This is a genomic window from Mucilaginibacter gotjawali, assembly GCF_002355435.1.
In the GTDB taxonomy this organism is placed as follows: Bacteria; Bacteroidota; Bacteroidia; order Sphingobacteriales; family Sphingobacteriaceae; genus Mucilaginibacter; species Mucilaginibacter gotjawali.
Genome location: NZ_AP017313.1, coordinates 3,973,295 through 4,030,965 on the forward strand (window position 1 = coordinate 3,973,295; position 57,671 = coordinate 4,030,965).

General features: G+C 42.3%; 54 protein-coding genes, 5 tRNA genes and 2 pseudogenes (2 of these 61 running past the window's edge). 15 read left to right on the forward strand and 46 right to left on the reverse strand.

The genetic code is table 11. The features are described 5' to 3' along the window. The 3 genes in view from MgSA37_RS17515 to MgSA37_RS17525 are tightly spaced (at most 2 nt apart) and all read right to left on the reverse strand, a layout consistent with a single transcriptional unit that may run on beyond the window. On the reverse strand, nucleotides 1-557 hold the 5' portion of the coding sequence (locus tag MgSA37_RS17515) for a toll/interleukin-1 receptor domain-containing protein (RefSeq protein ID WP_096353736.1). It extends 1 nt beyond the left edge of the window; only the first 557 of its 558 coding nucleotides appear in the window; the start codon lies at nucleotides 555-557; the stop codon is cut by the window's left edge — 2 of its three bases fall inside, at nucleotides 1-2. Between the two features lie 2 nt (nucleotides 558-559). Further along, nucleotides 560-1,174: an Nmad2 family putative nucleotide modification protein gene (locus tag MgSA37_RS17520; protein WP_096353738.1), complete on the reverse strand. Its 615-nt coding sequence runs from the start codon at nucleotides 1,172-1,174 to the stop codon at nucleotides 560-562. Next, the gene (locus tag MgSA37_RS17525) at nucleotides 1,174-1,665 is read right to left on the reverse strand and encodes a TIR domain-containing protein (RefSeq protein WP_096353740.1); all 492 of its coding nucleotides are present in this window, start codon (nucleotides 1,663-1,665) and stop codon (nucleotides 1,174-1,176) included. The genes MgSA37_RS17520 and MgSA37_RS17525 overlap by 1 nt, the downstream gene beginning before the upstream one ends. Before the next feature lie 425 nt (nucleotides 1,666-2,090). Between MgSA37_RS17525 and MgSA37_RS17530 the strand changes: the two genes are divergently transcribed. The 5 genes from MgSA37_RS17530 to MgSA37_RS17550 all read left to right on the forward strand — a co-directional run bounded on the left by MgSA37_RS17530 (nucleotide 2,091) and on the right by MgSA37_RS17550 (nucleotide 5,001). Beyond that, a complete protein-coding gene (locus tag MgSA37_RS17530) occupies nucleotides 2,091-3,056 on the forward strand; it encodes a toll/interleukin-1 receptor domain-containing protein (RefSeq protein ID WP_096353742.1) in 966 nt (321 codons plus the stop codon). A 203-nt stretch (nucleotides 3,057-3,259) separates the two neighbouring features. Beyond that, nucleotides 3,260-3,466, forward strand: a complete 207-nt coding sequence (locus MgSA37_RS17535) for a hypothetical protein (protein WP_096353744.1) — start codon at nucleotides 3,260-3,262, stop codon at nucleotides 3,464-3,466. A 210-nt stretch (nucleotides 3,467-3,676) separates the two neighbouring features. Further along, a complete protein-coding gene (arr, locus tag MgSA37_RS17540; RefSeq protein WP_096357565.1) occupies nucleotides 3,677-4,111 on the forward strand; it encodes an NAD(+)--rifampin ADP-ribosyltransferase in 435 nt (144 codons plus the stop codon). Between the two features lie 205 nt (nucleotides 4,112-4,316). Further along, on the forward strand, nucleotides 4,317-4,553 hold the full coding sequence (locus MgSA37_RS17545) for a UPF0175 family protein (RefSeq protein ID WP_096353745.1): 237 nt from the start codon (nucleotides 4,317-4,319) through the stop codon (nucleotides 4,551-4,553). Next, nucleotides 4,528-5,001 (forward strand): DUF3368 domain-containing protein, encoded by a 474-nt coding sequence (locus tag MgSA37_RS17550; protein WP_096353747.1) that lies wholly within the window; start codon nucleotides 4,528-4,530, stop codon nucleotides 4,999-5,001. The genes MgSA37_RS17545 and MgSA37_RS17550 overlap by 26 nt, the downstream gene beginning before the upstream one ends. A gap of 242 nt (nucleotides 5,002-5,243) precedes the next feature. Here MgSA37_RS17550 and MgSA37_RS17555 read toward each other — a convergent pair whose 3' ends face one another. From MgSA37_RS17555 to MgSA37_RS17680, 25 genes are all read right to left on the reverse strand, one after another. Next, nucleotides 5,244-5,549: a GIY-YIG nuclease family protein gene (locus MgSA37_RS17555; protein WP_096353748.1), complete on the reverse strand. Its 306-nt coding sequence runs from the start codon at nucleotides 5,547-5,549 to the stop codon at nucleotides 5,244-5,246. A gap of 435 nt (nucleotides 5,550-5,984) precedes the next feature. Next, nucleotides 5,985-10,271 carry a DNA-directed RNA polymerase subunit beta' gene (rpoC, locus tag MgSA37_RS17565; protein WP_096353751.1) on the reverse strand — a complete coding sequence of 1,429 codons (4,287 nt, stop codon included), beginning with the start codon at nucleotides 10,269-10,271 and terminating at the stop codon, nucleotides 5,985-5,987. Between the two features lie 145 nt (nucleotides 10,272-10,416). Then, a complete protein-coding gene (gene rpoB, locus MgSA37_RS17570; protein ID WP_096353753.1) occupies nucleotides 10,417-14,220 on the reverse strand; it encodes a DNA-directed RNA polymerase subunit beta in 3,804 nt (1,267 codons plus the stop codon). Between the two features lie 235 nt (nucleotides 14,221-14,455). After that, entirely contained in the window at nucleotides 14,456-14,842 is a 387-nt protein-coding gene (gene rplL / locus MgSA37_RS17575) for a 50S ribosomal protein L7/L12 (protein WP_096353755.1), read from the reverse strand. A 61-nt stretch (nucleotides 14,843-14,903) separates the two neighbouring features. Continuing rightward, nucleotides 14,904-15,422, reverse strand: a complete 519-nt coding sequence (gene rplJ, locus MgSA37_RS17580; RefSeq protein ID WP_096353756.1) for a 50S ribosomal protein L10 — start codon at nucleotides 15,420-15,422, stop codon at nucleotides 14,904-14,906. Between the two features lie 3 nt (nucleotides 15,423-15,425). Then, nucleotides 15,426-16,124 (reverse strand): 50S ribosomal protein L1, encoded by a 699-nt coding sequence (gene rplA / locus MgSA37_RS17585; protein ID WP_096353758.1) that lies wholly within the window; start codon nucleotides 16,122-16,124, stop codon nucleotides 15,426-15,428. A 154-nt stretch (nucleotides 16,125-16,278) separates the two neighbouring features. After that, nucleotides 16,279-16,719 (reverse strand): 50S ribosomal protein L11, encoded by a 441-nt coding sequence (gene rplK, locus MgSA37_RS17590; RefSeq protein WP_096353759.1) that lies wholly within the window; start codon nucleotides 16,717-16,719, stop codon nucleotides 16,279-16,281. A 182-nt stretch (nucleotides 16,720-16,901) separates the two neighbouring features. Further along, complete coding sequence (gene nusG / locus MgSA37_RS17595; RefSeq protein WP_096353761.1) at nucleotides 16,902-17,444, reverse strand: transcription termination/antitermination protein NusG; 543 nt, start codon at nucleotides 17,442-17,444, stop codon at nucleotides 16,902-16,904. A 17-nt stretch (nucleotides 17,445-17,461) separates the two neighbouring features. Continuing rightward, on the reverse strand, nucleotides 17,462-17,656 hold the full coding sequence (secE, locus tag MgSA37_RS17600) for a preprotein translocase subunit SecE (RefSeq protein ID WP_096353762.1): 195 nt from the start codon (nucleotides 17,654-17,656) through the stop codon (nucleotides 17,462-17,464). Between the two features lie 15 nt (nucleotides 17,657-17,671). Further along, nucleotides 17,672-17,742 (reverse strand) — tRNA-Trp (locus MgSA37_RS17605). 143 nt (nucleotides 17,743-17,885) lie between these two features. Next, entirely contained in the window at nucleotides 17,886-19,073 is a 1,188-nt protein-coding gene (gene tuf / locus MgSA37_RS17610; RefSeq protein ID WP_096353764.1) for an elongation factor Tu, read from the reverse strand. Between the two features lie 74 nt (nucleotides 19,074-19,147). Continuing rightward, a tRNA-Thr gene (locus MgSA37_RS17615) sits at nucleotides 19,148-19,219 on the reverse strand. Between the two features lie 95 nt (nucleotides 19,220-19,314). Further along, nucleotides 19,315-19,387 (reverse strand) — tRNA-Gly (locus tag MgSA37_RS17620). Nucleotides 19,388-19,469: 82 nt separating this feature from the next. Continuing rightward, nucleotides 19,470-19,550, reverse strand: a tRNA-Tyr gene (locus tag MgSA37_RS17625). A gap of 69 nt (nucleotides 19,551-19,619) precedes the next feature. Beyond that, nucleotides 19,620-19,692: transfer RNA gene (locus MgSA37_RS17630), tRNA-Thr, on the reverse strand. Between the two features lie 245 nt (nucleotides 19,693-19,937). Further along, entirely contained in the window at nucleotides 19,938-20,285 is a 348-nt protein-coding gene (hpf, locus tag MgSA37_RS17635; protein ID WP_096353765.1) for a ribosome hibernation-promoting factor, HPF/YfiA family, read from the reverse strand. Between the two features lie 12 nt (nucleotides 20,286-20,297). Continuing rightward, on the reverse strand, nucleotides 20,298-21,248 hold the full coding sequence (locus MgSA37_RS17640; RefSeq protein ID WP_311732887.1) for a tyrosine-type recombinase/integrase: 951 nt from the start codon (nucleotides 21,246-21,248) through the stop codon (nucleotides 20,298-20,300). A 58-nt stretch (nucleotides 21,249-21,306) separates the two neighbouring features. Then, on the reverse strand, nucleotides 21,307-21,501 hold the full coding sequence (gene rpsU / locus MgSA37_RS17645) for a 30S ribosomal protein S21 (RefSeq protein ID WP_096353768.1): 195 nt from the start codon (nucleotides 21,499-21,501) through the stop codon (nucleotides 21,307-21,309). A 92-nt stretch (nucleotides 21,502-21,593) separates the two neighbouring features. Next, a complete protein-coding gene (locus tag MgSA37_RS17650) occupies nucleotides 21,594-22,139 on the reverse strand; it encodes a hypothetical protein (protein WP_096353770.1) in 546 nt (181 codons plus the stop codon). 131 nt (nucleotides 22,140-22,270) lie between these two features. Next, nucleotides 22,271-22,570, reverse strand: coding sequence for a type II toxin-antitoxin system RelE/ParE family toxin (locus tag MgSA37_RS17655; RefSeq protein ID WP_096353772.1), 300 nt, complete (start codon nucleotides 22,568-22,570; stop codon nucleotides 22,271-22,273). Next, a complete protein-coding gene (locus tag MgSA37_RS17660; protein ID WP_096353773.1) occupies nucleotides 22,560-22,892 on the reverse strand; it encodes a hypothetical protein in 333 nt (110 codons plus the stop codon). Before MgSA37_RS17660 ends, MgSA37_RS17655 begins: the two co-directional genes overlap by 11 nt. A gap of 256 nt (nucleotides 22,893-23,148) precedes the next feature. Continuing rightward, a complete protein-coding gene (locus tag MgSA37_RS17665) occupies nucleotides 23,149-24,321 on the reverse strand; it encodes an acyl-CoA dehydrogenase (RefSeq protein WP_096353775.1) in 1,173 nt (390 codons plus the stop codon). Between the two features lie 217 nt (nucleotides 24,322-24,538). Beyond that, the gene (locus MgSA37_RS17670) at nucleotides 24,539-25,156 is read right to left on the reverse strand and encodes a transposase (RefSeq protein ID WP_096353776.1); all 618 of its coding nucleotides are present in this window, start codon (nucleotides 25,154-25,156) and stop codon (nucleotides 24,539-24,541) included. Nucleotides 25,157-25,162: 6 nt separating this feature from the next. Beyond that, nucleotides 25,163-25,690, reverse strand: coding sequence for an adenine phosphoribosyltransferase (locus MgSA37_RS17675; protein WP_096353778.1), 528 nt, complete (start codon nucleotides 25,688-25,690; stop codon nucleotides 25,163-25,165). Next, nucleotides 25,687-26,556, reverse strand: coding sequence for a helix-hairpin-helix domain-containing protein (locus MgSA37_RS17680; RefSeq protein WP_157750618.1), 870 nt, complete (start codon nucleotides 26,554-26,556; stop codon nucleotides 25,687-25,689). Before MgSA37_RS17680 ends, MgSA37_RS17675 begins: the two co-directional genes overlap by 4 nt. A gap of 78 nt (nucleotides 26,557-26,634) precedes the next feature. Between MgSA37_RS17680 and MgSA37_RS17685 the strand changes: the two genes are divergently transcribed. Next, nucleotides 26,635-28,389 (forward strand): lysophospholipid acyltransferase family protein, encoded by a 1,755-nt coding sequence (locus MgSA37_RS17685; protein ID WP_096353781.1) that lies wholly within the window; start codon nucleotides 26,635-26,637, stop codon nucleotides 28,387-28,389. A 121-nt stretch (nucleotides 28,390-28,510) separates the two neighbouring features. Here the strand turns inward: MgSA37_RS17685 and MgSA37_RS17690 are convergent, their stop codons facing one another. The 6 genes and pseudogenes from MgSA37_RS17690 to pheT form a co-directional block, all read right to left on the reverse strand. Beyond that, nucleotides 28,511-29,014, reverse strand: coding sequence for a hypothetical protein (locus MgSA37_RS17690; RefSeq protein WP_096353782.1), 504 nt, complete (start codon nucleotides 29,012-29,014; stop codon nucleotides 28,511-28,513). Between the two features lie 529 nt (nucleotides 29,015-29,543). Continuing rightward, entirely contained in the window at nucleotides 29,544-30,074 is a 531-nt protein-coding gene (locus MgSA37_RS17695; RefSeq protein WP_096353784.1) for an Mpo1 family 2-hydroxy fatty acid dioxygenase, read from the reverse strand. A 118-nt stretch (nucleotides 30,075-30,192) separates the two neighbouring features. After that, on the reverse strand, nucleotides 30,193-31,761 hold the full coding sequence (gene rny / locus MgSA37_RS17700) for a ribonuclease Y (RefSeq protein ID WP_096353785.1): 1,569 nt from the start codon (nucleotides 31,759-31,761) through the stop codon (nucleotides 30,193-30,195). A 235-nt stretch (nucleotides 31,762-31,996) separates the two neighbouring features. Beyond that, on the reverse strand, nucleotides 31,997-32,290 hold the full coding sequence (locus MgSA37_RS17705; protein WP_096353787.1) for a cell division protein ZapA: 294 nt from the start codon (nucleotides 32,288-32,290) through the stop codon (nucleotides 31,997-31,999). Nucleotides 32,291-32,311: 21 nt separating this feature from the next. Further along, entirely contained in the window at nucleotides 32,312-32,599 is a 288-nt protein-coding gene (locus MgSA37_RS17710; RefSeq protein ID WP_096353788.1) for a hypothetical protein, read from the reverse strand. A gap of 141 nt (nucleotides 32,600-32,740) precedes the next feature. Continuing rightward, nucleotides 32,741-35,139: pseudogene (gene pheT / locus MgSA37_RS17715) on the reverse strand (phenylalanine--tRNA ligase subunit beta). A 464-nt stretch (nucleotides 35,140-35,603) separates the two neighbouring features. Here pheT and MgSA37_RS17720 point away from each other — a divergent pair. The 4 genes from MgSA37_RS17720 to MgSA37_RS17735 all read left to right on the forward strand — a co-directional run bounded on the left by MgSA37_RS17720 (nucleotide 35,604) and on the right by MgSA37_RS17735 (nucleotide 40,385). Continuing rightward, on the forward strand, nucleotides 35,604-35,903 hold the full coding sequence (locus MgSA37_RS17720) for a HigA family addiction module antitoxin (protein WP_096353790.1): 300 nt from the start codon (nucleotides 35,604-35,606) through the stop codon (nucleotides 35,901-35,903). A gap of 129 nt (nucleotides 35,904-36,032) precedes the next feature. Next, complete coding sequence (dnaE, locus tag MgSA37_RS17725) at nucleotides 36,033-39,626, forward strand: DNA polymerase III subunit alpha (RefSeq protein WP_096353791.1); 3,594 nt, start codon at nucleotides 36,033-36,035, stop codon at nucleotides 39,624-39,626. A 214-nt stretch (nucleotides 39,627-39,840) separates the two neighbouring features. Beyond that, nucleotides 39,841-40,089 carry an addiction module protein gene (locus MgSA37_RS17730; RefSeq protein ID WP_096353793.1) on the forward strand — a complete coding sequence of 83 codons (249 nt, stop codon included), beginning with the start codon at nucleotides 39,841-39,843 and terminating at the stop codon, nucleotides 40,087-40,089. After that, on the forward strand, nucleotides 40,086-40,385 hold the full coding sequence (locus MgSA37_RS17735) for a type II toxin-antitoxin system RelE/ParE family toxin (protein ID WP_096353794.1): 300 nt from the start codon (nucleotides 40,086-40,088) through the stop codon (nucleotides 40,383-40,385). Before MgSA37_RS17730 ends, MgSA37_RS17735 begins: the two co-directional genes overlap by 4 nt. 364 nt (nucleotides 40,386-40,749) lie before the next feature. On the opposite strand, the gene MgSA37_RS29165 is transcribed toward MgSA37_RS17735, so the two are convergent. The 4 genes from MgSA37_RS29165 to MgSA37_RS17755 all read right to left on the reverse strand — a co-directional run bounded on the left by MgSA37_RS29165 (nucleotide 40,750) and on the right by MgSA37_RS17755 (nucleotide 43,811). Then, nucleotides 40,750-41,031, reverse strand: a complete 282-nt coding sequence (locus MgSA37_RS29165) for a hypothetical protein (protein WP_232010673.1) — start codon at nucleotides 41,029-41,031, stop codon at nucleotides 40,750-40,752. Then, nucleotides 41,019-41,879: a glycosyltransferase gene (locus MgSA37_RS17745; RefSeq protein ID WP_232010674.1), complete on the reverse strand. Its 861-nt coding sequence runs from the start codon at nucleotides 41,877-41,879 to the stop codon at nucleotides 41,019-41,021. Before MgSA37_RS17745 ends, MgSA37_RS29165 begins: the two co-directional genes overlap by 13 nt. Then, nucleotides 41,863-42,837 carry a lysylphosphatidylglycerol synthase transmembrane domain-containing protein gene (locus tag MgSA37_RS17750; protein WP_232010675.1) on the reverse strand — a complete coding sequence of 325 codons (975 nt, stop codon included), beginning with the start codon at nucleotides 42,835-42,837 and terminating at the stop codon, nucleotides 41,863-41,865. Before MgSA37_RS17750 ends, MgSA37_RS17745 begins: the two co-directional genes overlap by 17 nt. 128 nt (nucleotides 42,838-42,965) lie before the next feature. Further along, the gene (locus MgSA37_RS17755; RefSeq protein WP_096357567.1) at nucleotides 42,966-43,811 is read right to left on the reverse strand and encodes a dienelactone hydrolase family protein; all 846 of its coding nucleotides are present in this window, start codon (nucleotides 43,809-43,811) and stop codon (nucleotides 42,966-42,968) included. A 162-nt stretch (nucleotides 43,812-43,973) separates the two neighbouring features. Here MgSA37_RS17755 and MgSA37_RS17760 point away from each other — a divergent pair, with 162 nt between their 5' ends. After that, nucleotides 43,974-44,705 (forward strand): hypothetical protein, encoded by a 732-nt coding sequence (locus MgSA37_RS17760; RefSeq protein WP_096353799.1) that lies wholly within the window; start codon nucleotides 43,974-43,976, stop codon nucleotides 44,703-44,705. 86 nt (nucleotides 44,706-44,791) lie between these two features. On the opposite strand, the gene MgSA37_RS17765 is transcribed toward MgSA37_RS17760, so the two are convergent. Both MgSA37_RS17765 and MgSA37_RS17770 read right to left on the reverse strand, forming a co-directional pair. Then, nucleotides 44,792-45,016, reverse strand: coding sequence for a hypothetical protein (locus MgSA37_RS17765; RefSeq protein WP_096353800.1), 225 nt, complete (start codon nucleotides 45,014-45,016; stop codon nucleotides 44,792-44,794). Between the two features lie 292 nt (nucleotides 45,017-45,308). Further along, a pseudogene (locus MgSA37_RS17770) lies at nucleotides 45,309-48,208 on the reverse strand (SNF2-related protein). Between the two features lie 180 nt (nucleotides 48,209-48,388). Here MgSA37_RS17770 and MgSA37_RS17775 point away from each other — a divergent pair. Then, nucleotides 48,389-48,811, forward strand: a complete 423-nt coding sequence (locus tag MgSA37_RS17775; RefSeq protein WP_096353802.1) for a pyridoxamine 5'-phosphate oxidase family protein — start codon at nucleotides 48,389-48,391, stop codon at nucleotides 48,809-48,811. A gap of 342 nt (nucleotides 48,812-49,153) precedes the next feature. On the opposite strand, the gene dapF is transcribed toward MgSA37_RS17775, so the two are convergent. Next, entirely contained in the window at nucleotides 49,154-49,939 is a 786-nt protein-coding gene (gene dapF, locus MgSA37_RS17785) for a diaminopimelate epimerase (RefSeq protein WP_172885340.1), read from the reverse strand. 221 nt (nucleotides 49,940-50,160) lie between these two features. Here dapF and MgSA37_RS17790 point away from each other — a divergent pair, with 221 nt between their 5' ends. The 3 genes from MgSA37_RS17790 to MgSA37_RS17800 all read left to right on the forward strand — a co-directional run bounded on the left by MgSA37_RS17790 (nucleotide 50,161) and on the right by MgSA37_RS17800 (nucleotide 54,741). Then, the gene (locus MgSA37_RS17790) at nucleotides 50,161-51,708 is read left to right on the forward strand and encodes a Do family serine endopeptidase (RefSeq protein ID WP_096353808.1); all 1,548 of its coding nucleotides are present in this window, start codon (nucleotides 50,161-50,163) and stop codon (nucleotides 51,706-51,708) included. A 569-nt stretch (nucleotides 51,709-52,277) separates the two neighbouring features. Further along, nucleotides 52,278-53,759 carry a PAS domain-containing sensor histidine kinase gene (locus MgSA37_RS17795; protein WP_096353810.1) on the forward strand — a complete coding sequence of 494 codons (1,482 nt, stop codon included), beginning with the start codon at nucleotides 52,278-52,280 and terminating at the stop codon, nucleotides 53,757-53,759. A gap of 325 nt (nucleotides 53,760-54,084) precedes the next feature. Next, on the forward strand, nucleotides 54,085-54,741 hold the full coding sequence (locus MgSA37_RS17800) for a DNA alkylation repair protein (protein ID WP_096353811.1): 657 nt from the start codon (nucleotides 54,085-54,087) through the stop codon (nucleotides 54,739-54,741). Between the two features lie 90 nt (nucleotides 54,742-54,831). Here the strand turns inward: MgSA37_RS17800 and MgSA37_RS17805 are convergent, their stop codons facing one another. The 5 genes from MgSA37_RS17805 to MgSA37_RS17825 all read right to left on the reverse strand — a co-directional run. Then, entirely contained in the window at nucleotides 54,832-55,812 is a 981-nt protein-coding gene (locus MgSA37_RS17805) for a type I phosphomannose isomerase catalytic subunit (RefSeq protein WP_096353813.1), read from the reverse strand. Nucleotides 55,813-55,865: 53 nt separating this feature from the next. After that, the gene (locus MgSA37_RS17810; RefSeq protein WP_096353814.1) at nucleotides 55,866-56,195 is read right to left on the reverse strand and encodes a type II toxin-antitoxin system RelE/ParE family toxin; all 330 of its coding nucleotides are present in this window, start codon (nucleotides 56,193-56,195) and stop codon (nucleotides 55,866-55,868) included. After that, nucleotides 56,185-56,394, reverse strand: a complete 210-nt coding sequence (locus MgSA37_RS17815) for a hypothetical protein (RefSeq protein WP_172885272.1) — start codon at nucleotides 56,392-56,394, stop codon at nucleotides 56,185-56,187. Before MgSA37_RS17815 ends, MgSA37_RS17810 begins: the two co-directional genes overlap by 11 nt. A gap of 16 nt (nucleotides 56,395-56,410) precedes the next feature. After that, nucleotides 56,411-56,605 carry a type II toxin-antitoxin system HicB family antitoxin gene (locus MgSA37_RS17820; RefSeq protein ID WP_157750619.1) on the reverse strand — a complete coding sequence of 65 codons (195 nt, stop codon included), beginning with the start codon at nucleotides 56,603-56,605 and terminating at the stop codon, nucleotides 56,411-56,413. A 79-nt stretch (nucleotides 56,606-56,684) separates the two neighbouring features. Beyond that, nucleotides 56,685-57,671: the 3' portion of an NADP-dependent isocitrate dehydrogenase gene (locus tag MgSA37_RS17825; RefSeq protein WP_096353819.1), read on the reverse strand. The gene runs 243 nt beyond the window's last position; the window shows 987 of its 1,230 coding nt (coding positions 244-1,230); its start codon lies beyond the right edge, outside the window — the gene reads right to left on this strand; its stop codon occupies nucleotides 56,685-56,687.

Consider the following 57,671-nt stretch of genomic DNA (forward strand, 5'->3'; position numbering starts at 1 on the left):
TAGCCTCCGGTTATTATACTGTCCATAATAGAATATAAAGGATTTGCATAGCTATTATATTCTTCAATTCGATTTGATTTTAAAAGCACTTCCTTCCCCAACCCAGAAATATCGCTCGTGACATTATTTAAATCATAGATATCTCTAATTATTTTTGCGGTTTTTACATACTCAGGCAATCCTCCTTTTTGAATACCTTTTAGGCACAATACATATAAATCTGTTTTATCAAAACCATATCCTATTTCAAACGGAACCCATGTCGAATGTAAGGTGTTTGGAGACACTAAAACCAGCATATGTGAACTATTATTTATCCCCTTTCTAATCGCGTCCGTTACTGCTCTAGCATTGTTTGACTGATAATGAATTTTTAGATCATTGTCATATGCATCAAAATACACATCAATTCCTGCAGCCATTAAATAATCCGCAATCTTATTTGCCGGTTCCTTATCTTTTTGTTGGTGAGAAATAAACACACATTTAACCCCAAGTGATATAGCTTGGCTTCTCGAGTCGTATTTGGTAGGATAATAATACCTATTTAATGCCATTTTTAAAATAATTGTAACTGCTCATGTTCTTTCCAATTAAGTGGTTTTCCGTTTAACCCCGGTTGATAATCGCCAAAAATAATCTCGGTAAATTCTTCGGCCAATTCTTCATTTCTTATAGTAATGTAGTCCCGGTGCCGAGCAGTCGGACATATTTCAGTATATTTTTCTGGAACTTTCAGATATTGGTCTCCTAAGTAAATAAACTGATTAGAAACCAAGACATATTCACCGCTTAAATCTTGCTTAAGGTTTTTATCGTTGAGATTTCCTTCAGGAAGACTATGATGAGAATCTAATTGAAGCCACTCATTTTCGCTAAAATGATAAATATTATCCCCATATATTTGCTTCATACTACCGTTTAATCTTGGTTTTTTGTAATCAAACCTTTTATCATCCCAATATTCTTGAAAAGTAATTTTTTCAGTCACTTTCATAAGAAAGATTAAATGGCCAAGCAGATTATTTTCTATTGCACCAGTGCCAATAATCCAATCTCCCTCTTTTGCTTTTTTTCTAACATGAGGTTTACAGCACGCCAGTGTGCAATATGCACCAAACGGATTAGGAGCGAAACCATAATCCCTCGTAATTTTATATCCATAAAAGCTCATTATTGACAGACAACCCTCTTGACGTTAGTTACTGGCGGGCGCGACTCTCCGCTTGACGCGCACCACCCCACATCTTCGCCTTCCAAGCCCGCAATTATTTTTTCAGAATTCCATCCAACCAAACCATCACCATATTTTTCAAGATTTTCTGGGATATTGGCATCTTTACCTCCATGCATAAAAACACCAAGAATTCTTTTTCCCAGTTGTGCGGCTTTCTCTATTTCCCAATTAACCCACTCTCTCGAATACGTTTGTGAGCCAATAAGAACTACCACAGTTCCTGCCCAACGCATTTTAATATTCAATAACCGTTCCAGGGTCTTTCTTGGAACCTGTTCCTTTTCTAGCCGCTCTTTATTCTTTTCATTTACTCTTATTGAGCTATTTCTAATATTGTAGTTTTTACCAGCAAGAAGATTAGTGAAATCAGAGACCGATTTATCGTCTTTATGATGATGACTAATGAAAATATTTTTTGTTGTATTCATAATAAACATGTGCGGTTTAAGACAGCCGAAGTATTTCGCTGATTATTAATGAAATAAATTCAAATATAACTGAAAGGTATAACAAAACAAATAACTTTTGGGCTTAGATGAGAGTTATTAAAATTAAATGATATTGTGTTTAAACGTCCCCTAAGATTCCGCCTTCTGACGCGACAATGCAGCGCAAGGGCCAAAAGCGCTGTGTACTCTTGCTCGGTTGTCAGGTAACGAACTTTCCCGGCATGGGACTAGTTGGCTACAATATACCACGGAAGACACAGGGTCCCTTACGAGAATTTGCTGAGACGAAAAACGACCATTAGCAAATATTTTTATGACAATTTATTTTATTAACACTAATTTAGTTTTTATAATGGACTTTTATTGCAAGCGTTATTGGGTATTCTTCAATACATTACAGATTTATGAATAATAATATTTTTATTTCACACGCTTCAGAAGACAAAGATGAAGTTGCACGTCCATTGGCTGCTTTACTCCAAGCTGATGGATTTAACGTTTGGTACGACGAGTTCCAATTAAAAGCCGGAGACAGCCTTATTCAGTCTATCGATAAAGGATTAAATACATGTGATTTTGCAATTACAATTTTGAGTCAATCTTTTTTTTCAAAGAAATGGACTCAGAGAGAATTGGTTGGCCTTGCTACAAGAGAATTATATAATGATAGTAAAATCATCTTGCCTATTTGGCATAATCTTACGCTAAAGGATGTTTTAAGTTATTCGGCGCCTTTAGCTGATAAATTTGCCCTTAATTCGTCTATAGGTTTAGAGGCCTTGGCTAAAGCTATAAAAAGTGCAATAGCCCCGAAGAATATCTCTGTAGCATCAAGCGATTTGGATAAACCCATCATTTATATTAATGGTCACAATCGTTATACCATAAAGGACTCCATTGGGCATCTTGCCACAGCAAAGAAAACGAATTGGTTTTACACAACGCAAGCCGATACCAGAGTGTTGCGTGATGGGGGTATGTCAGGAACTGGTAAAATACACAATGTGCGATCGAACCTTGGACGAGTCGAATATGTCAAAGAGGGTGGAACAAATGCTGCTTATACCTATCTTGAGGAACCTTTAATACCTTTTAAGATTTACGAACATTCGATTGAATTTGATACAGTTGATTGTTATACGGAAACACGAGAAGCAGTTGGAACAAATCTGCACAGCAAGTTTGAGAATATCGGAAATCATGTGTTCTTTCCTAATGATAGGAGACCCAAGGATGTTTGGGGTTATATTGTTTTTAATGCGATAAAGACTAGCATTGAACCGTTTGTGTCTAAAGATAGACTTTATATAAATTTGATGTTTAATAATCCTCCAGAAGGGTCGAGATTAATACTAGAATGGGATTGGTAGAAAAATTAAAACTTAAAATCATCCCCTCCTCTCGCGCTAGTATGCAGCGCAAAGGCCAAAAGCGTGGCGTACTAGTGCGCCGCTGACAGGTAACGAACGGTGCTCTGCCCACAGATGCCCGTAAATTCTATCTGCGGAACATTTATGGCTTAATTAACATTTCTTCTTTTAAATTATTTTTTTTGTTAAATACAAAATTAAAGATGACAACAATAACCGCTAACATACCCGACAAACTGAAAGATAAAGTCAGGAAGTTTATTGAAGACCTTGGTGGCGAGGTTGTTTCAGAATCCAAATCGTCGACGAAAAAAGCGGTATTAAAAGAATTGGAAGAAGCTTTCGCTGAAGCAAAAGAAATAAAAGACGGAAAAAAACAAGGGTTTACTTTAGCGCAAATTCTGGATTAAGGCTCCCTTTACTCGTTAACGCAAACCACAAGCTTATTTGTAAGGCCACACGGCCGACTGATGGGGTAATATCCACTATATTTGAAACCACAGGATTAACCGACCTTATAATGAATAACGCCTTGTTCACGCATATATTTCGCCTGTAAAAATATTGCCGGGAATTCGCAATTGCAATCAAAATACCTGTTATTTTTGATCAAAACGGCTATGGAAAACAACGAAACGAATACACCGGTGCACCGCCCTTTTTGTCAGACCTATTTTCACGGTACAAGGGCAGACCTGAAGATAGGCGACCTGATCGAGACCGGTAAGCACTCCAACTACGGGCAAAGAAGCAAGGCAGCATACATTTACCTTACGGCAACGTTAGATGCAGCTGTATGGGGCGCCGAACTGGCTTTGGGCGAAGTGCGGCAGCGCATCTACCTGGTAGAACCTATGGGCCCCATTGAGAACGACCCCAACCTGACCGACAAAAAATTCCCGGGTAACCCCACAATGTCTTATCGTTCCAAACACCCGTTCAAAGTGGTGGGCGAGATCACGGTTTGGCAGGGCCATTCACCGGAACAGGTCAGCGCTATGAAAGGCGGATTGTTAAAATTAAAGGGAGAAGGGGTTGAAGCGATTGAGGATTGAGAAGGATGTAAAATCACTCCCGCTTCTCGCGCTAGTATGCAGCGCAAAGGCCAAAAGCGTGGGGTACTAGTGCGCCGCTGACAGGTAGCGAACTTGGTAGCTTCCCCCCTGCTTCCGCAAGCATTCATTACCCTTGTAAAGAAACCATTTTGAGCTTATATTTTTTATAGATTATGCGTATATTTAAACATTTATTATCAATAACATGACAACGCTGACACTTAACCTCCCGGATGCGCTTGAAAAAGAGCATGACGAAACCGTTCAGTTAATTGCCGCTAAGCTGTATGAGGCGGGTAAATTGACCTTGGGGCAGGCTGCTGAAATGTGTAACATGAAAAAATGGGATTTCCCGGCTATACTGGCCAAATTTGATGTGAATTACTTCCAATATACCGCAGCAGATATAATTGCAGATGTTGAAAGAATATCAAAACATTAATACAATAATTACTGATGCGAGTTGTTTTATTTTGTTCGATAAGATAGGATGCATTCATATTCTTGAAGACCTTTATGGTGAAGTAATTACAACCCCTGAAATTGCAGCGGAATACGGAAAACAACTCCCTGGATGGGTACAGGTTCAGCCCGTAAAAAACAGGAATTTATTTAATACTTATGCTGAAATGGTTGATACTGGTGAAGCCAGCGCCATTGCTTTAGCGTATGAGGTTATTTCACCATCCCTGATACTCGACGATCTGAAAGGCCGTAACCTTGCTGAAAAGCTGCGGCTGCCTTATACGGGTAGTATAGGGGTACTAATTTTAGCGCGGCAACGGGGAGTTATAACGTTGTTGCAACCTTATTTTGAAAAAATTAAAACAACAGATTTTCGCATTCCCGCAAGCCTGCTCCAAACCCTGTCAAATATTTACGATAATTAATTATTTGGATTTTCGCGGGCATCACAAACACTTCTCCCCTGCTATAACGCAAAAAAGCCTCCCCATTTTACCGGGAAGGCTTGCTTTTTTTAATATTTATAGTGTGATTTCCGTCCCCGCAGGGTCCTGTTCCAAATTTAAGCTAACCCATAAAACCCTACACGTCATGGCGAGGAACGAAGCCATCTCTACATATGCCAATCAAATATGAAAAATACTATTCGTAGGGTTAAGGCCGCCAACTATTCACGCATAAGGTCATCATACAAATCCAGCCATTTAGGATTCATAGCGTTGATGAGTTTTATTTTGTTTTTCCGATTTCCCGCCTTGAGCGTTTTTTCTACGCCAATGGCTTCTTCAATTCTGGAATAGAACATGTAATAAACTAACTTATGACAATTATACCTTGCTGTATAGCCGCCTGGATACACATTGTTTTTATGTTCCCAAACGCGCCCTGTCAAATCAGAAGATACACCCACGTATAATGCAGTATGCATCTTGTTGGTCATTATATAAACACATCCACCGTATTGAAAACCCATTATGCAATATATTAAAAAAAATGTCCAGTTGTCCCCGCTTGTTATCTCGCAGCCGAACCTTCACTACGAAATGACTCAGGATAACGCAGGTTCCTGTTCTAGAAACCCTGCGGAGACACAAAAACCCGACGCGTCATGGCGAGGAACGATCCGCCAAAAGGCGGAACACATGCTAATCACCACACCAAAATCTCCGGGTAACCTATCAGCCGCACGCCGTACAATATTGCACGCCGTTCCTTGAATGTCCTGCGTAGAGATTGCTTCGTTCCTCGCAATGACGGTTTGGTGGATTTTGTAGGCTAACTTAAACCCGCACCCGACCCAACGCAACCCGCGTACCTTCAAAGCACCGTAAGCACCCCCCTGCCCTACAACGCAAAAAAGCCTCCGCTGTACAGCGAAGGCTTTGGAAATTAAATATTTATGATGCGATTACGCTTCCAGCTCTTCTGCTTTCGAAGCCATCAGGCGGTCAAATTCTTCCTGGCTGCCTACACGGATATTTTCATACTCGCGCAAACCGGTTCCGGATGGAATTAAGTGACCAACGATAACGTTCTCTTTCAGGCCAAGCATCAAATCTTTCTTACCTGCAATCGCTGCTTCGTTCAGTACTTTGGTAGTTTCCTGGAACGATGCTGCCGAGATAAACGATTTGGTACCCAACGATGCCCTGGTGATCCCTTGCAGGATCGGGCTCGACGTTGCAGCGATAGCATCTCTAACTTCAACCAACCTTAAATCTTTACGTTTTAAGATCGAGTTTTCGTCGCGCAGCCTTCTTACTGAAACGATCTGGCCTGATTTCAACGTAGTTGAATCGCCTGCTTCGGTAACTACCTTTTTGTCGAAGATATCGTCGTTCTCTACCATGAAATCCCAGCTGTCAACAGCTTCCCTTTCAAGGAAACGGGTATCGCCGGCATCTTCAATAGCAACCTTCTGCATCATCTGGTGAACGATCACTTCAAAGTGCTTATCGTTGATCTTCACACCCTGCAAACGGTAAACTTCCTGGATCCCATTTACCAGGTACTCCTGCACTGCTGCAGGGCCCTTAATGGCAAGGATGTCCGCAGGTGATATAGAACCATCAGACAACGGCATACCAGCCTTCACAAAGTCGTTATCCTGTACCAGGATGTGTTTTGACAATGGAACAAGGTATTTTTTAACCTGGCCGTCTTTTGATTCGATAGTGATCTCGCGGTTACCACGTTTCACACCACCCAAAGTTACCACACCGTCAATTTCGGTTACTACCGCAGGGTTTGATGGGTTACGTGCTTCAAACAACTCCGTTACACGGGGCAAACCACCGGTGATGTCACGGGTTTTACCTGTTGAACGGGGGATTTTAGCGATAACCTGTCCTGTTTGTAGTTTTTCGCCTTCATCAACTGCGATGTGTGCGCCAACCGGGATGTTATAACCTTTTATCACATTGCCTTTGTTATCAGCAACCTGGATAACCGGGTTCTTTGTTTTATCACGGGTATCAATAATTACCTTTTCGCGGTGACCTGTTTGCTCATCTGATTCTTCGCGGAAAGTAATACCTTCCAATACAGCTTCAAACTTGGCAACACCGGCAAATTCCGAGATGATCACGGCATTGTACGGATCCCATGAACAGATCCGGTCGCCTTTGGCGATCTTGCTGCCATCTTTCACGTACAGGTATGAACCGTAAGGAATATTATTGGTTACGATGATTTTATTTGTGCCCTGCTCAACGATGCGGAACTCACCTGAACGGCCCAATACCACGTCTACCAAACCTTCTTCGGTTTTGTATTCAACAGTACGAACGTTTTCAAATTCGATCACACCTTCAAACCTTGCATTGATCTGCGATTCAGCCGCGATGTTTGATGCGGTACCACCCACGTGGAATGTACGCAGGGTTAACTGTGTACCCGGCTCACCGATTGACTGTGCAGCAATTACACCAACAGCCTCGCCTTTTTGCACGCGTTTACCGCTTGCAAGGTTACGGCCGTAGCACAATGCACATACGCCACGCTTACTTTCGCAGGTTAATACCGAACGGATCTCGATACCTTCCAGCGGTGAGTTTTCAATTGCTTTGGCAATGTCTTCCTCTATATCCTGTCCGGCTGATACCAGCAATTCGTTGGTAATAGGATCATAAACATCATATAATGAGGTACGGCCCAAAATACGTTCGTGCAATGGCTCAACAATATCCTCATTGTCTTTCAACGCAGTGGTATAAATACCTCTTAAAGTACCGCAATCTGTTTCGCCAACAATCATGTCCTGCGCAACGTCATGCAAACGACGGGTTAAGTAACCGGCATCCGCAGTTTTTAACGCTGTATCCGCCAAACCTTTACGTGCACCGTGGGTGGAGATGAAGTACTCCAATACCGACAAACCTTCTTTAAAGTTCGAAAGGATCGGGTTCTCGATGATCTCACCGCCCGAGCCTGATTTCTGAGGCTTGGCCATCAAACCACGCATACCTGCCAGCTGACGGATCTGCTCTTTTGAACCACGTGCTCCCGAATCCAGCATCATGTATACTGAATTGAAGCCCTGGTTATCAGAAGAAAGGATCTCCATCACATTCGCGGTTAAGCGGTTGTTGATACGGGTCCAGATGTCAATGATCTGGTTGTAACGTTCGTTATTAGTAATGAAACCCATGTTGTAGTTGCCCATAACTTCTTCAACTTGTTTCGAAGCTGTTTCAATCAGGGTAACTTTTTCAGCAGGGATATTGATGTCTTTCAGGTTAAATGATAAACCACCCTGGAATGCCATTTTGAAACCTAATTCCTTAATATCATCAAGGAACTGGGCTGCACGTGCCATACCGGTCATTTTCACCACCTCGCCAATAATATCACGCAGTGATTTTTTGGTAAGCAGTTCATTGATATAACCTACTTCAACCGGAACATGCTGGTTAAACAATACACGCCCAACAGTAGTGTCAATAATTTTAGATACGATACTGCCGTCTTTTTCTTTTACAAAAGCTTTAACCTTAATAAAAGCATGCAGGTCAATTTTCTTTTCGTTATAGGCGATGATCACTTCTTCCGAAGAGTAGAAAGTTAATCCTTCGCCTTTTACAACGCGTCCTTCATCTGTTTTGCGGCCTTTGGTTATGTAGTACAAACCAAGCACCATGTCCTGAGACGGTACGGTAATAGGCGTTCCGTTGGCAGGGTTAAGGATGTTGTGCGATGCAAGCATTAATACCTGCGCTTCCAAAATTGCGGCGTTACCAAGCGGCACGTGAACAGCCATCTGGTCACCGTCAAAGTCGGCGTTGAACGCGGTACAGGTTAACGGGTGCAGCTGTATCGCCTTGCCTTCAACCAGTTTTGGCTGGAAAGCCTGGATACCCAACCTGTGCAGCGTAGGCGCACGGTTTAGCAATACAGGGTGACCTTTTAGTACGTTTTCCAAAATGTCCCAAACTAAGGGGTCCTTACGGTCAACAATCTTTTTAGCTGATTTTACTGTTTTAACCACACCACGCTCAATCATTTTGCGGATGATAAATGGTTTAAACAATTCGGCAGCCATATCTTTTGGTAAACCGCATTCGTGTAGTTTAAGGTTCGGACCTACAACAATTACCGAACGGGCCGAGTAATCCACACGTTTACCCAATAAGTTCTGGCGGAAACGGCCTTGTTTACCTTTTAATATATCTGATAATGATTTTAATGCACGGTTACCTTCGGTTTTTACCGCGTTAACTTTACGCGAGTTATCGAATAACGAATCCACAGCTTCCTGCAGCATCCGTTTTTCGTTACGTAAGATAACTTCCGGCGCTTTAATTTCGATCAAACGTTTTAAACGGTTGTTACGGATAATTACACGACGGTATAAGTCGTTCAAATCCGAAGTAGCGAAACGGCCGCCTTCCAATGGAACCAACGGACGCAATTCAGGCGGGATAACCGGAACAATCTTAACGATCATCCACTCAGGGTTATTTTCGATCCTGGTTTTTGCATCACGGAAAGCTTCAACTACCTGAAGGCGTTTTAAAGCTTCGTTTTTACGTTGTTGCGAAGTTTCATTAGCCGCCTGGTGACGCAGATCGTAAGATAACTGGTCAAGGTCAAGGCGTTTTAATAATTCTTCAAGGGCTTCAGCGCCCATTTTAGCAACAAATTTCTGAGGATCTTTATCATCCAGGTACTGGTTTTCCTTTGGCAGGGTATCCAATACGTCCAGATATTCTTCTTCAGTAAGGAAATCCATCGCGTTGATGCCATCAGCTTCCTTAACACCGGCCTGTATTACTACATAACGTTCGTAGTAAATGATCAGGTCGAGCCTTTTGGTTGGCAAACCAAGCAGGTAACCAATTTTGTTGGGCAATGAACGGAAATACCAGATATGCGCAACCGGAACCACCAGGTTAATGTGGCCCATACGCTCACGGCGTACTTTCTTCTCGGTTACTTCAACACCGCAACGGTCGCAAACAATACCCTTGTAACGGATCCGTTTATATTTACCGCAATGGCACTCATAATCTTTAACCGGACCAAAAATACGCTCGCAGAATAAACCATCGCGCTCAGGCTTGTAGGTCCTGTAGTTGATGGTTTCAGGTTTTAAAACTTCACCGCTCGAACGCTCCAGGATGGATTCCGGAGAAGCCAGACTGATGGTAATGGTGGTGAAATTACTCTTGATTTTATTATCCTTTTTGTAAGACATAGTCTCCTTGTTTTTTAATTGTTGAATTAGTGATTTAGTGAATTAGTGATTTGACATTATCATATCACTTGTTTACTATGTTGAATTAGCGAGCGAGTAAACCGGATTTTTCAATCACTAATTCACTCACTCACTAAATCACTAATTATTCTAACGTTATATCCAAACCTAAACCTCTTAACTCATGAACCAATACGTTGAATGATTCAGGAACTGATGGTGTTGGCAGGTTTTCGCCTTTAACAATAGCTTCGTATGTTTTGGCGCGGCCGATAACATCATCCGATTTAACGGTTAATATTTCCTGCAGGATGTTGGATGCACCGAATGCTTCCAGTGCCCAAACTTCCATCTCACCAAAACGCTGACCACCAAATTGTGCTTTACCACCCAATGGCTGTTGTGTAATTAATGAGTATGGCCCTATTGAACGCGCGTGCATCTTATCGTCAACCATGTGTCCCAGTTTCAGCATGTAGATAATACCTACAGTTGTTTGCTGGTCAAAACGGTCGCCGGTTAAGCCATTGTATAAATAGGTACGGCCCGATTCAGGTAAGTTTGCCTTTTTAACCCACTCTTCCACTTCGCCATGGCTTGCACCATCAAAAATAGGAGTAGCGAATTTAATGCCCAGCTCTTTACCGGCCCAGCCCAATACAGTTTCGTAGATTTGCCCAAGGTTCATACGTGATGGTACACCCAGCGGGTTCAACACGATATCAACCGGTGTTCCGTCCTCAAGGAAAGGCATATCTTCGTCACGTACAATACGTGCAACAATACCTTTGTTACCGTGGCGGCCCGCCATTTTATCACCCACCTTAAGCTTACGCTTTTTGGCGATGTAAACTTTAGCCATTTGCACGATACCTGATGGCAACTCGTCACCTACGCTGATCGCAAATTTATCACGACGGTAAGCGCCCAATTCCTCATTAACCTTGATGTTATAGTTATGCAGAAGGATCTTGATCAAATCGTTCTTGTCGTCATCAGTGGTCCATTTGGTCGGGTTGATGTTTTCAAAGTTCAGGTCAACCAATATTTTTTGGGTGAATTTAACGCCTTTAGGCACCTGCAGTTCTTTGTAAACATTGTAAACACCCTGTGATGTTTTACCGTTTACGATCTCGAACAATTTCTCGATCAGGATATTTTTAAGCTCTTTAATTGCTTTTTCGTGCTTGGTATCCAGTTTTTCCAGCTGCGCCTTTTCTTCAGCTTTTGAAGTTTTTTTGGCACGAGAGAATAATTTGGTATCAATAACCACACCCGCAATTGACGGAGGAGTTTTCAACGAAGCATCCTTCACGTCGCCGGCTTTGTCACCAAATATGGCACGCAACAGTTTTTCTTCCGGTGAAGGGTCAGATTCGCCTTTCGGAGTGATCTTACCGATCAGGATGTCGCCTTCCTTAACTTCAGCGCCTACACGGATAATACCGTCTTCGTCCAAATCTTTGGTAGCTTCTTCTGATACGTTAGGGATATCCGGTGTCAATTCCTCCTCACCGCGTTTGGTATCACGTACTTCCAGTTCAAATTCTTCAACGTGAAGTGAAGTGAAAATATCCTGCGAAACCACGCGCTCAGAAATTACGATCGCATCCTCAAAGTTATAACCCTGCCAAGGCATGAAAGCCACTTTAAGGTTACGGCCAAGCGCAAGCTCACCATCCTGGGTAGCATATCCTTCGCAAAGCACCTGTCCTTTTTCAACGCGCTGGCCTTTTTTAACAATCGGCTTTAAGTTGATGGTAGTGCTCTGGTTAGTTTTCTTGAATTTTGTTAAACGGTAGCTTTTTGAATCGCCTTCGAAAGAGATCAAACGGTCCTGCTCGTTACGGTCATAACGGATGCGGATTTCGTTTGCATCCACATATTCTACCACACCATCGCCTTCGGCGTTGATCAGCGTACGCGAATCTTTCGCAACACGGCCTTCCAAACCTGTACCAACAATTGGCGCTTCAGGGCGCAATAAAGGCACTGCCTGGCGTTGCATGTTTGATCCCATCAATGCACGGTTAGCATCATCATGTTCCAAAAACGGAATTAATGAAGCCGCGATCGAAGTGATCTGGTTTGGCGCGATGTCCATTAAGTCAAGTTTTTCCGGATCAATGATCGGGAAGTCACCTTCAAAACGGGCTTTTACTTTAGGTAGTGCAAAAACACCATTATCATCATAATGCGCGTTGGCCTGGCCGATAGTTTTTCCGTCTTCATCTTCTGCCGACAGGTAAATAACATCTTCCTTAACCTGTACTTTACCATCAACCACACGTTTGTACGGGGTTTCAATAAAGCCTAAGTTGTTGATCTTGGCATGTACGCAAAGTGAAGAGATCAAACCAATGTTCGGTCCTTCCGGAGTTTCGATGGTACACAAACGACCGTAGTGCGTGTAGTGGACGTCACGAACTTCGAAACCTGCACGCTCACGTGACAGACCGCCGGGCCCTAAGGCTGACAGACGACGCTTGTGCGTGATCTCTGCCAGTGGGTTGGTTTGGTCCATGAACTGTGAAAGCTGGTTTGTTCCGAAGAACGAGTTGATCACTGATGATAAAGTACGCGCGTTGATCAGGTCGGTAGGTGTGAACACTTCGTTATCACGGATGTTCATACGCTCGCGGATGGTACGGGCCATACGGGCCAAACCAACACCAAACTGGGCATATAACTGCTCGCCAACGGTACGTACACGACGGTTTGATAAGTGGTCAATATCATCCACCTCAGCTTTTGAGTTGATGAGTTTGATCAGGTATTTCACTATCGCAATGATGTCCTGCTTGGTTAAAACTTTGGTCTCGTCAGAGGTGCTCAGTTTTAACTTACGGTTGATGCGGTAACGGCCCACATCACCCAGGTCATATCTTTTATCCGAAAAGAACAGGCGGTCGATGATACCACGGGCTGTTTCTTCATCAGGTGGTTCAGCGTTACGCAACTGGCGGTAGATATGCTCAACCGCTTCTTTTTCGGAGTTTGAAGTATCTTTCTGTAGTGTGTTATATATGATGGTATAATCACCGCTGGTGGTTGAATCTTCCTTGTTAAGGATGATCGTTTTTACACCGGCATCAATGATCATATCAATATGATCGTCTTCCAGCACGGTTTCGCGTTCCAGGATGATCTCGTTACGGTCAATAGAAACAACTTCGCCGGTATCTTCGTCCACAAAGTCTTCAACCCATTTCTTTAAAACCCTTGCAGCCAGTTTACGGCCGATGAATTTTTTAAGACCTGATTTGCTCACTTTTACTTCGTCGGCAAGTTCAAATAATTCCAGGATGTCTTTATCAGAATCATAACCAATCGCACGCAGTAAGGTAGTTACCGGGAATTTCTTTTTACGGTCAATATAAGCATACATTACGTTATTAACGTCTGTAGCAAATTCGATCCATGAACCTTTGAAAGGAATAACACGGGCCGAATACAGTTTTGTACCGTTGGTGTGGCGGCTCTGGCCAAAGAATACGCCTGGTGAACGGTGCAATTGCGAAACAATTACACGCTCGGCGCCATTGATCACAAAGGTGCCTTTAGGTGTCATGTAAGGGATAGTTCCCAGGTACACGTCCTGCACAATGGTTTCAAAATCTTCGTGCTCTTCATCATTACATGAAAGGCGAAGCTTGGCTTTTAAAGGCACACTGTAAGTTAACCCGCGCTCGATACACTCTTGTATATCATATCGTGGCGGATCAATAAAGTAATCAAGAAACTCTAAAACGAAGATGTTTCTTGAATCGGAGATAGGAAAATTTTCGGCAAACACTTTAAACAGCCCTTCTTTATAACGGTTGTCTGAGGTAGTTTCCAATTGAAAAAATTCCTGGAAAGATTGCAACTGCACATCAAGAAAATCGGGATAATCCAATACTTTTCTGCTGGTTGCAAAATTTACTCTTTGATTAATTTTGTTTGCCAAGGGATTAAATTTTTAGTTTAATAATAAACTTGATAGATGTTTTTGGGTAGATGTGAGATTTGAGATATGAGATTTGAGATATTTAACTGGTGAATTGAATTGTCAGCATTTTTATTTAAAAAAACGCTAAAAATCTCACATCTCATATCTCACATCTAAAAATCTCCTCATTATAAACAGCAATAGACCCCGACCAAAAAGGTCGGAGTCTGATGCTATATTCGGATTGGTTAAATTATTTAACCTCAACTACTGCTCCGGCTTCTTCTAATTGTTTCTTTAAAGATTCAGCTTCTTCTTTAGTTACACCAGTTTTAACTTCTTTAGGTGCACCGTCAACTAAGTCTTTAGCTTCTTTCAAGCCAAGGCCGGTTAGGTCTTTTACTAATTTTACAACTGCTAATTTAGCGCCGCCTGCTTCTTTCAGGATTACGTCAAATGCAGTTTGAACTGCAGCTTCAGCAGGAGCGTCATCGCCACCGCCAGCAGCAGGTGCAGCAACAGCAACAGCTGCAGCAGCTGGCTCAATGCCATACTCATCTTTTAAGATCTGAGCTAATTCGTTTACTTCTTTTACTGTTAAGTTTACCAACTGTTCAGCAAACGCTTTTAAATCCGCCATTTTATTTTAAATTTTACTTTTAATGCTTTTTGTTTTTTAATATCGAACTTTAAGGTGTTCGTTAACCTCTTTCCTGTAATGTTTTTACAACGCCTGCCAGTATATTTCCGCCTGATTGCAGTGCCGAAATAACATTCTTTGCTGGTGATTGCAATAATCCGATGATCTCGCCAACCAATTGTTCCTTTGATTTTAAGTTGATCAAAGTGTCCAGCTGGTTATCGCCTACAAAAATCGATGCATCAATGTATGCAGCTTTTAAAATAGGTTTCTCGCCTTTTTTCCTTAACTTTTTGATCAGTTTTGCCGGGGCAGTACTTGATTTTGAGAAAAGGATGGATGATGAACCCTTAAGCACATCATACATTGGGCTAAAATCGCCGCCGATAGTTTCCATCGCCTTTTTGATCAGGCTATTTTTTGCTACCTGCATCGTAATGTCACTTTCGAAACATTGACGACGGATGTGGTTTACTTTTGCAACCGTAAGATTTGCAGTATCAGTAATATAAAAATTACCGTACTCTTTCATCTGTTCAGCAAGGGAGGCTACTAATTCGTGTTTTTCTTCTTTGTTCATGATTTAGATCCCCGCTACTGTTTTAGTTTCAATTGCAATTCCAGGCGACATGGTTGAAGAGATATGGATACTCTTAAAATATGTTCCTTTTGCTGCTGATGGTTTTAATTTTGAAATGGTTTGCAATACTTCCAAAGCATTTTCATAAATTTTATCAGCAGGGAAAGATACTTTTCCAATTGAGGCATGGATGATACCGGTTTTGTCAACCTTGAAGTCGATTTTACCACCTTTTACCTCAGTTACAGCTTTGCCAACGTCGGCAGTTACTGTTCCTGATTTAGGGTTTGGCATAAGGTTACGAGGACCGAGAATACGACCCAAACGACCTACCTTAGCCATTACACTTGGCATAGTAATAATAATATCAACATCAGTCCATCCGCCTTCAATTTTGGCAATATAATCATCCAAACCTACAAAATCCGCGCCTGCATCTTTCGCTTCTTGTTCCTTATCAGGAGTACAAAGCACCAATACACGCACAGTTTTTCCGGTTCCATGAGGTAAGGTAGCAATACCACGCACCATTTGATTGGCTTTGCGCGGATCAACACCTAAACGAACATCGATATCAACAGATGAATCAAACTTGGTATTAGTAATATCTTTTACCAAATTTGTAGCATCCTGTAAAGAATACGCTTTGTTAGCCTCAATTTTGGAGAGTGCCACTTTTTGATTTTTTGTTAATCTAGCCACTGTCTTAAACTGATTTAATTTTTGTATTTCGAATTTCGGATGTTCGGTTTCGGATATATTATCCTTGCCTGTTCCTCATTCAAAACGTTAATAATCGGCTCCCGTTTTCTCAATTTAAATTCGAAATTGAAAATCTGAAATCCGAAATTGATTGTTAGTTCCAGGGTGCCGTACCTGATACGGTTATACCCATACTGCGGGCAGTTCCTGCCACCATTTTCATGGCTGATTCTACTGTAAATGCATTCAAATCAGTCATTTTATCTTTCGCTATAGTTTCAACCTGGCTCCAATTTACATTGGCTACCTTTTTACGGTTGGGCTCAGCTGAACCACTCTTTAAACCTGTGGCTTCCAGTAACTGGATAGCAACGGGTGGAGTTTTGATGATAAAATCGAATGACTTGTCGACATAAACAGTAATAACTACCGGTAACACTTTGCCAGGTTTGTCCTGGGTACGTGCGTTGAATTGCTTGCAAAATTCCATGATATTCACCCCTTTTGCACCCAATGCAGGGCCAATTGGAGGTGATGGATTTGCAGCGCCGCCCTTTACCTGCAGTTTCACCATCGCACCGACTTCTTTTGCCATTTTTACTTATTTAATTTATTTACCTAATGTTAGTAGTGGAAGCTATGTAACATTTATCTTTATTAGATTTGAGATGTTAGATAGGAGATTTGAGACTCCTATCTATTTTCAAATCTTAAATATTTTGCGTTTGATATACCTGATTGTTCGATGTCTCACATCTCAAATCTCATATCTCAAATCTATTCTTTCTCTACCTGCATGTAATTCAATTCAAGCGGCGTACGGCGCCCGAAGATCTTTACCATTACTTTTAACTTTTTCTTTTCCTCGTTCACTTCTTCAATCACACCGCTGAAACCGTTGAAAGGGCCGTCCATTACTTTTACGCCCTCGCCTATATAATAAGGCACATTCATGGTTTCGCCCTGGGCAGTCATTTCGTCAACCTTACCTAAAATACGGTTAACTTCGGCCTGGCGCAACGGGATAGCGTTTCCGGCTTTGTCGCCTAAAAACCCTATAACACTATTTATATTTTTGATGATGTGCTCAATCTCCGCGTCAAGCGCTGCTTCGATCAAAACATACCCCGGGAAAAAATTGCGTTCTTTGGCAATCTTCTTTCCATCACGCATCTGGTAATATTTTTCTGTAGGTATCAATACCTGCGGAACCAAATGTGTAATGCCTAAACGGTTTATTTCGGCATCAATATATTGCTTAACCTTTTTCTCCTTGCCGCTTATCGCACGCACTACATACCATTTTACCTGATCACTCATATTATTACGCTATACTATTAGGTTAGTGATTTATAAAACAGGTCGAGTACATAATGTATACTTTGGTCCATTACCAATATGATCATTGCAATAATAAGTGCAGCAACCAAAACTAAAACGGCGCTGTTTTGCAATTCTCTCCAGGTTGGCCAGGTAACTTTTTCTGTTAACTCAATGTAAGACTCTTTAATATACTCAGATACTTTAGCCATTTCTTTTCTGTTATGCACGGGAACAAGGATTCGAACCCTGATCAAAGGTTTTGGAGACCTCTATTCTACCATTGAACTATTCCCGTTTATCCTTAGCCCTAAATCCCTAAAGGGACTTTAATCGGTGCTTTTCTAATATCAACAAAGTACTTAGCCGTTTCTGGCTAAGTACTTTGCCTAATTAACCTTACCCTTTACTCCTCCGCTAGCTGGCGGAGGCAGGGGGGCCTTATTTCAATATTTCAGTTACCTGGCCGGCACCTACTGTTCTGCCACCTTCACGGATAGCGAAACGTAAGCCTTTTTCCATTGCGATAGCGTTGATCAGCTTTACAGTGATGGTAACGTTATCACCTGGCATAACCATTTCTACACCTTCAGCTAAGGTAATTTCACCTGTAACGTCTGTTGTACGGAAATAGAATTGCGGACGGTATTTGTTGAAGAAAGGCGTGTGACGGCCACCTTCAGCTTTTGATAATACGTAAACTTCTGCTTTGAAATCAGTGTGCGGAGTTACTGAACCTGGTTTGCAAATAACCATACCACGACGGATATCTGTTTTTTCAATACCACGTAACAATAAACCTACGTTATCACCTGCTTCACCCCTGTCAAGGATCTTGCGGAACATTTCCACACCTGTAACAGTTGATTTTAAGTTTTCAGCACCCATACCCAGGATATCAACCTGCTCACCAGAGTTGATGATACCACGCTCGATACGGCCGGTAGCAACAGTACCACGACCAGTGATCGAGAATACGTCTTCAACAGGCATAAGGAAAGGAAGTTCAGTTAAACGTGGCGGGATAGGGATGTAAGTATCTACCGCGTTCATCAGTTCCATAATTTTTTCAACCCAGCTAGGCTCGCCGTTAAGACCACCTAATGCTGAACCCTGGATAACAGGGATATCGTCACCTGGATAATCATAGAATGATAATAATTCACGGATCTCCATTTCAACAAGTTCTAATAATTCCGGATCATCAACCATGTCAACCTTGTTCATAAATACAACAAGTGCAGGTACACCTACCTGGCGTGCTAACAGGATGTGTTCGCGGGTTTGTGGCATCGGACCATCAGTAGCAGCAACTACTATGATAGCACCGTCCATTTGCGCAGCACCTGTAACCATGTTTTTCACATAGTCGGCGTGTCCCGGGCAATCAACGTGCGCATAGTGACGATTTGCAGTTGAGTACTCAACGTGTGCTGTATTGATAGTAATACCACGCTCTTTTTCTTCAGGAGCTGAGTCGATTGAATCGAATGAACGGGCTTCTGATAAACCTTTGTCAGCCAATACTTTTGTAATAGCTGCGGTCAGGGTTGTTTTCCCGTGGTCAACGTGACCGATTGTACCGATATTTAAATGCGGCTTACTGCGGTCAAACTTTTCTTTTGCCATGATCTATTTTTATTATTTGTAGGTTAATTTAAACTTAAAATTGTATTCTTTTTAATGCTGTTATAATAACATTGAGCCAACAATGGGATTTGAACCCATGACCTCTTCCTTACCAAGGAAGTGCTCTACCCCTGAGCTACGTCGGCTATTTTTGCTCATTGGTCCTTTGGTTAATTTGTTCTTTGGTTTAGTTCGCCGATACTAATGAACCATTGAACTCATGAACTAATAAACCACCAAGAGCGGAAGACGAGGTTCGAACTCGCGACCTATAGCTTGGAAGGCTATCGCTCTACCAACTGAGCTACTTCCGCTTTTTAATTAGTGAATTAGTGAGTTGTTGAATTAGTGAATTAAAAAACTCACTAATTCACTCCTTCACTAATTCAACCTTTGTGGGGGGAGAAGGATTCGAACCTTCGTAGCCGAAGCAGCAGATTTACAGTCTGCCCCATTTGACCGCTCTGGTATCCCCCCATTTGTTGATTTAAGATTTTTGATTTACGATTTACGAATGTTTTGCAATCGTAATTCTTAAATTAACAGAGCCTCCTATCGGGATCGAACCAATGACCTACTGATTACAAGTCAGTCGCTCTACCAGCTGAGCTAAGGAGGCTTAATTTATTACCCTTTTTACTTCCGTTGATCATATCAATGATCTTTCGCGAAGTGCCGGCTAATTAATCAGGCTGTATTTTATTTTAAAGAACCACCCGTTTAATAAAGAGGAAGACCGTTGTATACCTCTCCGAAAGGGATTGCAAATTTACACATTTTTAGTGCTGAACAAAATTTAATTTTAAAAAAAAATCGGCGGGCTAAAAACCCGCCGATTTTGCTAAAATTTCGCTGTTTAATTACTTAAAATTCTTCTGTTTCCGCAACCAGGGCAGCCTTTTTGGCCGCGGCGGCAACATCATTTTTCTTTTGTTTATACTTATCAACCTGCTTGCGCAGGCTTTCAATTGCCAGGTCGGTAGCTTCTTCAAACGTTTTACATTGCTCCTTTGCGAATAGCTGGCTGCCCGGCAGTGACAGTTTAATCTCCGTTATTTTATTGGCTTCATCTTCCACATTCTCAAGCTTTAAATAAACTTCTCCGTTAATGATCTGATCATAGAAGGTATCAAGCTTATCTGCTTTCTTCTGGATAAAATCCAACAATTTTTTGTCTGCATTAAAACGAATAGATTGCACTGTAATTTTCATGATTCCTCCTTTTTATGCCTTTGGATGGGCTTGTTTGTAAATAGATTTTAACCTCTCAACTGAATTATGCGTATATATTTGGGTGGCACTGAGGTTAGCGTGGCCCAAAAGTTCTTTAATGGCGTTCAGATCGGCGCCACGGTTTAATAAGCTTGTTGCAAAGGTATGCCGCAGTACATGCGGGCTCCTTTTATTTTGGGTAGATATGTAGGAAAGGTATTTCTGCACAATTAAATAGATCAACTTGGCGTAAGCATTGGCTCCTTTATCTGTAACGATTAAGGTTAAGGAATTGTTACCAAAAAAATCCTGCTTTTTCTTTAACTCCTGGTATTCAGCAATTAATAATTTCAGTTCGTTATTCACCGGGATAATACGTTCCTTATTCCGCTTACCCAAAACCTTTATAGTGCCTTCGTACTCATTAATATCACTATCCTTTACGCCCATCAGCTCCGAAAGGCGCATACCCGTACCGAAAAGCATTTCAATAACCAGTTTGTCGCGCAGGCCCTTAAAATCGGTACCAAAAACCTCATTATCGTCAAGCATCTGGGTAAGTTTTACATCTTCCACAATTACCGGCAGGTTTTTTGGGATCTTGGGGGTATTTATTTTTGAAGCCGGATTAATTTCGATAACGCCTTCCTGCAGTAAAAATTTAAAGTATTTGCGCAGGGTGGCAATTTTACGATTGATAGACCGGGCAATGATATGCTGGTTCATCAATTCAACCATCCAGTTGCGGATATGATAATGCGTAATTTGCGAAGGATGGGTAATAACAGGCGGAGGAGGCGGGGATAGTTTTTGCGGATTATTTAAGAAGCCGGTAAACTGGTCAAGGTCTGACTGGTAAGCAGATACAGTGTGTGGAGAGTACCTTTTTTCGAACTGAATATACCGGATAAAACGCTCTGTAAACATAAAAACTACTTGTACATCCGAATGATGAATGTACAAATAGTTTTGATATATTGATTAGAAAATCTGATAATTTTTTTAAAAAAATTTAAAAAAATTAAACAGTTGGTTCTAAGTTCATATTTTGTTTGTAGATGGCGTGTTTCACCACGTGGCGACGGGTTACAGACTTCTTTTCGAAGGCCTGGCGGCTGCGAAGTTCTCTTAAAACTCCGGTTTTTTCAAATTTCTTTTTGAAGCGTTTCAATGCTTTGTCTAATGATTCGCCGTCTTTTACGTTGATAATGATCATAATTCCCGATATACCTCCTTTCAGGGACGGCAAATGTAGGGAAAGTTTTTGGAATTGCAAAGGGGGATTTGAATTAGTTGATTAGGTGGATCTCAATTAACGGTGACAGCATTTGACCAAATTAGGTGAGTTGTTTTAACCAATGGCAGAACATAACTCATATTTAAATTTGGAAATTCAAATCCTAATCGTTGTAAGCTTAATCCAATTCGTACTTGTTGGCCGCGATAATAGCTTTTGCAGGTTATGATTGGAATAATTTTCGTTGTCGATTGATGTGGTGGCAATATAAGTACTTCCGGGCAATTTTTAAAAACATTCCACGGGTCAGCGGCAAATGCAAAGTTTTTATTGTCCAGTGAATACAAATCCCACCAGGAGGCAGACATGGCTATATATTTTAAGGTATCATTTGAATTATTTGTTAATGTTAAGGGGCAGTGTGTGATCAAACATTTTTCATGGTTAAAGACAGTATCTTTCAATAAGGGCATGTGAACCCCAGATATATTTAACTCATAATTTAGTTTACCGGCTTTAGCAGCGCTTGTAAAGTAATATAAAAGGCACGCAAATGCGATACCACTATACGCTACGAATACTGTCGCCGAAACCAGTAAGAATTTGAAATATTTCAATTTATGATCAAAAGCTGAGATGATAACAATCCAACGTAGTAATACGCTAAATATTTTGACGACCACTACGTCAACACTTCCCTACTAATCACAATCCTCTGAATCTCTGATGTCTATAAGCAATAGCGCTGTTACTTTCTCCTATACTTACGTTTAGGGTGCCTGCTTGTATGGAAAACATGAAGCACGTTTATGACATCCTCTTTTTCCAAAAATTCATAGATAATAAGAAACGGAAATCTTTTAACAACAAACTCTCTGTAGCCTTTTTTCCTGGGATATGCTAAAGGATTTAGAGCGATTGAATTGAACGAGTTGTAAACAGCCTCAATGAAATCTTTACCCAAGCCGACGACACATTTTTCGTACCAATAAGCCGATTCATCAATTTCTTCTATCGCATCAGGAAACAGCTCAATTTTATAGTTCATTCCTTTTGAGCCTGGAGAGCAAATATGCTTTTGATTCCTCTAATGAAACCCCTTTAACCTTTCCGCTTCTTAAATCAGCAGAACGCCTGTCGAGTTCGGCCATCATATCCTCATCGTTCCACCATTCATACCGTTCGGTATTTTCAGCAGCTTCCTTCGCCAAAAAATCCCGTTGTGCTTTGGTAAAGCCATCCTCATCAACTTCCTGCAATTCTTTTAAAATCGCATTTATCTTAGCCTCATATACCTGTCTTAAATCCGGGGAAGTATTTCTCCATGCCCTCGCCGTTGCGCCATCAACTTCTAATACAATACGTTCCATAATTCATGATTACGTTATAAACAAAAATACAGAAATTAAATGCTATTATCAAGTGAAAATCATGTAGCGACAAACTCGCGAAGTTTTAAAAACCTCGCAAGTTTTATTTCATTTTACCGCAACACTTCCCGTGAAATCACAATCTTCTGTATCTCCGAAGTACTGCTTTTGCCTCACCTAAATTCTCTCCAAAGGAGAGGACTTAAGAAACTATGCTCTTACAAACAACATTCCAACTTTTCAACCTTTCAACAAATCAACGCAACACTTCCCGCGAGATCACAATCTTCTGAATCTCCGAAGTCCCCTCGCCTATTGTACACAGTTTGGCATCGCGGTAATATTTTTCAACCGGGAAATCTTTGGTATAACCATAGCCGCCGAATATCTGTACCGCTTCGGTTGCCGTGCGCACGGCAACTTCTGATGCATAGTATTTGGCCATGGCCGATTGTTTGGTTACCGGCAGGTGTTTATTCTTCAGGTCGGCCGCCTGCATGATCAGCAATTCAGCGGCTTCAATTTCGGTGGCCATATCCGCCAGCTTAAACGCTATTCCCTGGAAATTACTGATCGGCTGCCCGAATTGCCGCCGTTCCTTTGAATAAGCTACGGCTGCTTCAAATGCGCCTTTAGCGATCCCCAATGACAGCGCAGCGATAGAGATCCGCCCGCCATCCAATACTTTCATGGCCTGTTTAAAGCCTTCACCCTCATTACCCAACCTGTTTGCTACAGGCACATGGCAATTGTCAAATATCAGTTCCGTGGTTTCTGAAGCGCGCATGCCCAGCTTGTTTTCTTTTTTTCCGTGGGTAAACCCGGGCGTTCCTTTTTCAATTACCAGCGTGGTAATGCCGTTTGAATCATTCTTTTCCCCGGTACGCACCATCACCACGGCAACGTTGCCTGATTTGCCATGGGTGATCCAGTTTTTGGAGCCATTTACAATATAATGGTCGCCGTCCAAAACGGCAGTGGTATTCATCCCCATCGCATCCGAGCCGGTGTTGGCTTCAGTCAGCCCCCAGGCCCCCAGCCATTCGCAGGTCGCCAGTTTAGGCAGCCAGCGTTGTTTTTGTTCTTCGTTACCAAATGCCAGGATGTGACCGGTACATAAGGAATTATGTGCCGCTACAGAAAGCCCTATCGACCCGCATACCTTTGCAATCTCGCTGATCACCGTTACATATTCAAAATAACCAAAGCCCGAACCGCCATATTGTTCAGGAACGAATATGCCCATCATACCCAGCTCGCCCAGTTTTTTAAACAGTTCTATAGGAAAATACTGGGCCTCGTCCCATTCCATCACATGCGGCCTGATGTGTTTTTCGGCGAAATCTTTAGCCGTTTGGCCTATCATTTTCTGATGATCGCTGATAGAAAAGTCGTATCCGGCAGGCAGGTCTGTAAGCAAAGAATCCATAGGTTTTATATTGATTTATAGCAAAGTAACGCAATATTTTGTGTTTTGGTTTCAAATAAAACGCTGCCGAAAAATGACGAAATTGGTATACGGTATGAATTATGGGTTTAGCTGGGATAGGGATATTATTAACAAAGAAAATTTAACTTATAAATCTCGTAGAGACGTGATGCATCACGTCTCCAGCCAACCAACCCATGATTGGCTTAAATCTCAGCTATTTGTAGAATTTATCCTTTTGCCAATTATTGGGATTATAAAGGATATAATCGGCAATTTTCAAATATTCCTCATTCGAGGTGATTATATGATCATAAAACCTGGCTTGCCAGGCAAATGGAATGTTATTCTTCCTGGCATATGTGGTAACCGCTGCCTTAAAACCGCCTATTATCGATGCAAGGTTTTTCGATTGATTTCCAAATTTATTTTTAGGACTATCATCAACAATTCCATTCGTAGAGACGTGATGCATCACGTCTCCCGCCATGTATTTTGGATAATCATTGTTATATTTATTTTCACCGATAAATATGATCCCATGAAAATGGTTGGGCATGACAACATATTCGGCTAATTCCAAATTCATGTCGGGTCTTAATTCAATTGTTTTCAACCATTCTGATTCAACTTTTTTACCCAGATCGTTTAATTGCATTTTGTTTTCGGGCATATCGGCGAGAGACGCGGAGCACCGCGTCTCTACAATGTCTCCAAAAAAACATTCCCTGTCTTTTGTGCAAATGGTAATAAAATACAAACTGTTATCAGCATAATTCCAGGTTTGCAGTCGTGCAGATGAAATCCGGTATTTATTTTTGAAGAGATCAGACATTTCAATTCAATACTCTGCCAGCACCACCACCCTATCACAAACCGGCGAGATCCTTTCCTTCCCATTTAAGAAACCTAAGCCCACAACAAATGAAAATCCGGCCACTACGCCACCCATTTCCTGGATCAGTTCGCTGGCTGCAAGGGCGGTGCCACCGGTGGCCAGCAGGTCGTCGTGGATCAGGACATGCTGCCCGGGTTCAAAAGCATCGGTGTGCAATTCGATGGTTGCGGTGCCATACTCCAGTTTATAAGCTTTTTGTTTGATGGTAAAAGGCAGTTTGCCGGCTTTACGTACCGGCACAAAAGGAACACCCAACCTGGTGGCCAGGGTAAGACCAAATAAAAAGCCGCGGCTTTCAATCCCCGCTACCGCATCTATCCGGATTCCTTTTAGTTTTTCAACAAAGGCATCGACAATATTGACACATAATTGCGGATCCTTTAATATGGGGGTTATATCCTTAAAAACAATTCCCGGCTTCGGAAAATCAGGTATATCGCGGATAGCGGTTTTAATTTGCTGTTCTATCATTTAAAAGCTAAATAAGGTTCAATTTTACGTAAAATTCCTTCATCAAGCAGCACAATATTTCTCAAATCAGCAATGGAGTTATAACTACCATGTTGTGCGCGGTATTGAATAATAGCGTTCAACTGCTTGTAATTCAGATACGGGAAGATCCGCAACTGATCAAACGAAATGGTGTTAATGTTTATCTTTTTCACTTTATCAGCATTTACCGAAACCTGGTTCTTTATATCTGCAAATTCCAAAGAATCGATCCCGTAGATTTCTTTCAGCTGTTCTTTATTAACAAAACCACCTAAACGGTTTCGGTAGCGGATAATCCGGACGGCAAAGGACGGGCCTATGCCTTCCAACGCCGTCAGCTTTGCGGAATCGGCGCCGTTAAGTTCAATTACCTCGCCGGGTTTGGCTTTTTTATAGCCTTTGTTCCCTTCGGGGATATTGATATACGGTTCAAGCCTTTTATAATCATCAGCAGTAACAGCGTAAATCTTCTTAACATCCTCCTTTACATAAAAGTGGCCGCCTTTAGCCCGGTAGTGCAATATCACATTAGCCTGTCGCCCGCTTAAACCCAATTGCTTCCATTGCGGCACGGTTAAAACATTTGGATCAAATGGAAACATAACCGGGTTCGTAATTTTGACATCAGTACCTGGGTCGCCGTCACCAATTGTTCCATTTTTTTCAACGCTGCTTAGCTGTGCCGCCGCTTTGTCAAAATCTTTGAAATTTATTGTATTATCTTTGCGGAACAGGCGATAGCCGTAAGGCGCAGCTAATACCCCTGCAATCAGTATAACAAGTACTACCAAACCGTTCCATTCTTTTTTGGTTATGGAGAGGTGTTGTTTTATGCGGCTTTTCATCAAAGGTTTGTCAGGGTTTAAATTAAACAATTTTTAAGGAAATTATTAATACCCGTTAAAGGGTTTATTTTTGCATCCATGAAAGTAATCACCACCGAAGAGTTTGCCAAAGCCACCAAACTGGATAAGCTGAAAATGCCCGGCCTGGCAGCTTTGCTGATGGAGCTGATGAAAATTAACCAGGTTAACGATTTGTTTGCCCAGGCACAACCTAAACAGGGCCCTGATTTTGTTGACGCTATTCTGGAGGGCTGCGGTATTGATATCGAATTTGACGAAAAAGAACTGCGGAACATCCCTAAAACGGGCAGTTTTATTGCCATAGCCAACCACCCGTATGGTGGCATCGAGGGCATGGTATTGTTAAAAATATTGTGCATGGTAAGGCCCGATGCAAAGCTGATGGCCAACTTTCTGCTAAAAAAAATCCCCAACCTTGCCGATTATTTTATCGCGGTAAACCCCTTTGAAAATATTGATCATTCTTCCTCCATAAGTGGCTTAAAAACCACACTTGAATTATTGGCCAACGGAACACCGATTGGCATTTTCCCGGCTGGCGAAGTATCCACCTTTAAGGTGGATAAAAAGCAGGTTACCGACCGCATGTGGCACCCGGTGGTGGGCAAGATCATCGCGAAAGCTAAAGTACCCGTGGTACCTATTTATTTCCATGGCAATAATGGCCTGCTGTTTAATTTACTTAGTTTAATACATCCCGCATTGCGGACAGCCAAACTACCGTCCGAACTTTTTAACAAACACGGGCATACCATTAAACTGCGGATAGGCAAACCTATTAGTATGGAAGACGTCTCCGGATTTAATAACAGCACAAAACTACTAAATTATTTAAGGGCCCGTACTTATGCACTGGGTACCGGGCTCGAAGAGGAAAAAAAGATATTTCATCCCCGTAATATTTTCAAAATAAAAAAGCAACCGGTAGAAATAGCGCCAGAGATCAGCAGCGAGATCCTTGAAAAAGAAATAGCTCCTTTACGGGATGAATACCGCATTTGGGTAGAGAAGAATTACGAAGTTTTTATCGTGCCCACCTCCACTATCCCGAATGTGATCCGCGAAATAGGCCGGCTGCGGGAGCTGACTTTCAGGGATATTGGCGAAGGCACCAACAAGGCGAGTGACCTGGATGAATATGATATTTACTATCACCACCTGTTTATATGGGATGTGGAAGCAAAAATGATTGTAGGCGCCTATCGCCTTGGTTTGGGCGACGAAATATTTTACAGCATCGGCAAAAAGGGATTCTACGTTTCGGAACTGTTTAAAATCAAATCGCAGTTTACGCCCGTACTAAAAAAGAGCATTGAACTCGGGCGCTCGTGGATCCGAAAGGAATACCAGCAAAAACCCCTTCCGCTGTTTTTACTGTGGAAAGGGATCCTGAAATACCTGATTGACAACCCCCGCTACCGTTACCTGATTGGCCCGGTAAGCATCAGCAACTCTTTTTCGAATTTCTCCAAATCGCTGATTGTCGACTATATCAACCGCCACCATTTTGATCATGAAATGGCGCAGTTTGTGAGGCCGAGGAAAAAATTTAAGGTTGATATGGAAAGCATCGATACCGACCTTTTGATGGAAGGTGAAGATACTTTTAAGGGACTTGATGCATTGATCTCCGAAGTGGAAACCCGCAACATCAAAGTACCCGTGCTGTTGCGCCAATATATTGCCCTGAACGCTAAGATCATCTGTTTTAATATCGACCCTAAATTTGCCGACTGCCTCGATGGCTTTTTAGTACTCGACCTTGAAAAAGTACCGCAGGATATTCTGGAGAAATTGGGGAAGAATTTGTGAGTAGTTGATTGGGTGAGTAGTTGATTTAGTTATATATGGTTATGAGCTCACTCAACCAACTTTATCAACTTAATCCAACTCAATCTAACTTAATCAACCCAATTTAACTCAATCAACTCCCCTATGGCAATTGCTGCTGAACAAAATATTGATTGACAATTATGGTATCAAGCGGGGCGTTACTGGCTGTTCCGATAATTACGGATGCGTTTATCAGCCAATGTGTAGCATCCGTTCTCTTCCCTTTAATTTCGCCGCCTATCGGCTTAACATTAGCCAATACATCACAACATGCACAGGAAAACACATAGCCCGATACCTGGCCGGCTGCTATCTGGTTTGAAGTGATGTCGAAATCGTTGTTGCTAAGGGCCGTTTTAAAATAAATTTCGGTAGCAGCATCACATATCGTATTATTTACGCTTTTATACCAAAACACCCTGGAGTTGCCGGAGACAGGCTTGCTCCAATCCTTAAAATCAGCATTGTTATAGTAATTATAAGTACAGGTTGAATTTGTCGGACAAGTTGTTAATGTACCGTTAAGCGTTACCTGGGGGTTACTGCCTTTTTTGCAGCTGAATAAGATAAAACTGAGGATTAATACGGTTGATAAAGTCTTCATAGGGTTATTTGTTGAATTTATAAACAATACGGCATCGAAAACCTTTCCGCGACAAATCGGAAATTTATTATTTAACGTGAGTTCGAGATAAGAAAAACCTTTGCTCCGCCTCGTCGCGGACTACCGCTTTGTAGCACTATGTTCAAACGTTATTTTTGCCGCGTCAGCGGTTACCCAATTCGCGAAGGGTAGCCACTGACGTGGCAATTATCCCTGGTATTTGGTTTCTACAAAGCGGTAGCCCCCATGGGGCATTTTGAAATTGTGTGCTAAATTTCCTATATCGAACTCACGTTATTTAAACTATTTTCTAGGAATAAGAGGCTATCTCAAAAGTCTCTATATGTGAAAGGTAACCAAATTATATATTGAACAGATGGACCTTTGTGACCACAGTGTCCTTTCTTAGTGCCCGTTGTGGTAAAAAACAAACCACTAAGGCCACAAAGAATACACTAAGAACACTAAATCCAAATTTTATTTCGTTTGCTTTTCAGTTTATAGACTTTTGATACAGCCTCCTTAAAGATTAATACCTGATCGAATACTTTTTCAGGATAAAATGCAATAGCCATATAGGCCCTATGAGGAGGAACCGCAGGTCATCAAAAAATGATGGTTTTTTTCCTTCTATTTTATGGCCGATGAACTGCCCGATCCATGCGACAACGAAAATGATCAAACAAACAAGCCATAGGGCAGGGCCTCCTGCCTTTTGGATGTCTTCTATTTTTATTACTCCGTAACTAAAAGCAAATAAAATAAGCAGCATGAAGTACGACAGCACCGGCGATAACCTGTAGTAATAATAACAGCTAAAAGCAAGCAAAAAAGAAGCCCAGTTGATAAACCCATTGTACTGTCCCAGAAATTTAAGGTAAGGAAACGGGATGGCCCATACCAGGCCAAACAAACTGAACACGATCAAAGGGACACAGATCCAATGGATGAGTTTATTGGTTGGGTTTTGATGGCTTTCGGCGTATTTGTCAAAATAAACGTCCACGGGCCGCTTTTCAACAGCATTTGCAGAGGTTTTTTTATTTGATGTAGTATTCAATTCTTATTAAAAAATTTGTCATTTCGAAGAGAGAAATCCTTTACACCCTGCACGCACCAGCGGGCATGGCGTAAAAGATTTCTCCTCGTTCCTCGTCGAAATGACAAGGGGTTTGTTTCTATTTAGCAAACGCAACCGACCTGGTTTCCCTGATCACGGTAACTTTTATTTGTCCCGGATAGGTCATTTCGGTTTGTATGCGGTTGGATATGTCTGCTGCCAGTATTTCGGATTGTGCATCGCTTATCTTTTCGCTTTCTACTACTACACGCAGCTCACGCCCGGCTTGTATCGCGAATGTTTTTTCAACACCGGGATAAGATAATGCCAATTCTTCCAGTTCTTTTAAGCGTTTGATGTAGCTTTCAACTACCTCGCGGCGTGCGCCGGGGCGGGCACCTGATATCGCGTCACAAACCTGGATGATCGGCGATAACATCGAAGTCATTTCCACCTCATCGTGGTGGGCGCCAATGGCGTTGCAAACTTCAGGATGCTCTTTATACTTTTCAGCTAACTGCATGCCCAAAATAGCGTGCGGTAATTCCGGGTTATCATCAGGTACTTTACCAATATCATGTAACAAACCTGCACGTTTTGCCAGCTTCACATTCAGGCCCAATTCAGCTGCCATGGTAGCGCAGAAATTGGCTACTTCGCGGGAGTGCTGCAACAGGTTTTGTCCGTAAGATGAGCGGTAACGCATCCGCCCTACCATCCGGATGAGCTCAGGGTGCAGGCCATTGATACCCAAATCGATCACGGTACGCTCCCCTATCTCCACAATTTCTTCTTCGATCTGTTTTTTGGTTTTGGCAACCACTTCTTCAATACGTGCCGGGTGGATCCGTCCGTCCGTTACTAAACGGTGCATCGCCAGGCGGGCAATTTCGCGCCTCACCGGGTCAAAGCCCGAAAGAATGATGGCCTCAGGCGTGTCATCCACAATAATTTCGATACCGGTGGCTGCTTCCAGCGCGCGGATGTTTCTGCCTTCACGCCCAATAATACGGCCCTTTATTTCATCATTCTCAATGTTGAAAATAGAAACTGTGTTCTCAATCGCACTTTCAGTTGCAGTCCTTTGAATCGTTTGGATAACAATCTTTTTAGCTTCTTTGGTAGCCGTTAATTTGGCTTCGTCAACAATGTCTTTGATCTGTGCCATGGCCTTGCTGCGGGCTTCTTCCCGCAAATTATCCACCAGCTGGTTCTTCGCATCTTCGGCAGATAAGCCGGCAATGGTTTCCAATTGCTGTACGTGCGAGTTTTTCAGAATTTCAACTTCTTCCTGTTTTTTCAACACAATTTCGGTCTGGCGTTCAAGGTTTTTACGCACATTGTCCAGCTCAGCTTCCTTACGGTTCATGTTTTCCAAACGGGAGTTCAACGATTGTTCCTTTTGTTTAACGCCGTTTTCGCGCTGGTTGATGGTATTGTTTTTTTCGTTGACCTGCTGTTCATGTTCCGCTTTCATCTGTAAAAAGCGCTCTTTCGCTTCCAGTAATTTATTCTTTTTCAGGATTTCGGAGTCGTTTTCAGCATCTTTCAGGATCTTTTTTACTTTATTCTGAGCAGCTACTTCCTGATCTTTAAAGAGTTTTCGTAGTAAAAAGCGCCCTATGAGCACGCCCGGGAGGCCTCCTATCAGCACGCCGATAATGAGATATAATAGTGTACTATTCATTGTTTATTTATAAATATATAATTGGTATAAAAAAAAACCGCGTCTAAATTTTTAAGTATCATGTATTTAAAACCTCAAATGGGACAGTTTGGAATCATGGGTTACCGTTAATTGAAACGACTAACGCATGCCTCTTTGATCCGCTGAATATTGAAGCGTTAAGTTTTTAATAGTGATACTTAAAATTTAACCGCGGTTAAATCTTAAATGCTCTTGCACTTGATGTAAAGAACGTTTATTGCTTTGAAAAAAATTCCGTTAATAAATAATCCAACTGGTAAACCTTTTCAGTTACTTCTGTATCTTCAACTGTAACCTTTTTTTCTGCCTTTAATGATGATGTTGCATAATGCAGCACACACATCGAAAGCAAATCCTGTTTATCCCGCACCGCATAATTTTCCTGATATTCCTTTATCCGGTCATTAATCAGCTTGGCTGCCCTACGTATTATTTCTTCCTCTTCCATGTTTACCTTTAATGGGTAAACTCTGTCAGCAATATTTATTTTTATGGAGATTTCTCCCATCTGAGCTTTTCACTATTTGTACTATTTTTTCAATAATACAATACACTTATCAATTTCTTGCACAAATTCGTTAATTTTTTGCTTTATGTCAAGACTTTTTTCATTTGTTTCTGAAAAAGATCTCGCCATTTTCAAAGCGCGGAGCTTTTCCTCCACTTCTTTGGTCTTATTTTTACTGGCTTCCAGCGCTACGGACAGCGCCTCGCTCTCCAGTTTCAACAAGTCGTTTTCCTCCTGCAAAGCACCGCAAAGCTCAATTAAGTGCTCTGTTCTATTTACGATACGGGTTAATTGCTCTGCTAGGGCCATTGTATTTTAGTTGATTGGGTTGTATTAAGTTGATTGAGTTAGATGAAGTTATTTTATTTTACAACACATTAAATTTAAAGTCGAAATATATTAAATAAATATTAAAACTCAATCAACAACTCACCAAATCAACTTAATCAACTACTTCCTTATCTCCGCTCCTGATTCCTTCTCCAGGTTGTAAATTAATTTTTGCATAATGCCGTCGATCGCTTTATCGGTGAGCGTTTTTTCACTGTCCTGCAAAATAAAGCTTAACGCGTATGATTTTTGCCTGCCGGGAGTTTGTCGCCCTGGTAAACATCAAACACATTTACATCCTGCAATAATTTACGTTCTGTTTTCTGGGCGATCTGTTTTAACTGACCAAAAGTTACGTTTTTATCGATCAGCATGGAAAGGTCGCGCCTTACTGCCGGGAATTTTGAGATCTCGGCATAAACAATTTTGTTTTTACGCACCTGTTTCAGGATCATATCAAAATTAAAATCGGCATAAAAAACTTCCTTATCAACGTCCGTCTTTTTCAGGGCTTCAGCTGCTACCGAGCCGAATTTAACCAGCTGTTTATTGTTCAGCTTATATTGCAAACCATAAGCAAGCTTTTTACAGGTAGCATCCTCCACTAAAATGTCGCTGATACCGATTTTTGCAAGCACACCATCAACCACAGCTTTTAAATTATAAAAAGAAGCAGGCTTGCTTTTTTGATTCCACTGCGCAGCAACATCCGATCCTGTGATGAAAACGGCGAACCGCTGGGTCTCGATGTATTTTTCCTCTTCAACCGAATAAACCTTTCCAAACTCATAAAGCTTCAGGTCTGGATTTTTGTGGTTTTGATTATACGCGATGGCTTCCAGCCCAGAGAATAGCATACTCTGGCGCATCACATCCAGGTCGTTGCTCAAAGGGTTTAAAATCTTTACCGCAGTATCCAGGTTAGATGAATAGGCGGATTTGGTTAGCGAGTTCGACATGATCTCGTTAAAACCGTTGGCGGTCAGCAAATCGGATATAAGGCTTTGTACCGAATCCTTTTCGGGCCGCTGCGAATTATTTAACGATGCCCTTACCTGTGTTGGGATCTCAATATTATTGTAACCGTAAATCCGCAGGATCTCTTCCACCACATCCACATCCCTGGTGATGTCAACACGATATGGCGGCACCTTTAGTGAGAGCACTTCACTTGTTTCGTTTACGATCTCCATTTCCAAAGCTTTCAGGATGCCTTTTATTTCATCGTGAGGGATTGCTTTACCAATAAGCCTGTCAATAGTTTTATAAGTAACGTCAACTTCAAACGGCGCAACAGGGTTCGGGTAATTATCCGAAATCTGCGACGATATTTTCCCGCCTGCTATTTCCTGTATCAGCAAAGCAGCTCTTTTTAAGGCAAAAACAGTCATGTTAGGATCTGTGCCGCGCTCAAACCGGAAAGAGGCATCGGATTTTAAACCGTGACGTTTGGAAGTTTTGCGAACGGATACCGGGTTAAAATAAGCGCTCTCCAAAAATATGTTTTTGGTAGTTGCTTTAACACCTGATCCTATCCCGCCGAACACCCCTGCAATGCACATTGGTTTTTCCGCATCGCAGATCATCAGGTCGTCGGCAGAAAGTTTGCGCTCTACCTCGTCCAAAGTTTTAAATAAAGTTCCTTCAGGGCAGTTTTTTACGATCACTGTATCACCTGCTATTTCATCGGCGTCAAAGGCATGCAGGGGCTGCCCAAGGTCGTGCAAAACATAGTTGGTAGCATCTACAATGTTGTTGATAGAACGGATGCCTATCACCGCCAAACGCTCTTTCAACCATTTAGGCGAATCCTTTACCTCCACCCCTGAAATGGTCACCCCCGAATATCTTGGGCTGGCCTGTTCGTTTTCTACGATCACTTTGATTGTACGATTAGTACTATCAACCTTAAATGCGGATACATCAGGTCTTTTTACCGCGATCTTTAAAAAAGCGGCAATATCCCTTGCCGTACCCAAATGCGAAGCAGCATCAGCGCGGTTTGGCGTTAAGCCGATCTCGTACAGATAGTCGTCGTTTATTTTAAAATAAGCTTTGGCAGGAGTTCCGACAACGGCATTTTCATCCAGTACCATAATACCTGCATGGTCGGTACCAAGGCCTATCTCATCCTCGGCACAGATCATCCCTTCAGATGCTTCGCCCCTTATTTTTGATTTATTTATTTTAAAAGGTTCGCCAATGGTTGGATAAACGGTAGTGCCCACGGTGGCAACAACCACTTTTTGCCCGGCGGCAACATTACTGGCTCCGCAAACAACCTGCAGGTCTTCGCCGGTGCCCGCATCTACCTTAGTCACTTTCAAGCGGTCGGCATTGGGGTGCTGGGTACATTCTTTCACGTAACCAATTACCAAACCTTCCAGCCCGCCAGGGATAGGCTGAACTTTTTCAAGGCTCTCCACTTCCAAACCGGTACCTGTCAAAATCGTCGAGATCTCTTCAGGGGTTTTATCTGTATCAATAAACGCTTTCAGCCAATTATAGGATATCTTCATTATAACGCAACAATAATCGGCAAAGATAGGATTTAGTCCGAAAGTCGGGAAGGCTGGAAGACGGAATTGGGAAAAGAAAAAATTAAGTCAAACCAAATGGGGCAAAAATTCGAAAATTACATATCTTTAATCCTAAACATCTGGGAAATCGCATTTAAAAACTTGTCGCTTAATGGTGGCTAAAACCGTTGTTTTTTGTTTGTTTTTGCCGTTCCTTAAAAGGAACGGCAATGAATTTTAGAAGCATCATCTTTCATTCATTGCCGTTGGCTTCAGCCAACGGGTAAATTAAAGCAATAAAGATGGCTTTAGCCTCAATTACAAATATGCTTGGTTTTTTAAACGCGATTTCCCTGCCCCAACCAGGTTTTTTATGGCAACTTAAACAATGTTGTTGCATGGGCGGGTTAAATCTACCGTCGTTTTAGATGTTGATTACGTAGATTATCATTAAAGGAGGAATTATGTTAAAAAGAGGACTGCCCCCATCTCACCCCGGGGAAATATTAAAAGAAATGTTTATTGCTGAACGCGGCTTAACTATTACTGAAGTAGCTAAAGGATTAAATATGGCAAGGGCTAATTTATCATCTGTAATTAATGGGCATTTAGGGATCAGTCCGGAGCTTGCGGTTAAATTATCAGAAGCTTTTGGCAACACAACTCAGTTTTGGGTTAACCTTCAAAACAATTATGAACTGTGGCATGCCGAAAGAAAAATAGATCGTAGTATAATCCGGCATTTTGATAAAATAGCGGTGTAAGATTGAGTCACTGTCCGCCAAAAATTAGTTATTAAAATCAGCATTTTTTCTCCACAAATCCGAAATCGAACATCCAAAACCCGAAATTCACCCTAACTTTGCTATCTTCTAAAAAGGGATAAAAACATCATGCCGGATTTTTCGCACTTACACGTACATACCCAGTTCTCATTGCTCGACGGCGCTGCTGATATATCAAAACTGTATAAAAAAGCAGCTGCGGATGGCATGAAAGCACTGGCTATTACCGACCATGGCAACATGTTCGGTGTGTTTAAGTTTGTGGCAGAAGCTGGCAAGCACAATGTAAAGCCCATTGTAGGCTGCGAATTTTACGTGGTGGATGATCGCCATAAAAAACAATTCACCAAGGAAAAAAAGGACAAACGGTATCACCAGCTGATGCTGGCTAAAAACCCCGAAGGCTATAAAAACCTGGTTAAGCTATGCTCCTATGGTTACATGGAGGGTCTGTACAGCAAATGGCCCCGCATTGATAAGGAATTAATACTAAAACATCATAAAGGCATTATTGCTACTACCTGCTGCCTCGGTGCCTCCGTACCGCAGGCAATTTTACGCGATGGGGAAGCAGTAGCCGAAGAAGAATTTAAATGGTGGCTCGACCTGTTTGGCGAGGATTATTATATCGAGCTGCAGCGCCATGATATCCCCGAGCAAAATACCGTAAATGCTGTATTGCTCAAATTCGCCAAAAAATATAATGTTAAAATAATCTGCTCTAACGATTCACACTATGTAGATCAGCAGGACTCCAACGCGCACGATATTTTGCTTTGCGTAAACACCGGCGATATGCAGAGCACCCCTATTGCAACCGATGAGGAAGGCGGCAAAGGCTACAGGTTCGGTTTCCCTAACGACCAGTTTTATTTTAAAACGCAGGCCGAAATGGGGCAGCTATTTAACGACCTGCCTGAATCGTTAGATAACACCAATGAGATCGTTGACAAGGTTGAAGTGTTAAAGCTAAAGCGCGATATCCTGCTGCCCAACTACGTTATCCCCGAAGAATTTAAGATCCACAGCGAGACCACGCCGGATTCGGATACCCTTAACCAGTGGGAATACCTGAAGCACCTCACCTTTATGGGTGCCAAAGAACGTTATATCGATATCAGCCCGGAAACGGAGGAGCGGATCAACTTTGAGCTGTTTACCATCCGCACCATGGGCTTTGCCGGTTACTTTTTAATTGTAGCCGACTTCATCAGGGCCGGGCGTGATATGGGCGTGTTTATCGGCCCGGGGCGTGGTTCGGCGGCAGGGTCGGTGGTGGCTTATTGCACCGGGATCACCAATATCGACCCGATGAAATACAACCTCCTGTTCGAAAGGTTCCTGAATCCCGACCGTAAGTCAATGCCCGATATTGATACGGATTTTGACGATGCAGGCAGGCAGAAAGTTATTGACTACGTAGTTGATAAATACGGCAAAAACCAGGTGGCCCAGATCATCACCTATGGCTCCATGGCTGCCCGTACCAGTATCCAGGATGTTGGCAGGGTGCTGGATATGCCCCTGTCTGATGTGAACGCTATTAAAAAACTGGTACCGGATACCCTGGGCATCACGCTAAAAGAAGCCATTGAACAGGTACCCGAACTAAAAGAGATCTTAAAAGGGAACGACCTGAAGGCCCAGGTACTGCGCGAAGCGGAAAAGCTGGAAGGCTCGGTGCGTAATACCGGCGTACATGCTGCGGGGATCATCATCGCCCCTTATGACTTAACCGACATTGTTCCTGTCGCGGTAGCAAAAGACTCCGACCTGCTGGTTACCCAATATGATGGCAGGGTGATTGAGGATGCCGGGGTTATCAAGATGGACTTTTTGGGATTGAAAACCCTTACCATTTTGAAAGATGCCCTGCGGCTGATCAAACAAAACCATGATGTAACTATTGACATTGACTACATCCCGCTGGATGACCAGAAGACCTTTGAGCTTTACCAGCGCGGCGATACCAACGGTACCTTCCAGTTTGAAAGTGACGGGATGCAAATGTACCTGCGGGAGTTGAAGCCCGATAAGTTTGAGGATCTCATCGCCATGAACGCGCTTTACCGCCCGGGACCGATTGAGTATATCCCCAACTTTATCAGTCGTAAGCATGGTCGCGAGCCGATCACGTTCGACTTGCCTGATATGGAAGAATACCTGGGCGAAACCTACGGGATTACCGTTTACCAGGAACAGGTGATGCTTCTCTCGCAAAAATTGGCCGGCTTTAGCAAAGGCGATGCCGACGTTTTGCGGAAAGCGATGGGTAAAAAGCAGATAGAGGTATTGAACAAGATGGAGGCCCAGTTTATGAACGGCGCTGCCGAAAAGGGCCACCCTAAAGATAAACTCACCAAAATTTGGAACGACTGGAAGGCATTTGCCCAATATGCCTTCAATAAATCGCACTCTACCTGTTATGCTTTCGTGGCTTACCAAACTGCTTATTTAAAGGCGCATTATCCATCCGAATATATGGCTGCGGTTTTAAACAACCAGAACAACATGGAAAAGATCACCTTTTTTATGGAAGAATGCCGCAGGATGGGCGTTGAGGTATTGGGACCGGATATCAATGAGTCTGCCATGGCATTTGCCGCTAATAAAAAAGGCCAGATCCGTTTCGGGCTTGCCGGGGTGAAAGGTGTTGGCGAAAAAGCGGTGGAGAGTATTATTGAAGAGCGCAATGAACGCGGGCCTTATAAATCGGTATATGATTTTGCACAGCGGTCAAACACCCGCAGCGTAAACCGCAAAGCGTATGAAAACCTGGTTTATGGCGGTGGTTTTGATGAGTTTGGCTTAAAAAGATCACAGTTTTTTGCCAAAACAGATAACGGCGTATTAACCGGTATTGAGCGCCTGATCAAATACGCCAATGATTACCAGAACTCGCAAAACAGCTCGCAATCCTCGCTATTTGGCGGCGGGGCAATGAATTCCTTTATCCCTGAACCTGCCATGCCCGAGGCAGAAGAATGGGCGCTGATCGAGAAACTAAAATACGAAAAGGAAGTGATCGGGATGTACCTCACAGGTCACCCGCTGGATAATTACAAGGTTGAGCTGGAAAGGTTTTGCAACAGCAACATCAGCGACCTGAAAAACATGCAGAAAGCACGATCAGGCGAGGGCGGCGAAGAGATCATGAACGCCTTTGCCAACCTGCGCAAACGGGGCGAGATCTGCATTGGCGGACTGGTAGGAAACGTTCAGCATAAAATGACCAAGAACGGCAAACCATTTGGCACTTTTGTGCTGGAGGATTATAATGAATCGTATGAGTTTGCCTTATTTGGCGATGACTACGTGAAATTCCGCAACCTGCTGGTGGATGGCTATTTCCTGCATTTAAAAGGTGTTATTGAAGAGAAATTCAGGCAGAAGGATAACTGGGATATGAAGATCCTGACGATGAGCCTGCTCTCGGAAATGCGCGACAAGCTCACCAAATCACTAACCGTATGCCTGGAGTTAAATGCGCTGAACAGTCAGCTGCTGGAAAACATACAGGAGGCGATCAATATCAACAACCAGCGTTACCCGGTAAAAAACTGCACCCTGCGGTTTATGATTAAAGACCGGGAAGAAGCCATGCTGGTGGAGCTGCCCTCCAAATCTTTTAAAGTAAACCCAAGCGATGATTTAATGGCGGATATTTTTACGCTGACCAATGTGCAGCCGGTGCTGAATTAAAAAGATTGTCATTTCGACCGTAGGGAGAAATGACAACTGGTAAACCCAAGCGATGATTTGATGGCGGATATTTTTACGCTGACCAATTTGCACCCGGTGCTGAATTAGGTGATTTGAAGTATTGAAAATGGTTCGAAACTCCCATTTGCAATACTCTTCCGATAATTTGCCATTGTTATAACGAATAATTAAATTTGTTATATAAAATTAAACTATGACAACGGCGACGATAAGGGAAAAACTGCACGGCCTGATTGATACTGCCGATGACAAGCAGGTAAAAGCAGTTTATTCAATTTTTGAAGATCAAATTGCTGAAAAATATGATCCCTGGGAAGATGAAGATTTCTTAAGGGAGTTGAAAAGCCGTTTGGATGACATCGAGAATGGGAATGATGAAGGGCTGTCATGGGACGAGGTAAAAATGAAAGCCCGTGCCGAATTTAAGGCTAAGCATAAATGAGTTTTGTCATTAAGTTTTACCGAAAAGCCTATCGGGAGTATTTTGAAGCTTACAAATGGTACGAGGAGCGACAACCTGGTTTAGGCGATCGTTTCGAAAACTCTGTTAAAAAATTAATTGACGCTATTGATAAACACCCGCTGATTTTTGCAAATAAAGCATACGATACCAGGGAAGGCAAAACCGAAGATTTCCCCTATTTGGTTGTTTACAAAATTTACCCTAAAAAGAATGTAATCTACATTACGTCAATATTTCACACCAGCAGGAACCCCAAAAAGAAATATCGTAAATAGCTACGTCATTTTCCATTCAACTTAACCGCCAACAAGGTTTTCTCTAAGCCAGGATCCTCATTTTTGAACCCCGGCACCTTTAAACTTTTTATCCCCCCGATATACACTTCCGTATCCATGTCCGTTAATTTTTACAAAATCATAGCCTGGCTTGTATTGCAGTAAAAATGCCGAAAGGACATCAATATTTACAACCATTATTCCCCTGTAAAAAAACTGCGCCCTGCGCTTTAGGATCAAAAACCGCGAAGAAGCCATGCTGGTAGAGTTGCCCGCCAAACTGTTTAAAGTAAACCCGGGGATGATTTAACGCGAGGCAGGCAACGGTTATATGAGGAATAATATCAGCCTTAGCTGTTTAGCATTACCTTACCATCCTCCCCTTCCATAAATATTTGCCTTTGTTGCCAATCATACCGATGTAAACAAAATACAGCACATATAAGGGGATAGAGATCACGATGAGTTGCAATAATCTCTGCCTCCTGAAAAACTTAGTCACCGGCCATAGCAGCATCAGTTCAAACAGCATCATCAATAAAAGCTGCGTCCCAAGAACCGCAAAAAATGTACGGTCATAAAAGCCGGCCACAAAATTCAGCAATACCGATACATTGAAAAGCCAAAGGCCCACTACCAGTGCCACAATTTTTTATCCTTGTATTTTACTGATTTTGATGCCCACCTGCGCCTTTGCTGCATAAACTCTTTAAGATTGGGCTTGGCATGGGTGAATACAACCGCCTCGTAATGTTTTAAAAAACCAATTTTCCCCGGGTAGGTTACGGCAACTTTTTGCAGCAGCAGTTCGTCATCGCCCGAGGCAAGGTCATCAATCCCTTTAAAGCCGCCTACTTCATAAAAAACATCTTTCCTGTAGGCTATGTTTGCCCCGTTACAGGTTGAAGCATGGCCATTGCCGATAAATGCACCGCCGGTAGCAATAAGGCTGTAAAACTCAAGCGCCTGCATGCGCTCAAACAAACTCTTTTCTTCAAAATAACTCACCGGGGACGAGATCATTACCGGGTTATGCAGCTCAAAATACCCCACGATGGACGAAAGCCATTGCCTACCCATGCGGCAGTCCGCGTCGGTTGCCACCATCAGGTCGCCTCCTGATAGTTTTATGGCTTCGGCGATCGCTTTCTTTTTGTATGAATTTAAAGGCTTGTCTTCCTTTAGCTGTAAAAGTTTAACGCCACGGTCTGCATAGCTGCTGATGATCGCAGAGGTGCGGTCGGTGGAATGATCGTCAACAATAATGATCTCTGTAAGCGCCTTCGGATAATCCTGCGCCAGGATGTCCTCAATGGTTAAATGGATTTTTTCTTCTTCATTCCGGGCAGCGATCAGCACGGTAACTTTTGTTGAATAGCCCGAAAGTTTAATTTGCGGTGTTTTTACGGCCCTCCATCCTATGATAAGATAGATGAGCACCGACAGGAATAATGCTGTAAGCAGCAACGATATAATACTAAGCAGTGCGATCAAAGAATTTTAATTTAAATACAAATGCAGACCCTAAAATAGCAGGAATAATAAGGTTAATGATATAAATAATAGAAACGGCTACGATAACAGCAATATGCTGGTTGGTAACATAGCCAAATATAGCGTTAGCGGTAACGCTGCGCACTCCGATATCCAGAAAATCCAGTGAAGGAATAGCCGACTGGATAAAGAAGAACACAAACATCATCAGTGACATTTCCCAAATGGGTATTTCGGGGATCAGCAGGTGAATGATCAGGTAATACTGGAAGGTGAACACCAGGAAGCGGGCCAGGCAAAACCACATAATATCCAATAGTTCGGTAAAGTTGTACTTCCCCATGATATCAAAAAAGCGGTGAAACTTTTTAAGGAATTTAACCCTGTTTAAAAGCGACACCATCCACCGGATATTGAAATAGAAAACGAGCATGATCGCCATAAAGCCTGCGGCAACCACCGTAATACCCAGCATCAGCCAATTATCGGGGTGCAAAAACGAATATACAAACCATACAGAGGCGCCGGCACCCAAAACATTGGTAATTACGTTTTGCCCGAAAGACCCAACAGCCATCGAAAATACACCGTGAATGCGCTTTCGGTTGGGCAAAAACATAATGCGGCCTGCGTACTCACCCAGCCGGTTGGGCGTAAACACCGCCCACGTTAAACCGCAAAATACCGACTCGATGGCCCGCCATACAGAAATTGGGTGCAGTTCGCGCATCAGGAACCACCATTTTAACGATTCAAGCAGCCAGTTTATCACCATCAGCACTACAATAACCGTTAAGGTAATAGCCACCCTGGTATAGGTGATTTGCGCTACCAGCACATGGAAATTATGAATGTTATTATTGTTTTTAAGGATACTGTGGTACACATACCAAAATGCCAGGGCGATGATGCTAAGCTTAAGCAGGTAGGAGAACAGTTTTTTAGCGCGGGCAGTCAAAAGGCAGAATATTTTTTGTGCAATGTTACGAATTGAAGTCGATAGTCCATAGTCCATGGACCATGGAAGTATGCTGTAATAAGACGGCGCTGGCTATGGACTATGGACCATTGTCTATGGACTAAATCCTATTTAAGCCTCGGCTTTAAAAACGCCAAAGTATAATTATACGCTTCGGTTGTGGCTTTGCTGTTATAAACAGGATTGCTTGGGTTGGCAAAGCCATGGTCGGCTTCGTACTCGTGCACAGTTGCTTTTTTTCCTGCAGTTTTCATGTTTTCTTCAAATTGGGCAACCACTTTGGGATTGATCCATCCGTCTTTGGCGGCAAAGTTGCCTAACACATCGCAATTAAGGGTTTTTAATTTGTTTACATCCTGCTCAGGCATGCCGTAATACATTACGCATGCTATCGCTTGTTTACCAGCCAGCAGGGAGCTCTGTAAGCTCCAGCCGCCGCCAAAGCACCAGCCAATGGTAGCTATGCGCGCATTGGGTCCAGCATAGGCAATAGCGCCCTTAATGATGGCCTGGGCCCGGTCGTCTTTTACAGTTTGCATAAATTTTCCGGCATCCTCGCGGGTGGTGGCTACTTTGCCATCGTACAGGTCAACATCAATTACGTTTACATTACCCAGGTCATTGTATAATTTCTCCGATTCTTTTTTCACCCAATCATTCAGGCCCCACCATTCATGCACCACCAACAGGTAATTATTGGTTGGCCTTTTTGCTTTAAAGAAAAAGGCGCCTGCTGTTTTGCCGTCAGCGGTATTGTAGGTAATAGGCTTGCCGATATCACTTTGAAAATGAAATTTTAAGGGCAGCGGGTGTGCCATTACAAACTTTTTATCAGCAGCCAGCATGGCAAACTGTTTGGTGGCCGAAGGTTTGGCACAACAGGCCATTTTACTTTGGGCGAAGGCCATTGCGCTGCACGAGATCAAAAGGGTTACGAGCAAATACTTTTTCATGTTGATCAATATTTCCGGGATGACGGTTTTGTTTTTGATGAATGTTTGAACAACCAATATTAGGATATTTTTGTTTGATTTTATTAAGGGATTTCACCGATTATTTTTTGATTGCACTGATGTTATAAGGAAAAATCTATAGCTTGGATTGTAATTTAATAAGTGATAACTTTCACCCTGCATACCAACGTTCAGTTTACCAATTATCACATGGACCCTGATTTTATCACCTATCAAAAATTTAACGATCCGGCTTTGGCAGATGAACTGGCTGAGCAACTGGAACTGCATCAAATTGAATATACTATTGAAGAGGAATCTACCGGATTTGACCCTTCATTAGTAATGAGCAACGAAGCAAAATATTACGCCGTTAAAATAAAAAGCGAAGATTTTGAAACGGTAAATGAGCTGTTAAAGCAAAACGAGGAAGCCAATACCGATGAGGTTGAAAAAGACTATTACCTCTTCAGTTTTACGGATGATGAATTAATGGAGGTGGTAACCAAAGCTGATGAATGGAGCGCCTTTGATGTTGTACTCGCCCGCAAACTGCTTGCCGAAAGAGGAAAAGAGATCAGCGAGCAAAAGATAGCCACAATACAAGGGGAAAGGATAGAAGAATTAAAAAAGCCGGAAGAATCCCAGCTTACCTGGATAATCATTGGTTATGTAATTGCACTTGGCGGCGTTATTTTGCCATTTTTTGTTAGCGCAATAGGAGTTTTTATTGGGTGGCACCTGTCGTCTTATAAAAAAACATTACCCGACGGAGAACGTGTTTTCGGATACAGCGAAACGGACAGGATGCATGGAAAAAGAATATTTTATTTGGGCATCATTGTGTTTGTGCTGAGTCTGGCAATTTTATTATTTTATCATATATGGATATAGAATGATTGATCGGCTTATCTAAATCCGAAATCCAAACAACTCCTAAAAGACTTCCGAAGTTTTGAAAACTTCGGAAGTCTGGACTCTTAAGTGAGATAATGAATTTCTTTAAATGAGATAAGAAATTTTTCAAACTGGTAGCCAAATAATTGAATTGAATGTGAATCGCCTCCTGAATAAAATCGAATTAACCGATGCCAAGCAAAATCTCCCTTTTTAACAAAATCTTCTGCAAATTCATCATTTAAAAAATCTGTAAACCCAGCGCAAAACGCTTCAACCATTTCGCCATCCCGTTTCTGCAGGCGCAAAGGAAACCCCAAATAAAGACATTGATACCTTCAACGTTAGAAACGCCGTACATTGACGGGTGTGCAATCATTGATGAAATGAATTGAAGAAATCGATCAAAAACTTCTTTTTGGGCTGACATTGGTTAAGAGTTAGACTTAAAGATACGAAAAATACACGTTATTTTTATTCACAGATAAAAGATATGTTCAGTAGTAAATTCGCAGTAAAAACAAATCCGAAATCGAACATCCGAAACGGCGTAGCCATCTTGAACACCGTTGAAAACAAACAATAGTGAAAAATCCGAAATCAACCAAGAATCTCCTTAATATCCTCCACCGAAAGCGATTTGATAAAGCTTTCTTCGGTGGTGATGAGCGCGCGGGCTACGCTGAGTTTGCGCTGCTGCAGGGCAAGGATCTTTTCCTCAACAGAATCTTTGGTGATGAATTTATAGATAAACACGTTTTTAGTTTGGCCGATGCGGTGCGTACGGTCAATAGCCTGTTGTTCAACAGCCGGGTTCCACCATGGATCGAGGATGAAAACATAATCGGCCTCGGTAAGGTTCAGCCCTACCCCACCCGCTTTGATCGAGATTAAGAACACGCGTGTTTTCGGGTCTTCCTGGAATTGTTTGACCACATCGCCACGGTTTTGCGTGCTGCCATCCAGGTAAACATAAGGGATGTCCTCGGTATCAAAATATTCCCGGTAAATATTCAGCTGCCTTACAAACTGCGAAAATATGAGCACCTTATGCCCGCCGTCCAATACGTTGGACAGGGTATGCACCACGTTCTCAAACTTGCCCGAATCACCTTCATATTCACTGTCGATCATGATGGGGTGATTGGCGATCTGCCGCAGTTTGATCAGCCCCTGCAATACCTGGATCTGTTTTTTAGGGAAAGTACCATCATCCAAACTCTTCAATAACTCGTTCCGGTATTCCGATTTCACCTGCTCATAAACTGCCGATTGCTCTTCGCTCATCTGGCAGTAAAATAAGTTTTCGGTTTTTGGCGGCAGTTCGGTCGCTACTTGTTCCTTGGTGCGGCGCATTACAAAAGGTTTTATCAGCGCCTGCAGTTTGCGGGCCTTATCTTCGTCCTTTTTCTTTTCAATAGGCGTTACAAACTCATTCATGAAAAATTGCTGAATGCCCAGCAGGCCAGGGTTAATGAAAGACATTTGTGTCCACAGGTCGTTCACTGAGTTTTCTACAGGCGTACCGCTTAAGATCAGCTTATATTTCGATTTTAACTGCCTTACCGCCTGGAATGATTTGGATGACGGGTTTTTGATGTTCTGGCTCTCATCAAGGATTACATAATCAAAAAAGTACGCTTTAAACAGCTCAATATCTATCCTGCTGATGCCATAGGTAGTGATCACCAGGTCGTAATTGCTGAAAACCTCCGGCGATTTATACCGGAATGTTCCTGTATGTACCATCAACCTTAGTTGAGGCGCAAACTTTTTAGCTTCGGCCAGCCAATTATAGATGAGCGAAGTTGGCATAATGGCCAGCGAGGTACATTTACCCCCGGCCGCTTCCGCATCTTCTTTGTTTTTTTGCAGTAACGCCAGCGTTTGTATGGTTTTACCCAGCCCCATGTCATCCGCAAGGCAGCCGCCAAAATGATACTCCTTTAAAAAATGGAACCAGTTATAACCAGCCTTTTGGTACGGACGCAAATGCCCGTTAAAATTTAAAGGCATATCCACTTCGGGCAGCGTTTCAAAGTCTGTTAGCCGCTGCAGTTTGCGCCCCATGGATACATTGGCCATCTCCCCTTCAAACAAATCATTTACCAGGCCTATATGATGCCTGCGGAGTTTCAGGTGATTGCCACCCTCGGTAAAGTGCAGCAGGTTACCATATTGCGAAAACCATTTTTCGGGAATCACCGCAATTTCTCCCGAAGGCAAAACAAATTCCTTTTTATGGTTAAGGATATGATTTTTTAGCTGGATAAACGGGATGCGGTAGGTGCCAAAATACACAATGGCATTGATATCAAACCAGTCGTTATTTTCACTAACCTCCAGGTCGATCTTGGTGCCGCCGAATACATAGCGTTTTTGTCCGCTTGATTCGGGCTGCTCAATTTCAAAACCTTCTTCCAGCAAAACTTCGTAATGCTGGTTGATCCATTCAAATATCGAAAATGAACGATCGGCATCGTCATCCGGCAAATCCACTTCCAGGTTTTTAAATAACGAGGACGCTGTTTTCAGGCCCATTTGTTCCAGCTGCTGGAATTTGTTTTTTTCCCACAACACCGAACGTTTGATGCGGTGAAAGGTATAATCATCCCCGTCATTCTCCATCCGTACCGAAATATGCCTTTCATCGCCATAGGAAAAAACATAACCGGCATATTTAAAAAACAATTGCAGCTGCGAGGTGCCGCCTTCAATATAAATAGGCTTTAAAACCGGGTGCGCATTATATTTTTCGGTGTTGATGGTAAAGCCTTCTGCATAAACATGGTGCTTCTCGATAAGCGGCGCCACAAATTTTTCAAAGTATGACTTTTCCGACGAGCGGGGAATGGCGATGTAGCGTTTATTTAAAAAGGCACCAGTTTTTTGCCTTCAATCTCCTTTTCAAAATAATAAAGGGTATCATCCAGCAGCATCCAGGCGGGGTGGTTGCAAATTACTTCAGCATTTTTAAACATAAACTCAATGCGCATCCCCTGGTATTTAATGGTAGGGAAATACCTGATCTCCTGCTCATCCCGCCTGAAATGGAATAACACGGTTGCTGCTTCAGTGGCTATCTGCAATTTTTTCTCGGCCGGGTACCCCTCTTTGCTCATCAGGTAAAGCGGTTTATCTGCCAGCAGGTTCAGCGCTTCGGCCATGCGCTTTTCAATTTTTGGGCGGATGGTATCAAAAAGCTGCTCATTAAAGATCTTGGTAAAAAACTCGAACGGGCGGATGGGCTTTTTATAGAATTTTTTGATCAGGTTGCCCTGCTCCATCTCCTCCAGTATCTTTACCAGTTTAAGGTCGGTATCATCAAGACAGGTTGAAAATTCCTTTGCGGTGTTAGAGAATAAACGCTGGTGTGTTAATGAAAACTCGCCGTTTGGATTCAACTGAACAATGTGCGGCTCAATAACATACGACAAATATTCGTGCCGGGCAATGGCATAAATGAGCTGGCAAGGTTTTGTGCTGTCGACGCGTAACATTCTAACTGATAAAAAAATTATTAGAAGCTACATCAACAAAAAATTCAAACGTAAACAGAATTTGCAGTAAGTGGAAATGTTTTGTGTTAAATATTTGTTAACAATGGGGTAGTTTATTGGTTCACTGGTTCATTGGTTCACTGGTTTATTAAATGTAAGTTAGATTAAAGATTCGCATAAATGACAAAAGAATTCCTTTATAACTTCATCAAACAGCACAGATTGGCGGTTATTTCTACAACATCCAAAAAAAATAAGCCGGAAGCCGCATTGATCGGCTTTGCTGTTTCGGAGGAGTTGGAGATTGTTTTTGATACCGTTAAAACATCCCGCAAATACCAAAACCTGTTGCACAACCCAAATGTGGCCATAGTGATCGGTTGGGATAATGAAACCACCGTACAGTACGAAGGAATAGCTACTGAATTAAGCGGTGATGATGCCGGCCGTTACAAAGAAATATACTTTTCCGTTTATCCCGACGGCCGCGAACGGGCAGTAACCTGGCCGCATATTGTTCATTTTAAAGTTATCCCGAAATGGATACGGTATAGTAATTTTAATGAGCCGGTGGTGGTGGAGGAGCTGACCGGCCCATTTTAATTACTCACCTGTCGCTCATTGCGAGAAACGATCCGCCCATCGGCGGAGCAACAAACTGTCGGTAAAATATAATATATGGGTGGCCGGAGTGCGGCTGATAGGTAACCCTGAGATTTTGGTATGGTGATTAGCATGTGTAGAGATTGCTTCGTTCCTCGCAATGACGCCTTGATAATCTGCTTTTTAAATTTGTGCAACGGCCTGTTGCACAAATTAACAGTGTTTAAAAGTGCAAGTGACACTTGCACAAATTTATCGCCCTTAAATATTGCAACCGCGAGTTGCAATATTATCGCAACTGCATTGTGCAGTAACCTGCTGCAAAATGCAGTTGTTTTTCCATCAAACCTCCACTTCCCCTTCAAAAACCTTTACCGCAGGGCCTTCTAAAAATATGTCTGTATATTTTTCTCCGTCATAATCAAAGCGGATGTTTAAATCGCCACCCAACACTTTTATAGGCGTGGTAATATGCCCTGTTTGGTGCTGGTGTTTGGCCATCGCAAGCGCAACAGCCGTTACACCTGTACCGCAGGCATAGGTTTCATCTTCAACACCGCGTTCAAAAGTGCGTACAAAATAGCCGGCATCAGCGGGTTCAACAAAGTTTACATTGATTCCTTTTGCCCGGTAGGTATCATTATTACGGATCGCATGACCTTCGCTATAAACATCTTTTTCCTTTAAACCATCCACCAGCTTTACATAATGCGGCGAGCCGGTGTTCAATACATAGGCGTCGCCGTCTGCATTAACGGTGTCCACATCTATCATTTGCAGGCTTACCCAGTCACCCTCTGCTGAAATTTTGGCATAATGAGGGCCATCCACTGCCAAAAAGTTGGTTTCTATGTCAATAATTCCAAGGAACTTAGCAAAGGCAACAATGCAGCGGCCGCCATTTCCGCACATGCTGCTTGGCTGCCCGTCTGCGTTATAATAAACCATCTCAAAATCGTACCCTTCGCGGTTTTGAAGGAACATCGCCCCGTCGCCCCCTACGCCAAACCTGCGGTCGCACAGCTTTGCAATCAACGCCGGATGATGGTGATCTACAACGTTTTTACGGTTATCTATCAATATAAAATCGTTTCCTGCTCCCTGGTATTTATAAAAATGTATCTTCATTAATATTTTTAATATAGAAATTACCGGTTAAAATTTAAACGTTTAAAATCTTTTTTTGTCGAACCCCGTGTTTATAATCTCGTGAGGCTTAAGTTATCATATGATTAAATTTAACAAAATTTAACAACATTTATGATAACTAACTATTGATTTTGACGTCTATATGGTATTAAATTTGATCGGTAAAAAATATAAACTTAGCAAAGAAAAGAATAAATAAGATGAAAAAGTTTGGTTTAACACTATTAACAGCATTTGCTGGCGGTGCAATAGCATTGGGAGGGTATAAAATTGTTGAAAATAAGTATACCCATTCCCTGAGCTTTGAGGACCAGCAAAAAGTTTATTACGCAACAAGTAATCATTTAACGCCTGCCGCCTCTAATTTATCATCGGCCGGGCAGGTTGATTTTACAGAAGCTGCGGCAGCGGTAACACCTGGTGTAGTTTACATCCGCACCACTTATTCAAACCGTCAGTCGAACGACCAGCAAAGCGAATTACAGCAAATGTTTGGCAACATGTTTGGCCAGCGCATGCCGCAAATGGCGCCCGAAATGGCATCCGGTTCCGGCGTGATCATTTCGCAGGATGGTTACATTGTAACCAACAACCACGTAGTTGACAAGGCTGAAAAAATTGAAGTGGTTACCAATGATCACCAGAATTTTAAAGCGAAAGTAATTGGTACCGACCCAAATACTGACCTTGCGCTGATTAAAATTGAAGGCCACGACCTTCCCATCGTAAAATTAGGTAACTCAGACAATGTTAAGGTTGGCGAATGGGTGCTGGCAGTAGGCAATCCATTTAAATTAACGTCGACTGTGACCGCAGGCATCGTAAGCGCCAAGGGCCGTAATATCGGAATTATCGGGCAGGAAGAAAATCAGCAACAGGAAAGCCCATTCGGCCGTACCCAATACCAGCAGACACCAAAACTGAACCAGGCGATAGAGTCGTTTATTCAAACAGACGCAGCCATTAACCCTGGTAACAGCGGTGGAGCCCTGGTAAACACCAATGGCGAACTGATCGGTATCAATTCGGCTATCGCTTCCCATACCGGTTCATACGAAGGCTATGGTTTTGCCATACCAATTAACCTTGCAAAAAAGGTATTGAATGATATCCAAAAATTCGGTGCAGTAAAACGCGGTTATGTGGGCATCAGTTTCAGGGAACTTGATGAAGATGCCGCTGCTGCGCTGCATACCGATAAAACTGCGGGTTTATACGTAAACGCAGTAGTAGCAGGTGGCGGAGCCGAACAAGCCGGTATTAAAGAAGGCGATATCATCACTAAAATTGACGGCTCGAAAGTATATGAATCATCTGACTTGCAGGAACGTGTAGGCCGTTTGGAGCCGGGTGATAAAATTCACTTAACGGTGTTACGCGGTAACGACGAAAAAAGCTTTACCGTTACCTTAAAGGCCAATAACCCGGCACCTGCAAAAGTAGCCGTAACAAAATCGGCTGAAGAATTATTTAACCGTATCGGCGCAAGCTTCGTACCGGTTAATGCTGAAATGAAAGCCAAGTTCCATGTGAATGCGGGTGTAGTGGTTACCCAGGTAAGAGACGGCGGTTTGTTTGATTATACCGAAGTTCCGGTGGGATCAGTAATCACCCAGATCAACAAACAGCCTATCGCCAGCATTGATGATATGGACCGTGCGTTAGGCCATCTTGACCATGGCGTTTTAACCATTTCCGGTTATTACCCTGATGGCAGCAAGCTCAGAAGCACCATCCAGATACAATAATATTTTCTGTGCATAAATAGTTAAGGGTCCGGGTTTTTACCGGGCCCTTTTTTGTTGTTATACCCGGCTGATCAATATCTCATTCTGCCATGTCTGCCCCATCAAAAAAGCACCCGGTTACATATTTAGCATTGGGTATTCCAGTCCACGATTTGTGGAAGATTAAATTGTTGTTTAAACAAGTAAACGGGATACCGGTGCGCAATTAAACACGCCCGTAAAACTTAGCCATTATTTTCATGCCGGGGTTATGCAGCTAAAAACAGGAGATTGAAAATGTGCCGGATTATTTTTCAAGTAACAGACGTTGGCTCATTTCACGCTTAAAACACCCTTAGTGTAATCAAATGGGCATATATCTACCAGTAAAACAATTGCAGCCTATAATTAAAATATGCGGTTTTAGCGGCAAAAACTTATTAATGCCCCCGAATTTTATAAAATATTGCCAACCATTTTGGCCCGATTACGTATTAGGGAGGCTTGGTGTCCGGCTGTTTTTTGTTTTGGCATAGAATTTTCTATATCAGACGGCAACATAGGTACACCAAAATGAATCTACTATTAATATGACTATTGAGGAAGGGAACAATTTTTATTCGGACGATGCATCCCATCTTGCTCAGATAATTGATCATATTAATGCGGGTATATGGGAATTTGACATCACTACAAAAGATGTTAAATGGTCGGCGGGGTTTTATACCATACTTGGCTATAAGCCGGGCGAGATTGAGTGTTCCTACAACTATTTTTTGGAGAACCTGCTTTATCATCATGATAAACCACTTTTCCTTAAAGCTATTAATACCCGTAATCCCGAAAATAGCAATACCGTACAGATCCGCCTTTTAACCAAATCATCCGGGTACCAATGGTTTGAGAGTACTACCCAACGATGGGAAAATGGCCATGGCCCCAAATTTACCGGTTCGCTTATCAATATTAACCAGGCAAAGCTTTTAAGCTTACGCGCTGCCCAAAATGATTTCTTTTTCAACGAAACCGGTACCATAGCCAAGGTAAGCGGTTTTGAAATTGACGTTATGGGCATGAACTTATCCCTTTCAAAGGAAGCCTTTGATATTTATGAACTTAACGACCAGGTAAAATTAAGCATCGAGGAGGCCATCAGTTTTTTTGAGCCCCAGTACCGCCCCCTGTTAAACGAGGCCATTGATAACGCCGTTAAGTTTTGCAAACCCTATGATATGGAACTGCTGTTGCGGACAGCAAAGAATAATGTGATATGGGTGAGGGCCAAAGGCATGCCTATTATTGACGACTTTGGCAAATGCATAAAAATACGGGGCATTTTTCAGGATATTGATAATATTAAAAAGAAGGGACTGGCCTTACAATCATCCATCAACTTATTGAACGACCAGAACAAACGGCTCCAAAATTTCGCGTATATCGTATCCCATAACCTGCGGTCCAATACCGGAAATTTGCAGTTTATGGTTAATTTATTTGAGGAAAGCGAATCGGAAGATGACCGTACCGAAGTATTTGCCCATATCAAATCAATCAGCAACAGTCTGATCACCACGATCGACCACCTGAATGAAATTGTTAAGATACAAACCGAAATTGACAAGGACCGCACGACACTTGAATTTGAAGAAGTATTTAAAAATGTAACATCGGCGCTTCAAAGTAATATTGAAAGCGCAGGTGCTAAAATTGAATATGACTTTACCAAATGTCCGGTGATTAATTACATACCTGCATATCTGGAAAGTATTATGCAGAATTTGCTAACCAACTCCTTAAAATATCGCCACCCCGACAGGCAACCGGTTATCAGCTGCCGTACAGTTAAGGACGGGCCGCATATTTACATGATATTTGAGGATAATGGCGTTGGTATTGATATGGCGCGTTATGGCGACAAAGTTTTCGGCATGTATAAAACCTTCCATCAAAACCATGATGCAAAAGGAATAGGGCTGTTTATTACCCGCAACCAGATCGAGTCGCTCGGCGGCACCATCAAACTCGACAGTACCGTAAATGTAGGCACCAAGTTTACCATAAAACTGGTGTAATGATTAAGCAGTTAGCTGATCAGGCAGGGAAGTCGCGTTTAAAAAACCAAGCATATTTATAATTGAGGCTAAAGCCATCTTTATTGCTTTAATTTACCCATTGGCTGAAGCCAACGGCAATGAATGAAAGATTATGCTACTAAAATTCATTGCCGTTCCTTTAAGGAACGGCAAAAACAAACAAAAGACAACGGCTTTAGCCACAATTAAGCGACAAGTTTTTAAACGCGATTTCCCGGCTGACCAGATCTTTTTCCATTAATAAAATCGAAAATTTCATTATTAAAATTAATTTTGACCGGCACCTGCTGCGCGGCCTGATTTTATGGTAAATACTGAAGAAATTATCGATCTGCTTAAACAACAATCAAACCCGGCTAACCTGGCGGGAATGAAACGTTTTGGTATCGAGGTTAATACTGCCCTGGGAATCCCTATTCCCGAATTGAGAAAGCTCGCCGGAATAATTAAAAAAGACCACAACCTGGCTTTGGCGCTATGGGAAACCGGCATCCATGAGGCGAGGATCCTGGCTTCTATGATCGACGACCCTAAACTGGTTACCACCGGACAGATGGACAAATGGGTTGGCGATTTTAACTCGTGGGACCTATGCGACCAGGCCTGCGGTAACTTGTTCGACAAAACCCCATTCGCTATTGAAAAAGCTTTACAATATAGCCTGGCAAAACAAGAATTTGTAAAACGCGCAGGCTTTGTATTAATGGCCGAATATGCGGTTCACCATAAAAAAGCTGATGACGAAACATTTTTAGCGCTGTTACCCGTTATTGAACGCGAGGCATTGGATGAAAGAAACTTTGTTAAAAAAGCAATAAACTGGGCTTTGCGTCAAATAGGGAAAAGAAATGATACCTTAAAACATGCTGCCATCGATACCGCTAACAAAATCCTGCTTCAAAACACCAAAGCCGCCAAATGGATAGCAAACGATGCCCTGCGGGAATTAAAGAACAGGTAGTGAATGGTGAGTTGTCAATAGTGAATGGTGAGCAAAATATTTGGCCAGCGACATAGTTACCGACTTATTCACCACTCACTACTCACCACCTTACTCAATATAGCTTTCTAATATTTTAAAGCCTGAAGTTGTTTCCAGTTTTACTTTGTCGATGCTTTTTGGGAGCAGGATGCAATCGCCCATTTTTACCGGGTAGTATGATCCGTTACTTTTTACCACGAATTCTCCCTCTACACAAACATAAATTACAAACGAATCCAGTCCCGAATAATCTTTTTCAGTACTCTCCGTAAAATCCAGTATGTTGGTGGTAAAGTACGGGCAACTCACCAGCTTTATAGTTTTGTTTTCTTCGGGATGATACGTTGTTTTATATTCCGGGTAATGCTTGTAATCAATGGCCGCCAACGCTTCTTCGGTATGCAGTTCGCGTTTGTTGCCCTTGTCGTCTACCCTGTCAAAATCGTAAATCCTGTAAGTGATATCCGATGTTTGCTGGATCTCGGCGATCAGCAGGCCTTTGCCAATAGTATGTACCCTTCCGGCAGGCAAAAAGAACACATCCCCGGCCTTTACATCTTCTTTATTTAAAATATCGGTTAAATGGCCGCTGTTAAATTTATCCAGGTATTCCTGTTGGGTAAGTTCTTTATTAAAACCGGCAATTAAGGTTGAGCCGGGGTCGGCTTCAATCACATACCACATTTCAGTTTTACCGAAAGAATTATGACGCTTTTTACCCAATTCATCGTCAGGGTGCACCTGGATAGAAAGATCCTCATTGGCGTCGATAAATTTGATCAGCAAAGGAAAAATGTTGCCAAAATGGTCATACACCTTTTTGCCAACCAGTTCGTCTTTATATTGCTCCAGCAAGTCGGCCAGTGATTGCCCTTCCAACTCTCCATTGGCAACAACAGAAACATCCGACTTAACGCCCGAAATTTCCCAGGTCTCGCCGCAATTAGGCAGTGCGCCAAAGTCTTTGTTCAGGTATGTCTTTATCTTCTGGCCGCCCCAGATCTTGTCTTTAAAAATGGTTTTGAATTTTAATGGATATAGTGATGACATGATGTTAGATTAAACTGTTGTTTGTACAGGAGATGATAATATTGATTTGTTATTTATTTTAGGAATGATTGAAGAATTAAGTTGAGTTCTTTTTCCGCTATATCTTCTTTTTCTGATTTGTCGTAAATGGTTGCGAGAGTTACTATTTCATCTACGACTTTTACATAAGTTATTGCCCTCGCTCCACCGCGTTTACCTTTTCCTTTGCTTGCTACGCCGATCCTGATTTTGTAGAATCCATTGCCTATTGATATTCCCTGGAATGGATTTTTTTCAAGGGAGACGACTAATTCAATAAATTCGGATTTTAGAGACGGATATTTTTTAATTAGTCGCTTTAATTCTTTGGCAAACCGCTCGGTATTCTCAACTTTAAAGCTCATTGATCAAATCCCGGGCATTTTGAAGTTTTGATTTACCAGCTTCGGCCATCTTAATTTCCTCAACAGCCTCTCTTAAGTCTTCAATTATCGAAGCATGATCAGGTTTTTCTTCAACCTGGATACCTAAACGGTGAGCCAGGTCAAAAATCAAGGTATAATCCTTAGGGCTAATATTCTTCAACACTAATTCCATACTCAAAGTTAAGAGTTTTACATTATAGGTGCAAGGATGAATAGTCGACATTCATCACAATCTCTTTATCTACGTCTAATGCCAACGCTAATGCATCAAGCAAATTTACTTTTAAGTCCTCAATGCTTTTACCTTGGGAAAGTGCGGCCGGAACTTCTTTTATCTGGCCAACCAGCCAACCACTTTCGCCTTGCTCAATAATTGCTGTAAACATCATATCCAAATATAATTAAACGCTCACAAAAAAGTCCGCATAATAACTACGCGGACCTTTAATAAATTATTAAATCGGATAATTATTTACCCAATTTCTTTTTCAAATTCTCATCTATCGCAGCCAAAAACTCTTCGGTATACAAATAATCGGTACCGTGTTCAACTTTTGGTTTGATGGTGATGGCCAGATCTTTGGTCATTTTGCCGCTTTCAACAGTTTCAATACAAACTTCTTCCAGTGCCTTGCAGAATTTGATCAGCTCCTGGTTGTTGTCCAGTAAGCCACGGAATTCCAAACCACGGGTCCATGCAAAAATTGAAGCGATGGGGTTGGTTGAAGTTGGCTTGCCAGCCTGGTGGTCGCGGTAGTGGCGGGTCACTGTACCGTGTGCAGCCTCAGCTTCCATAACGGTTCCGTCAGGGGTAACCAAAGTTGAGGTCATTAAACCTAACGAACCAAAACCCTGTGCAACGGTATCTGATTGCACGTCGCCATCATAATTTTTACAGGCCCAAACAAAATTGCCATGCCATTTAAGGGCAGAAGCTACCATGTCATCAATCAAACGGTGTTCGTAAGTTAACTGGTTGGCTTCAAACTCAATTTTAAATTCATTCTGATAAATTTCTTCAAAAATATCTTTAAAACGGCCATCGTATTTTTTAAGGATGGTGTTTTTGGTAGACAGGTATAAAGGCCATTTTTTTAGCAAAGCCTGGTTAAAACAAGCACGGGCAAAACCTTTGATAGATTCATCAGTATTGTACATCGCCATAGCCACGCCATCACCCTTAAAGTTGTACACTTCAAATGATTGTTCGGCACTGCCATCTTCAGGCGTGTAAGTGATGGTTAATTTACCTTTCCCTTTGGTCACAAAATCAGTTGCACGGTACTGGTCGCCAAAAGCGTGACGGCCGATACAGATAGGCGCAGTCCAGTTGGGTACCAACCGCGGAACATTAGCCATTACAATGGGCTCACGAAAAACAGTACCATCCAAAATGTTACGGATTGTGCCGTTTGGCGATTTCCACATTTGTTTCAAACCAAATTCCGTTACACG

Excerpts from the sequence above, each read along its gene's own strand:
- MgSA37_RS17520 (WP_096353738.1), bottom strand. The coding sequence starts at position 1,174 with ATGAGCTTTTATGGATATAAAATTACGAGGGATTATGGTTTCGCTCCT.
- MgSA37_RS17525 (WP_096353740.1), bottom strand. The coding sequence starts at position 1,665 with ATGAATACAACAAAAAATATTTTCATTAGTCATCATCATAAAGACGAT.
- MgSA37_RS17530 (WP_096353742.1), top strand. The coding sequence starts at position 2,091 with ATGAATAATAATATTTTTATTTCACACGCTTCAGAAGACAAAGATGAA.
- MgSA37_RS17535 (WP_096353744.1), top strand. The coding sequence starts at position 3,260 with ATGACAACAATAACCGCTAACATACCCGACAAACTGAAAGATAAAGTC.
- arr (WP_096357565.1), top strand. The coding sequence starts at position 3,677 with ATGGAAAACAACGAAACGAATACACCGGTGCACCGCCCTTTTTGTCAG.
- MgSA37_RS17545 (WP_096353745.1), top strand. The coding sequence starts at position 4,317 with ATGACAACGCTGACACTTAACCTCCCGGATGCGCTTGAAAAAGAGCAT.
- MgSA37_RS17550 (WP_096353747.1), top strand. The coding sequence starts at position 4,528 with ATGTTGAAAGAATATCAAAACATTAATACAATAATTACTGATGCGAGT.
- MgSA37_RS17555 (WP_096353748.1), bottom strand. The coding sequence starts at position 5,549 with ATGGGTTTTCAATACGGTGGATGTGTTTATATAATGACCAACAAGATG.
- rpoC (WP_096353751.1), bottom strand. The coding sequence starts at position 10,271 with ATGTCTTACAAAAAGGATAATAAAATCAAGAGTAATTTCACCACCATT.
- rplL (WP_096353755.1), bottom strand. The coding sequence starts at position 14,842 with ATGGCGGATTTAAAAGCGTTTGCTGAACAGTTGGTAAACTTAACAGTA.
- rplJ (WP_096353756.1), bottom strand. The coding sequence starts at position 15,422 with ATGAACAAAGAAGAAAAACACGAATTAGTAGCCTCCCTTGCTGAACAG.
- rplK (WP_096353759.1), bottom strand. The coding sequence starts at position 16,719 with ATGGCAAAAGAAGTCGGTGCGATGGTGAAACTGCAGGTAAAGGGCGGC.
- nusG (WP_096353761.1), bottom strand. The coding sequence starts at position 17,444 with ATGAGTGATCAGGTAAAATGGTATGTAGTGCGTGCGATAAGCGGCAAG.
- secE (WP_096353762.1), bottom strand. The coding sequence starts at position 17,656 with ATGGCTAAAGTATCTGAGTATATTAAAGAGTCTTACATTGAGTTAACA.
- tuf (WP_096353764.1), bottom strand. The coding sequence starts at position 19,073 with ATGGCAAAAGAAAAGTTTGACCGCAGTAAGCCGCATTTAAATATCGGT.
- hpf (WP_096353765.1), bottom strand. The coding sequence starts at position 20,285 with ATGAAAATTACAGTGCAATCTATTCGTTTTAATGCAGACAAAAAATTG.
- rpsU (WP_096353768.1), bottom strand. The coding sequence starts at position 21,501 with ATGATCATTATCAACGTAAAAGACGGCGAATCATTAGACAAAGCATTG.
- MgSA37_RS17655 (WP_096353772.1), bottom strand. The coding sequence starts at position 22,570 with ATGAACTATAAAATTGAGCTGTTTCCTGATGCGATAGAAGAAATTGAT.
- MgSA37_RS17660 (WP_096353773.1), bottom strand. The coding sequence starts at position 22,892 with ATGGAACGTATTGTATTAGAAGTTGATGGCGCAACGGCGAGGGCATGG.
- MgSA37_RS17665 (WP_096353775.1), bottom strand. The coding sequence starts at position 24,321 with ATGGATTCTTTGCTTACAGACCTGCCTGCCGGATACGACTTTTCTATC.
- MgSA37_RS17670 (WP_096353776.1), bottom strand. The coding sequence starts at position 25,156 with ATGTCTGATCTCTTCAAAAATAAATACCGGATTTCATCTGCACGACTG.
- MgSA37_RS17675 (WP_096353778.1), bottom strand. The coding sequence starts at position 25,690 with ATGATAGAACAGCAAATTAAAACCGCTATCCGCGATATACCTGATTTT.
- MgSA37_RS17680 (WP_157750618.1), bottom strand. The coding sequence starts at position 26,556 with ATGAAAAGCCGCATAAAACAACACCTCTCCATAACCAAAAAAGAATGG.
- MgSA37_RS17685 (WP_096353781.1), top strand. The coding sequence starts at position 26,635 with ATGAAAGTAATCACCACCGAAGAGTTTGCCAAAGCCACCAAACTGGAT.
- MgSA37_RS17690 (WP_096353782.1), bottom strand. The coding sequence starts at position 29,014 with ATGAAGACTTTATCAACCGTATTAATCCTCAGTTTTATCTTATTCAGC.
- rny (WP_096353785.1), bottom strand. The coding sequence starts at position 31,761 with ATGAATAGTACACTATTATATCTCATTATCGGCGTGCTGATAGGAGGC.
- MgSA37_RS17705 (WP_096353787.1), bottom strand. The coding sequence starts at position 32,290 with ATGGGAGAAATCTCCATAAAAATAAATATTGCTGACAGAGTTTACCCA.
- MgSA37_RS17710 (WP_096353788.1), bottom strand. The coding sequence starts at position 32,599 with ATGGCCCTAGCAGAGCAATTAACCCGTATCGTAAATAGAACAGAGCAC.
- MgSA37_RS17720 (WP_096353790.1), top strand. The coding sequence starts at position 35,604 with ATGTTAAAAAGAGGACTGCCCCCATCTCACCCCGGGGAAATATTAAAA.
- dnaE (WP_096353791.1), top strand. The coding sequence starts at position 36,033 with ATGCCGGATTTTTCGCACTTACACGTACATACCCAGTTCTCATTGCTC.
- MgSA37_RS17730 (WP_096353793.1), top strand. The coding sequence starts at position 39,841 with ATGACAACGGCGACGATAAGGGAAAAACTGCACGGCCTGATTGATACT.
- MgSA37_RS17735 (WP_096353794.1), top strand. The coding sequence starts at position 40,086 with ATGAGTTTTGTCATTAAGTTTTACCGAAAAGCCTATCGGGAGTATTTT.
- MgSA37_RS17755 (WP_096357567.1), bottom strand. The coding sequence starts at position 43,811 with ATGAAAAAGTATTTGCTCGTAACCCTTTTGATCTCGTGCAGCGCAATG.
- MgSA37_RS17775 (WP_096353802.1), top strand. The coding sequence starts at position 48,389 with ATGACAAAAGAATTCCTTTATAACTTCATCAAACAGCACAGATTGGCG.
- dapF (WP_172885340.1), bottom strand. The coding sequence starts at position 49,939 with ATGAAGATACATTTTTATAAATACCAGGGAGCAGGAAACGATTTTATA.
- MgSA37_RS17790 (WP_096353808.1), top strand. The coding sequence starts at position 50,161 with ATGAAAAAGTTTGGTTTAACACTATTAACAGCATTTGCTGGCGGTGCA.
- MgSA37_RS17795 (WP_096353810.1), top strand. The coding sequence starts at position 52,278 with ATGACTATTGAGGAAGGGAACAATTTTTATTCGGACGATGCATCCCAT.
- MgSA37_RS17800 (WP_096353811.1), top strand. The coding sequence starts at position 54,085 with ATGGTAAATACTGAAGAAATTATCGATCTGCTTAAACAACAATCAAAC.
- MgSA37_RS17805 (WP_096353813.1), bottom strand. The coding sequence starts at position 55,812 with ATGTCATCACTATATCCATTAAAATTCAAAACCATTTTTAAAGACAAG.
- MgSA37_RS17810 (WP_096353814.1), bottom strand. The coding sequence starts at position 56,195 with ATGAGCTTTAAAGTTGAGAATACCGAGCGGTTTGCCAAAGAATTAAAG.
- MgSA37_RS17820 (WP_157750619.1), bottom strand. The coding sequence starts at position 56,605 with ATGATGTTTACAGCAATTATTGAGCAAGGCGAAAGTGGTTGGCTGGTT.